We start from the raw sequence: 51,095 nt of genomic DNA, 5'->3' as shown, positions 1-51,095 counted from the left end.
CGCCTAGTGGGTGGGGGGGGGCGGGGGGGGCGGCGGCGGCGGGCGGCGCCCCCCCGGCGGGGGGGGGGGGGGGGGGGCGGGGGGGGGGCCCCCCCCCCCCCCACCAAAAGGGGTGAACGGTCGTAACTTTCACGTGCGGATCGCGTTTCGTCGCGCTAGGAGATCACACGGACACGAAACGTCACGTCGTCGCCGGCTCCCGGCGGGCGGCGCGGCGGGCGGCCCGGCGCCGGGCCGCGACCTCGGGGTCGAGGGCGGGCACCGCGGCCAGGAGTTGCTTGGTGTACGGGTCCTGCGGGGAGTCGTACACCTCGTCGGCGGGGCCGGACTCCACGACGCGGCCCCGGCGCATCACCGCGACCCGGTCGCTGACCCGGCGGACGACGGCGAGGTCGTGCGCGACGAAGACCAGCGCGAGCCCGAGTTCCCGTTGCAACTCGCCGAGCAGGGCGACCACCTGGGTCTGGGTGGTGACGTCCAGCGCGGAGACGGGCTCGTCGCAGACGATGACGCGCGGGTCGGCGGCGAGCGCCCGGGCGATGCCCACGCGCTGGCGCTGGCCGCCGCTGAACTCGTGCGGGTACCGGTCGTAATGGGCGCCTTCGAGCCCCACGCGCTCCAGCAGGTCGCGTACGCGCCCCCGGATGTGCTCCTCGCCCCTCTTCCGCGCACGGAGCGGGTCGGCTATGGACTCGCCCACGCTGCGGCGGGGGTTGAGGGAGGAGACGGGGTCCTGGAAGACCATCTGCACGGCCGGGTCCACCCCGGTGTGCGGGCGGCCCGCGTACCGGATCTCGCCCGCCGTCGGCTCCAGCAGGCCGACGAGCATGCGGCCCAGGGTCGTCTTGCCGCTTCCACTCTCCCCCACGATGCCGAGGCTCTCGCCCCTGCGGACCATGAGGGAGACATCGTCCACGGCGGTGAACGCCCGCTTGCCACGCCCGAAGACCCGTCTGAGACCGGCCGCCTCCAGGACGACCTCTTCGGTCACGCGCGCGTCGCCGCCCGATACGCCCCCGACGTCCGGCGCGCCGGAACCGGTCGCACCGGCACCGGCCGCAACGGCGCCCGACGCACGAACGCCCGGCACAAGCCCGCCTGGCACAACGGCACCCGGCACAAGCGCGCCCGGCACAAGCGCGCCCGGCATAACGGCACCCGGCACAAGCGCGCCCGTCGCCTCCCCTCGCACGGCGTCCGCCCCAGCCAGGTCGGCCCGAGCCACATCCACACGCGGCACGTCACCCCGAGCCACATCCACGCGCGGCACCGCGGCGAGCAGTTCGCGGGTGTACTCCTGTGCGGGCGCCCCGAGGACCGTGCCAACCGGTCCGTGTTCGACGGCTTCGCCGTGCCGCATGACCAGCACCTCGTCCACGCTCTCGGCGGCGACGCCCACGTCGTGGGTGACGAGCAGCAGTCCCATCCCGGTCTCCGCGCGCAGCGTGTGCAACAGGTCGAGGATCTGCGCCTGGACGGTCACGTCCAGCGCGGTCGTCGGCTCGTCCGCGATCAGCAGGTCCGGCGCGCAGGCCAGCGCCATGGCGATCAGCGCGCGCTGGCGCATGCCGCCGCTGAACTCGTGCGGGCGTGACCGGGCCCGGCGCCGGGCGTCCGGAATCCCCACCCGGTCGAGGACCTCGACGGCACGCGCGCGTGCCGCCCGCCGAGACACGCGCGCGTGCACACGGTGCACCTCGGCGATCTGGTCGCCGATCGCGTAGTACGGATCGAGCGACGACAGCGGGTCCTGGAAGACCATGGCGGCCTTCCCGCCGCGCAGCCGCCGCAGTTCCTCGTCGGAGGCCCGGCGCACATCGGTCCCGGCGACATGGACCGAGCCGCCGACCCGGGCGCCGGTGTCCCGGTGCAGGCCCAGCAGGGCGTTCGCGACCGTGGACTTGCCGGAGCCGGACTCGCCGACCAGGGCGAGCGCGGCGCCCCGCGCCAGCCGGAAGGACAGCCCGGCAACCGCCCGCAGGGGCCCGAAGTCGACCGTGAGGTCCGTGACGTCCACCAGGCTCATGCGAGCACCACCCGTCGGTCGGCCACCGCATACAGCACGTCCGCGACGGCGTTGGCGATGACCACGAAGAAGCCGATGACCAGGACCATGCCGACGACGACCGGCAGATCGACGACGTTGACGGCGTGCACCAGTTCCTGGCCGATGCCGGGCAGGCCGAAGAGGGTCTCGGCGAGCACGGCGCCACCGACGGTGGAACCGAAGTTGTTGGCGTTCAACGCGATGACGGGGGCCAGGGCGCCGCGCAGCGCGTGCCGACCGACGACGGACCGTTCGCCGACGCCGTAGGCGCGGAAGGTGCGGATGTGGTCCTCCGCGAGCGTCTCCAGCATCGCCGCCCGGGTGATCCGGGCGAACGCGGCCGCCTCGATCAGGGCCAGCGACAGCCACGGCAGCAGCAGGTTCCAGGTCCACTGCTCGGGATCGTCGGTGAGGGCGACGTACTGCGGGAAGGGCAGCAGGTGCAGCTCGCCGCAGACGACGATCATCAGGACGAGGCCGATGACGAAGACGGGGGTCGCCGTGCCCGCGAGGGTGATGGCGGTCAGCACGCGCGCGGAGATCCGGCCGCGCCGCCACGCCGACAGCACGCCGGTCCCGACGCCCAGCACGAGCCACATCACCATCGCGCCGAGCACCAACGACAGACTGACGGGCAGCTTCGTCAGGATGATGTCCAGGACCTGCCGGCCGGTCTGGTAGGACAGCCCCAGGCAAGGGGCGGGGCAGTGCTCGACGGACGTGCCCGTCGAGAAGTCCTGGCCGACGACGAGCCCTTGCAGGAAGTGGCCGTAGCGCACGTACAGCGGGTCGTCGAGCCTGAGTTGCTGGGCGACCTGCTGCACCTGTTCGGGGGAGCAGCGCGGACCGCAGGTGATCTGGGCGACGTTGCCCGGGGTGCCGTAGAAGACGACGTAGACGATCACCGAGACGGCGAGCAGGGTGACGACCGTGCCGATGGCACGGCGCAGCACGAAGCCACCGAAGCCGGTCATGCGGTCCCCTCCTTCTCGACGGCACCGCCGACGTGCCCGCGCCCGCCGACGTCCCCGCGCGCGCCGACGTCCCCGCGCGCGCCGACGTCCTGGGCCCCGTTCCCACGGTCCGCCCCGCTCCTGCGGCCCGTCCCGTTACCGCGGTCGGATCCGCCCGCGCGCCCGCGGCCCGTGCCGACGCGCAGGCGCGAGGCGGCGCGCGGGTCGAGGGCGGTGCGTACGCCGTCACCGAGGACCGTCAGCGCGAGCACCGTCACGAACAGGGCGCCGGCCGGCAGCAGCAGGTACTGCGGCGCCGCCTGGTACCAGACGTCGGCGGAGGCCAGCATCTGCCCCCAGGAGGGGGTCGGCGGCTTCACGCCGACGCCGAGGAAGGACAGGGCCGCCTCGACGGAGATGTTCATGGGCACGAGCAGGGCGGCGTACGTGATGACGGGCGCGGCGAGTCCGGGCAGCAGTTCGCGCCGGGCGATGTGCCAGGGGCCCCAGCCGCTGAGCCGGGCGGCGGCGACGTGGTCGAGTCTCTTGAGGGTGAGCGTCTGGGCGCGCACGATCTTGGCGATGTTGCCCCAGGCGACCAGGCCGATGACCAGGGTGACCAGGACGGGCCGCGGGAAGGTCGACGGGACGATCGCGAGCAGCGCCAGTGCCATGATCATCAGCGGCATGGCGACGATGATGTCGGTGGCCCGGCTCAACAGTTGATCAACCCATCGGTTGCCTAGCGCGGACGCGACGCCCACGACGACCCCGATCAGGACCTGCACCAGGGTCGCGGTCAGCGCGACGCCCAGCGACACGCGCGCGCCGTGGACCAGTCGCGCGAACAGGTCGCGCCCGGTCTGCGGTTCGACGCCCAGCCAGTGGTCGCCGCTGATCCCGCCGAACGAGCCGCCGGGCACGCCTCCGCGCGCCGAGTCGACCAGTGACGGGTGGTAGGTGGTCGGGTCCTGGCCCTCGATGGCGGTGAGCAGCGGCGCGGCGAGCGCGACCAGGACGAGCAGCGCGACGACGACCGCCGCGGCGAGGGCGGCGCGCTGCGTGCGCAGCCGCCGCCAGAACTGACGGGCCCCGGAGGCCGTCGGGACGGTGGTGTCCGTCCCGACGGTCCGGGAGACCGTCGATGCCTCGCTCATGACTGTGGTGACCGCTCGGCCTACTTGACCGCGACCTGCGAGATGTCGAGGACTCCGGTCCAGTCGCTGATCACGATGTTCTTGACATCCTTCCCGTACAGACGCTTGTAGACGGGGTGGAACAGCGGCACGGTCAGGGCCTGTTCGCCGATCTTCTTGTCCAGTGCACCCCACCTCTTGGCGGCGGCGTCAAGGTCGGTCAACTTGTTGATCAAATCAATCTCCTCATTGACCGACCTGTCGTTGAGCAGACCGGTGTTGAAGTTCGCGCCGTCCTTGACGATCTGACGGCCGTCGAAGATCGGGGCCAGGAAGGGGCCGCCGGAGGGCCAGTCGGCACCCCAGTGGGCGAGGAAGAGGCCCGGCTCGGTCTTGACGTTGTGGATCTTGTCCGAGTAGTCGTTGTCCTCCAGGCCCTGGAGCTTGACCGTGATGCCGGCCTTCTTGAGCGCGTCCTGGACCGCGGTCGCGATCTCCGGGCTGGTCTCGAAGTCCTGGTTGTTGGAGTGGGTCAGGGTGATGGTCAGCCCGTTCGGGTGTCCCGCCGCCTTCAGCAGTTCCTCGGCCTTGGCCGGGTCGCCCGTCTCGCCCGCCGGGTACAGGTCGTACGGCGTGTGGCCGAAGGACTTCTGGTCGGGCAGGAAGGTGGTCGCGGGCTCGGCGAGTGCGGAACCACCGGCCGCGTTGATCACGGACGAGCGGTCGATGGCGTACGAGATCGCCTGCCGCACCTTGGGGTCGTCGAACGGCTTGACCGTCGGGTTGAACGCGAGGTAGTTCGTGTAGCCGAAGTGGCCGGTGCCGACACGTGCCGCCAGTTCCCTGTCGCCGGTGACCTTGGCGAGTTCGGCGGGTCCGAGGTTGGTGTCCGTGGTGACGGCCGCCGCGTCCGCACCCTGGGACGCCGACAGCCGCTGGTTGATCACCGAGGAGTCGAGCCCCGACCGTACGTCGATGGTGTCCGGGTATGCCTTGCGCTCGGCGTCCGTGGCGGCCGACCAGTGCGGGTTGCGCTCCAGGACCAGGTGCTCGCCGTCGTTCTCGTTCTTGACGACCCGGTAAGGGCCGGACGAGAGGGGGTGCTCCTCGTACTCGGCGCCGGTGTCCTTGCTCTTCGGGACGGGCGTGAACTGCGTCTGCGTGGCCAGGTGGGGGAACTCGCCCTCCGGCTTGTTCAGATGGAAGACGATCGTCCGGTCGTCCGGAGTCTCGATCGCCGACAGCCCCTTCTTGTCCTTGTACGGCCCCTGGTAGTCGGCCGCGCCGACCAGCCAGTCCCTCAAATACGGTGCGCCGCCGGAGAGTTCGGGGGCAAAGGAACGCTCGATGCCGTATTTGACGTCGGCCGAGGTGATCGGGGTGCCGTCCTCGTACTTGAGGCCCTTCTTCAGGGTGTACGTCCACACGGTCGCGTCCTTGTCGGGGCGCCCGGTGTCGGTGGCGAGGTCGGGGACGACCTGGGCGCCGGCCGCGCCGTTCTCCCGGTTGCGGGTGGTGAGCGTACGGAAGACCAGGGACGGGACGTTGCCGCCGCCGGAGGTGTAGAGGCGGGCGGGGTCGAAGTTCTGCTGCGGGGTCGAGTTGAGGACCGTGAGCGTGCCGCCCTTGTGCGGCGCGGGGTCGCCACTCGGCCCCTTGGCATCGTTGTCCTCCGGGCCGCAGGCGGCGGCTCCCGCTGCCACGAGCAGGCCGACGGTGGCCGCTGCCAGGCGGCGCGCGGTGAGGGACGGATGACGCATCGGAATGACGACCTCTCGGTTGATGATGTCGAGGATTTCTCGAATCGCGAGACAGATGGACAAGAGGTGAGACGCATCTGAACAGATGTGCACCCCGGCGCCGGGTCGTCGAAAAGGTCCGTGCCGTCCGTCGGCACGGGTCACGGAAACGGTGTGTCAGGTCGCGACGCGAACGCCAGGGGCGGGGGTCAGCGACAGTGGATGTCGGCCACGCAGAGCGCGGTCACGCCGATCAGCGCCAGCTCGATGGCGACGCGAGAGGTGACGGCCTGACAGGACCACATGCGCAGAAATATGAACGACCAACCTGCACATGTCAACGTGACCGGCGAGACACCGGTCAACTCCCGGGATAGGGCCAGGGGTTCGGCAGACAGTGGATGCCGTCATGGTCGAGGAACTTGGTCTGCTGCTGCATGACCGGGGCCGGCTGCCCGTCCTTGTCACAGCTGACGTGGCCGTAGCCGAGCCGGTGGCCCACCTCGTGGTTGATGAGCATCTGCCGGTAGGCGTGGATCTCGTCGCCGTACGTCGTGCTGCCCTGCGCCCATCGGTAGGCGTTGATCATCACGCGCTGGGTGGCGGCCGAGTCGCAGGAGACGTTGTCCTCGGTGGTGTCCAGACCGGACTTGGCGCACCACTGGGCGGTGGTACCGGGGCTGGCGAGGGTGATGACGAAGTCGGGTTCGCCCGAGTGGATGCGCTCGAAGGTGCGGGCGCCGCCGTGGGCCCAGCTGCGGCGGTCGTTGAGCGTCTTCTGCACGGCCTGGGCGAACAGTTCGCCGTCCAGGCCGAGCCCCTGCTCCACGTCCACGCGGTACGTGTATTTCCGGCCGGTGCCCGGCGCCCTGGCGATGCCGGGGATCGCGTCGAACCTGCCCGACGCCTTGAGCGTGGCGCCGAGCGGGTACTTCTCGTCCATCTTCTGCTCGTACGTCAGCGGGGCCACGCTCGGTGACACGGACGGGGTCGTATCGCCGTCGGCGCGCGAGGCCGGGTCGCGGGCGTCACGCGCCTGGTCGGTGGCGGACCGCGACTGTACGTCGGCGTCGTCGCGGCCGTCGGCGACCTGCCCGGCCACGATCACCGCGAGCACGGTGGTGACGGCGGCGGCCGCAATCCCGGCGAACGCCCGGCCCTTGGCGCCCTTGGCCGACGCGGGCGGACCGGTCGGGGGCTCGTCGTCCGCGTCGCGCTCGTTGGCCACGGGGGTGACGGGGTCGTACGGTTCCGCGTGCCGCAGGGCGGTCTTGGCGCGGGGTGCGAACACATCGTCGTCAGCATCGTCGGCGCCTTCGGCGAAGGCGTCGAGGTAGTCCTGCCGGGGCCCGCCGGACGTCCCGGGCCGCTGCCGCGGCAGGGCGGCTCCGGGGCCCGCGGCGGCCGACCCCGGGGCGGCCCCGCGCCCCACACCGGTCCGCCCGCCCGACTCTCGCCAGCCCCCGCCGGGTTCACGCTGCTCGGGATGGCCCCCACGGGCCTGCGGAACACCGCGCGCGGGGGTACCGTCCGGCAACCGCAGAAAACCATGCGCGGGCGTCCCGTCCGGCAGGCGGGGGACCCCCCGAGCCTGAGCCCCATCGGGCACCCGCGGGAAACCGTCCGCAGGAGTCCCACCCGGCAACCCCGGGAAACCGTGCGCGGGCGTCCCGTCCGGCAACCGCGGCACCCCACGCGCAGGAGTGCCGTCCGGCGAGCGGGGAACCCCCCGACCCTGAGCCCCATCCGGCACCTGCGGGAAACCGTGCGCAGGAGTCCCACCCGGCAACCGCGGAAAACCATGCGCGGGCGTCCCGTCGGGCAGGGTCGGCACCCCGCGCGCGGGCGTTCCGTCGTCCGTGGGACGCCGTTGGCCGGGCAGCTGTCCCGGTGTGGAGCCCGGCCGCGCCGTCTGTCCCGGCGCGGGCCTCGCGCGCGGGGCACCGGCGCCGCCCGCGTTGCCCGTGGACGTCTCCGGGACCGCCGCCCCGCGCCGTGCCGTTATGTCCGCGGGGTCGCCCTTGGGGGCGGATCCGCGGCGGCTGTGCCGTCCCACCTCGCCCCCTCAGCTCCGGTCGTCCGTGTCGCCGAGGTCGCGCCCGGCATCCGCGCCGACGTCGGCGGAGCCGGGTTCGCCGGGCCCCTCCGGTCGTCGCGCCGAGACCAACTGCCCGTCCAACTCCCGTACATCCCGCAGGAGTTCCCGGAAGGCCCCGGCCACCGTCTCAGGGTATTCCATCATCGCCACATGCCCGGCGTCCGGCAGTGACAGCAGCCGGGAGTCACGGAAGGAGCGGGCCGCCTTCTGGGACATGCGGTAGCCGACGAGCAGGTCGCGGCCGCCGTAGACCAGCAGGGTCGGGGCGAGCACGCGCTCGGCCTGGCGCCACAGCCCGTGCTGGCCGCCCAGCGTGTACGCGTTCACCAGCCCGCGTGCGGAACGGGCCATCGCGTCCCAGAAGTACGGCAGCCGCAGCCGCCGCTCCAGCTCCTCCACGGCGTGCTCGAACGCCTCCGGAGTCACCCGTCCGGGATCGCCGTAGCAAAGCCCCGTGACACCGCGGACCCGCTGCTCGGCCGACCACTCCCGGGTGATCCGGGTGAAGAACGCGGCCACGCCGGGCACGCCCAGCAGGGCGGTCGGCACGGCGGTGCGCTGCACGCGCAGCTCCGGAAGGGCGGGAGAGACCAGCGTGAGGGTCCGGACCAGATCCGGGCGGAGCGCGGAGACCCGGGTGGCGACGGCGCCGCCCAGGGAGTTCCCGAAGAGGTGCACCGGGCCGCGCCCGGACGCGTCGAGATAGCGGATCACCGCGCGCGCGTGCCCGGTGACGGAGTAGTCGCCGTCGTCCGGCGGCGGGGAGTCCCCAAAGCCCGGCAGGTCGACCGCTTCGCCGTCGACGACATCGTCCAGCTCCGCCATCAGCGCCGACCAGTTCTGTGAGGAGCCGCCGAGCCCGTGCACATACAGCGCGGGCGGCAGCCCTTCGCGCGCGGGCGGCCGCGACCGGATCGTCAGGGTGACCCCCGGCAGCCCGACCGACCTCAGCCGCTCGCCCTCCTCGACCCGGACGAGCGCCACCCTCGGAAGGACGCTGGTGGCCGGCACGGACGGCAGCTCGGTCGAAGACATGCGGCAATGTTACGAGACGATCACGTACGGGCTCCTGTGTTCGCGGTCACAGAACGTGCGCCGTCCGGGCGTGCCGCGAAGCGACGAACCCCGCGCTTGCCGACGTCTCACGGCACAGCGTCCGTATCGGGTGTCTTACGCTCGTACACAGGGCACCCGCAATGTGGCCCCTGCTTCTTCCGGGGGCGTTCGTAGGAAGGGAGCCCACCATGGCCTATGACCCCACCGATCCCGACACGATCGAGGACCTGGAGGTCCAGGGAGCTCCGGAGATCGACGTCGAGGCCCCCGAGGGCGACACGGCGGAGCAGCGCGCGGATGTCGCACCGGAGCACGACGATCCCCTGACCGGCGCGGACCCGGACCGCGCCAACGAGGCCGACCTCATCGAGCAGTCGCGGGTCGTCACCCTGGACGAGGACGACTACCGCTGACACCGCCCCGGGCACAGGGAGTGACCTGCCCCTTTTGAGGCACCCTGATCGGCTTCCGCCACCGTCCGGTCCGTGAAATTCTGCGCTCGCACCGCGCACACCACGGTTACCGAAAAGTACGATGGCGGCGCGGCGCACACCGCATGTGGACGATCTTGGGAGGCGGCGTGACAGCCATCGAGCAGACAGAGGCGGCACGCCCGCGGGGCACGCGCCTGCCGCGCCGTGCCCGTCGGAACCAGCTCCTGGGCGCCGCCCAGGAGGTCTTTGTGGCGCAGGGCTACCACGCCGCCGCGATGGACGACATCGCCGAGCGGGCCGGCGTCAGCAAGCCGGTGCTCTACCAGCACTTCCCAGGCAAGCTCGACCTCTATCTCGCCCTGCTTGACCAGCACTGCGAGTCCTTGATCCAGGCCGTGCGGAGCGCACTGGGGTCGACGACCGACAACAAGCAGCGCGTCCGGGCCACGATGGACGCCTATTTCGCGTACGTCGAGGACGACGGCGGGGCGTTCCGCCTGGTCTTCGAGTCCGACCTGACGAACGAGCCCGCGGTGCGCGAGCGCGTCGACAAGGTCACCAACGACTGCGCCGAGGCGATCTGTGACGTCATCGCCGAGGACACGGGTCTCTCGCGTGCGGAGTCGATGCTGCTGGCCTCCGGGCTGGGCGGCCTCGCCCAGGTGGTCGCTCGCTCCTGGCTGCACAGCGACCGGAGCGTCCCGCGCGACCAGGCGGTACAGCTGCTGACCTCGCTGGCCTGGCGGGGCATCGCCGGCTTCCCGTTGCACGGCTCCGAGCAGCACCCCTGAGCCACCGCAGGACGGCTGTCGTTCCCGCCCGCTGTTCGCTCCTGGCGTTCTTCCGCGCAGCATGTACGTCCCCTCACCGGGCTAATGTGTGCTGGGTACGGCGCGCTGGGTCGCGCACTTCACTGACCGTCGGAGGGACATAGCCGTGGAGGTCAAGATCGGCGTGCAGCACGCGCCCCGCGAGATCGTTCTGGAGAGCGGTCAGAGCGCGGAAGAGATCGAGCGCGTGGTGGCCGAGGCGCTGGCCGGCACGTCGCAGCTGCTGAGCCTTGAGGACGAGCGCGGCCGGAAGATCCTGGTCCCCTCGGACCGTCTGGCGTACATCGAGCTGGGCGAGCCGACCACCCGCAAGGTGGGCTTCAGCGCGCTGTAGCGGGCACGCGGGGCGCCGCCCGGCTCGCGCCGGGCGCACTCGCGGCACATTCGGACAAGGGGCCCGGTGGGCCGGCGATTTCCAAAAGTCGCCGGTTGCCACCGGGCCCTCGCGTGTGTCCGGCGTGCGAAGGTGCTCCACACCCAACGCACAAGTCACACACAGAGGGGGATTGCATTCCGCAGGTCACGGGTAAGACGGGCTACGACCGTGAAGCGCCGGCCGGCCGTGGGGAAGGACCCGTCATGATCCTGGAAGTTCTCGCCTCGGCGCTGGTCGGTCTGGCCTTCGCCGCGGTCGCGGTGCGTCGGCTGTCGCACCGGCTGCCCGCCCGCCTCCTGGTCTTCTGCACGGGCGTCGCCGGGGCCCTGTTCGGCGACTTCGTGACGCACACCGCGCTGGGCCCCGGCCCGGTCCCGGTCAGCCTGCTCGGCGCGGCGGTCGTCGGCGCGGCCTCGCTGTCGCTGCTGCTGCGCCCGGCCGGGCGGCTGCGCCGACGATCCGCCCCGGCGTGACGCACGCCCGGTCGCATGGTGGGCGCACCCGCCGATGACCCCGCGGCCGGTGCCGCTCCGCCGCATTGTGCCGCTCACCCACCTCGTGCCGCCCCCGCCTCGTGGCGCTCCACCGCTTCAAGGCGCTCCCCCGTCCGCTGGCGATCCATCGTCCGGTCAGGCGGCCAGCCCCAGAGCGGCCATGCGCTTGGTGTGCGCCTCGGTGATCCGGGAGAACATCCGGCCGACCTCGGCGAGGTCAAAGCCGTCCGCGACGCCGCCGACGAGCATCGTGGACAGCGCGTCCCGGTCGGCGACGACCCGCTGGGACTGCGACAGCGCCTCGCCCATCAGCCGCCGCGCCCACAGGGCGAGCCGACCGCCCACCCGCGGCTCCGCCTCGATCGCCGCGCGCACCTTCTCGACGGCGAAGCTGGCGTGCCCGGTGTCATCGAGGACGGCGAGTACGAGCCCACGCGTGTCGGCGTCGAGCCGGACCGCGACCTCCCGGTAGAAATCGCTGGCGATCGAGTCGCCGACGTACGCCTTGACCAGCCCCTCCAACCAGTCCGACGGCGCCGTCTGGCGGTGGAAGCCGTCGAGCGCGGCGACGAACGGCTGCATCGCCCGGGTCGGCTCCTCGCCGATCTCCGCAAGCCGGTCCCGCAACTGCTGGAAGTGCTGGAACTCGGCCGACGCCATCTTCGCCAGCTCCGCCTTGTCCGCCAGGGTGGGCGCCAGCTTGGCGTCCTCCGCGAGCCGCTCGAACGCCGCCAGCTCGCCGTACGCGAGCGCGCCGAGCAGATCCACGACCGCGGCGCGGTACTGCGGGTCGGCGGAGGCCGTCGCCCAGTTCTGGGCGGCGACTCCGGTGGCCTCGGCCGAGGCGTCCTCGGGGGCGTGGTCAGGCTTGTCAGAGCTCGTCATGAAGCGCACAATAGTCCGCTCGCGAGGCCGGGAAGTCCGTGATCGATCAGTGTGACGACAACTACGTCCCCGGATCGGCCATCGCATGTGCACGAATCCGGGGTATGGTGGTAATGAGCCTGCTGGGCACTCCGTCGTACTCCGACGCCGTTTCCGGTCAGGCCGCACGTATGAGGATGCCCGGTCGGTGGCCCGATCGGCTCCGACCCGACAGCCCTCCATGGACGTACGGCACAGTGCGTACGACGACCGGAGGGACCCTCAGCGGCGAGAGCGCTAGAGCGTCGGCAGAGGTCCCGTGCCAAACAGCTTGCCCCGCGGTTCGTCCGTGAGGCAGCCGACGTCCCCGGCACGGTCCGACACGACCCCCGCGCTCGCCTCGCGCCGCGCACACAGAAGAGGCAGCACCCTGACTACGACGTTTCGAGAACTCGGAATCCTCCCCGAGACCGCCGAGGCCCTGGACGCCGTCGGCATCACCACTCCCTTCCCCATCCAGGAGATGACGCTTCCCGTCGCCCTCTCCGGCACGGACGTCATCGGCCAGGCCAAGACCGGCACCGGCAAGACGCTGGGCTTCGGCCTCCCGCTTCTTGAGCGCGTCACCGTCCCCGCCGACGTCGAGGCGGGCCGGGCCGCGCCCGAAGCGCTCACCGACGCCCCGCAGGCGCTGGTCGTCGTCCCCACCCGCGAGCTGTGCACGCAGGTCACCAACGACCTGCTGACCGCGGGCAAGGTGCGCAACGTCCGCGTGACCGCGATCTACGGCGGCCGGGCCTACGAACCCCAGGTGGAAGCCCTCAAGCAGGGCGTCGACGTGGTCGTCGGCACCCCGGGCCGGCTGCTCGACCTCGCCGGGCAGAAGAAGCTGAACCTGAAGCACGTCAGGTGCCTGGTCCTCGACGAGGCCGACGAGATGCTCGACCTCGGGTTCCTGCCCGACGTCGAGAAGATCATCGGCATGCTGCCGGCCAAGCGCCAGACCATGCTGTTCTCGGCGACCATGCCGGGCGCGGTGATCGGCCTGGCCCGCCGGTACATGTCGCAGCCCACGCACATCCGCGCCACCGCGCCGGACGACGAGGGCGCGACCGTCGCCAACATCAAGCAGTTCGTCTACCGCGCGCACTCCATGGACAAGCCGGAGTTGGTCGCGCGCATCCTGCAGGCCGAGGGTCGCGCGCTGGCGATGATCTTCTGCCGTACGAAGCGGACGGCGGCGGACATCGCCGAGCAGCTCCAGCGGCGCGGCTTCGCCTCCGGCGCGGTCCATGGCGACCTGGGCCAGGGCGCCCGCGAGCAGGCGCTGCGCGCCTTCCGCAACGGCAAGGTCGATGTCCTCGTGTGCACCGATGTCGCCGCGCGCGGCATCGACGTCGAGGGCGTGACCCATGTCGTCAACTACCAGTCTCCCGAGGACGAGAAGACGTATCTGCACCGCATCGGCCGTACCGGCCGGGCGGGCGCGAAGGGTACGGCGATCACGTTCGTCGACTGGGACGACATCCCGCGCTGGCAGCTGATCAACAAGGCGCTGGAGCTGGGCTTCAACGACCCGGTGGAGACGTACTCCACTTCCCCGCACCTCTTCGCCGACCTCGGCATCCCCGAGGGCACCAAGGGTGTCCTGCCGCGCTCCGAGCGGACGCGCGCCGGGCTGGACGCGGAGGAGCTGGAGGACCTGGGCGAGACCGGGGGCCGTGGTGCGCGCGGTCGCGGCGGGCGGGGCGAGTCCCGGCCGGCCGAGCGCGAGCGTCCGGCGCGCACGCCGCGCCGTCGCCGCCGCACGCGCGCCGGGACACCGCTCGACTCCGCACCCGCCGGGTCCGGTGCCGCGCCCGTCGACTCCGAGGCGCCGGCCGCCGAGGCCGTCGCGGCGGAGGAGCTCACGGCGCCTCGTACGCCGCGCCGCCGTCGCCGCACCCGCAACGGGGCGCCCACGGAGCCGGTGGCGGTCGCCACGGCGGCCGAGCCGGTGGCGGCGGCGCAGACCGCCGAGAGCGCGCTGACGACGGCGGAGGGCCCGGGGGCGGTCGAGGCTCCCGAGCAGCAGCCGCGCCGCCGACGCACCCGCAAGGCCGCGGAGCAGGCGACGACGCCTGCCGAGACCGCGCACCAGACCGCACCCGGGACGTCCGCCGGGTCCGCGGCCGTCATCCGGCCCGAGTCGGTCATCGAGCCCGTGGCCTCGGCGCTCTCGTCGGAGGCGGTGGCGGTTGCGGAGCCCGAGCCGGAAGGGCAGGCGAAACCGCGCCGCCGCACGCGCAAGACGGCGACCACGGCCGAGACGGTCACTGCGGCCGAGGCGGTGACCGTGGCCGAGACGGCGATGGACACGGCCGAGGCCACGGAGGCGAAGCCCAAGGCCCGTCGGACCCGCAAGGCCGCCGCCGCGCCGCTCACCGCCGAGCAGGCGGCGGTCCCGGCCGAAGACACGGAGGCCACGGACACCGCCAAGCCCCGCCGCCGCACACGCAAGACGGCGACCGCCGCCGAGACCGCGGTGGACACGGCCGAGGCCACGGAGGCGAAGCCGAAGCGCACCCGCAAGGCCACGGCCACCGAGGCACCGACGGAGACCATCGGAGCCGAAGCCGAGGCCAAACCGAAGCGCACCCGCAAGGTCGCGGCCACCGCTGAAGCCGCCGTGGACACGGCCGAGGGCTCGGAAGCCAAACCGAAGCGCACCCGCAAAGCCGCGGCCACCGTGGTCACCGCGGACGCGCCGGAGGCGACCGCCGAGACCAAGCCACGCCGCACCCGCAAGACCACGACCGCTGCCGAGACCGCGGTGGACACGGCGGAGGCCACGGAAGCGAAGCCGAAGCGCACCCGCAAGGCCACGGCCGGCGCTGAAGCCGCCGTGGACACGGCCGAAGGTTCCGGGGCCAAACCGAAGCGCACCCGCAAAGCGGCCGCTGCCGCGGACACCGCCGAGGGCGCGGAGGCCAAGCCGAAGCGGACCCGCAAGGCGACCGCTGCCGTGGACACGGCGAACGGTGCCGAGGCCGAGCCCAAGGTCCGTCGGACCCGGAAGGCCGCCGCCGAGCCGGTGACCGCCGGGATCCCGGCGCAGGCCACCGAGGAGCCGGAGGTCAAGCCGAGGCGCCGGACACGCAAGGCCACGGCCGTGGCGGACGCGATCGGCACCGAGGCCACCGAGGCCACCGACGCCGCGGAGGCGAAGCCCAGGGCGCGCAGGACCCGTAAGACCGCCGCGGCGACCGAAACCCCGGAGTCCTGACCCGGCACCGCCGCCAAGCCCATGCCGACGGCCCGGCCCGCCCACGCGGGACCGGGCCGTCGGTATGGCAGGGTTCATCCGCGCTCCCCCACCTGTTGTCCTCCCGGCCCACGTGGCCGATAGCCTCTGGGGCATGAGCAGGCCGCCCTCCTTCGTTCCGCCTCCCGGTGCCCGTGCCTACGCGTTGCGTACCGCGCGTGGCGAGTTCGCCGTGGTCGACTCACCCGTGGCCGACGGTGTCGAGCCGCGGGGGGTCGCGCTGTTGCTGCCCGGGTTCACCGGGAGCAAAGAGGACTTCCATCCGCTGCTCGTGCCACTCGCGCGCCGCGGCTACCGGACCGTGGCCGTTGACGGGCGCGGGCAGTTCGAGTCGGACGGCCCGGAGCACGACGAATCCGCGTACGCGCAGCAGGAGTTGGCGCGGGACGTGCTGGCGCAGGCCGAGGCGCTGGGCACCGCCGTGCATCTGCTGGGGCACTCCCTGGGCGGGCAGATCGCGCGTGCGGCCGTGCTGTTCGACGCCTCCGCGTTCCGCTCGCTCACCCTGATGGCCTCCGGCCCGGCGCAGATCTCCGCCTCCCAGCAGCAGCGCGTCAAGCTACTGCGGGACGCCCTCGCCGTGATGTCGATGGCAGAAGTGTGGGACACCATCCAGGCGTTGGAGCCACCCGAGGAGACCGAGGTCGACGGCGGCCCGGACGACCGGGCGGAGCTGCGCCGCCGCTGGCTGGGCAACAGGCCGGCCCAACTGATCGCCACCGGACGCCAGTTGTGCATCGAGCCGGACCGCGTCGGCGAACTCGGCGTGGTGGGGCTGCCGTTCCATGTGCTGTCCGGCGTGGCCGACGACACCTGGCCGTTGCCGCTCCTGGACGACATGGCCGTACGGCTCGGGGCGCGCCGGACCGTCATCGAGGGCGCGGAGCACTCGCCCAACACCGACCAGCCGCTCCCGACGGCCCGCGCGATCGCCGGCTTCTGGGACAGCACCGGCCAGGACGGCGAGAACCGCACCGGCGAGGACGGTTAGAACCGCACCCGGTCCGGCGTCAGCACCACGTCCGTACCGCCTCCGTACCACGTCAGTACCGCGCCAGTGACTGCGCCAGTGGTGCGTCAGTACCGCGTCAGTAATGCGTCTGCAGGTGCTCCCAGAAGCCGTCCCGCAGCGCGCGCCGCAGCTCCGCCTGGCCGCGCAGCGAGTACTGGAGCAGCCCCTCGGCCTCGACCAGCAGGTCCTGGTCGACCGAGCCGGGCAGATAAGGGTGGCCGGGCAGCAGTTCCAGCAGGGCCTCCGGGCCGCGCGCGGACAGCCACTTGGCCGCGATCTGGGCGCCCACGAAGCGGACGTCCTCGCGCGTGGGCCGGTTCGCCGTGGCCTCGTAGGCGGGGGCGGTGCGCCGGGAGACGTACGGCTTGAAGAACTCCAGGTCGAAGGTGCGCTGGCTGTCGACCTCCCAGAGCAGGGGCTCGGCCTGGTTGCGGCCCTCGGGGGCCTCGATGCCCCACAGGTGGACCCGGGCGCCGTAGCCCTGGGCCGCCTCCACCGCCGAGACCAGATCCTCGTCGCCGCCGATGAGCGCCGCGTCGCTGATGGCGCGGTGCCGGGCCAGGGACTCCAGGTCGGTGCGGATGAGTGAGTCGACGCCCTTCTGCTGGTTGTTGGCGTTGAGGTTGCCGAGGCGGACCTTCACATCGGGGAGTTCGGCGATGGACTGCTGCTCGGCGGTGTGGATGCGGCGCCGGGCGCCGTCGTACCAGTAGACCCGGAGCAGTCTGCTGTCCGCGAAGATCGTGCGGGCGCGGTCGATGAGCGCCTCGATCAGACCCTCCGCGTCGAGGTCGAAGGCGCGCCGGTCCTCCGTCCCGGCCACCAGCCGGCCCGTGGCCGCGTAGAGGTATCCGGCGTCCACGAAGATCGCGTGGGTCGAGGGCGTCTTCGCCACTTCGGCGAGCATGCGCTGGAGCAGCTCGTTGGTGTGGTCGATGCGGGCCGGGATGCCGGCCTGGTCGTCATTCATCGCCTCCATTGTTCCGGCGGTCACGCTGCGAACACAACCGGTCCCGGTCAGTCTCGTACGCGCCTCTTACCGGTCAGTAATTAGTCGTTCGAAAAATTTCCTTAGCGTAGGGAATGTTTGTAACACGCATCCCGTTGACTCGGACAGAACAACGAGACGAAGGGAGAAGCCATGCGCTTCGAGATCATGCGACTCGACGAGGTCGACGGGACGCCCGTGGACAGCACCGTCGTGGACGCCGCCTCCGTCAACCGGATCGTGCAGCAGGCCGCCGCCATCGGACAGCGGCTGTGGATCCGACCCGCCGAGAGCACGGCCTCGTAACAGACACGGATCACCGCAGAAGAGCTTCAGAGCCCCCGCACGGCAACGACGCCGACGGGGGCTCTGCGCATGGAACGGGTCGGCGAGGCCGCCGGATCTCAGGCCCCGCCGGATCTCAGGCCCGCCGAGTCTCAGACCCCGCCGGTCCCGGGCACCGGGAAGGCGCCGGTCGCCCGACGGGTGATCTCGCCGTACACCTCCGGGTCGGTGGTGTACTCGCCGAGGGCCACGGTCTTGCGGCTGCCGTGGTAGTCCGAGGAGCCCGTGACCAGCAGCTCCAGGTCCTTCGCCAGTCCGCGCAGCCGGGTCCGGGCGTCCGCGTCGTGGTCCATGTGGTCGACCTCGATGCCGTCGAGGCCGGCCGCGGCCATCTCGGCGATGGCGGACTCGGGCACCGTACGGCCACGCTTGGCGGCGGCCGGGTGCGCGAAGACGGTGACGCCGCCGGCGGCCTTGACCAGCCGGATGACCTCGAACGGATCGGTCTCGTGCTTCGCCACGAAGGCCCGGCCGCCGTCCGCCAGCCACTCCTCGGTGAACGCGTCGCCGACGGTCGGCACGACGCCCAGTTCGACGAGGGCGGAGGCGACATGCGGGCGGCCGACGGAACCGTCACCGGCGATCCGCCGCACCTGCTCCCAGGTGACCGGGACGCCCAGCTCGTTCAGCTTGGCGATCATGCCGTGGGCCCGCGGCACCCGGTCGTCCCGGACCAGCTCGCGCTCGGCGAGCAGGGCGGGCTCCCCGGGATCGAAGAGGTAGGCCAGCATGTGCATGGAGATGCCGTCGATACGGCAGGACAGCTCGGCGCCCGTGACGAGGGTGAGCCCCGGCGGCAGCGCGGCGACGGCCTCGGCGTGACCGCGGGTGGTGTCGTGATCGGTCAGCGCGACGACGTCCAGACCGGCGGCTGCGGCGTTCCGCACCAGCTCCGCCGGGGTGTCCGTGCCGTCGGACGCCGTGGAGTGGCAGTGCAGGTCGATGCGCACGACGCGGACTCCAGGCGGGGACGGGACCGAAGGGACAACTAAGGATAACGGGCGTCCACGGGGGGCCGTGCCCCGACCGCGGCACCCCTGCGCCCCCCTACCGGGCTCCCGACAGCCGCCGCATGACCGACCCGCGGTCGGCGCTCAGGGTGCCAGCAGCCTCGGCGACAGCGCTCCACAGGGCACCAGGTCCAACTCGGCGCCCGCGTCCCGCAGGTCCGTCAGCACCAGTTCGTCGTACATGAGCAGACCCGTCTGCTCGGGCCACACCACGGCCCACAGCCACAGCCCACGGGCCTCGCCGGCGAAGACGGCACGGTCGTCGGGGGCGCCGGTGACATGCCACAGCGGGGTCGGGCGGCCGGCGGCCAGCAGCTTGGCCTGGGGCGGCTTCTCGACGCTCATGTACGGTCCCGGATCGGGGCCCTCGATGCCCGCGTAACGCGCGCCGAGGCCGACGCCGAGTTCCTCGGCGACCAGGATCAGCTCACCCATGCCGCCGAGCGGGCCGGGCCCCGAGCAGGCCACCGCGGTCGCCCGGCCGCCGGTGCGGTCGTCGCCCGCGCAGGCCACCCCCGTGAACAGCCAGCCGACGGGCAGCGGCCAGGGCATCCACACCGGCACCTGCGTCCGCTGGACGACGACGCTGAGGGCCTCGACGCTGGGCGGGGTCACGGGCTGCAACGGATGCACCGTCCCGTGCACATCGCACTGCCAGGAATCGGCGAAGAGTCCGGGAGCCCTGACCCGGCCACCGCACTTCGGGCAACTGGGTTCGCCCCTCATAGGGCCCCACGGTCCTACCCGCGCACCGCCACGTCAAGGACGATCACTCGTCCGGACGGAATCCCCGGCCCGCCCCCGGCCCGTCCCCCAAACGTCCCCGGCCCGTCCCCCCACCATCCCCCGACCGTCGCGCGATGCTTCGGGCCGAAGATCGAGGAACGGACCGGCCTTCACCTCCCGTTCGTGGTGGCGCGGTGACCGCGCTGCTCGGCGCGCTCGTGGCCGTCGTACGGCGGACCGCGTTCACCGATGAGGCGGAGCAGCCGGGGAACCGGCGGGCCGCGCTCACCGCGGAGGAACCGGAGACCCGGCACGATGCCCAGAACGGTGTCGGCGTCTTCGCCAACTGGCCGGTTCCAGCCGGGATTCGGTGAGATCGGTCACCCTCGGGTCACCATCGGGTCATCCTCGGGTCAGCCGAGCAGGACGGATCCGCGGGCGGGGTCCCGCAGATCCGTCCCGTGCGTCAGCCAGCGCTCCTGGAGGGCCTGGGCGCCGTGCACGCGCTTCCAGGCGGCCTCGTTCGGGGTCATCGGGAGCAGCGGCAGGAACCGCACGGGATCCATCGGCGCGTCCAGTTCCAGATCCTCGACCAGTCCGCCCGGCTCGGCGACCAGCACGGAGCCGAAGGGCGCCCCTGGCCACAGCGGCTCCCCCACGTCGAGGGAGCCGCCCGGGGCCACGACCACGCCCTCCACCTGTGGCGAGGCGGCGAGCACGGCGAGCGGGCGGAGCACCTCGCCGGTGTCGGCGAGGCCGGCGCGGACGGACAGGACCAGCTCGGCGCGGGGGCCACGGACCGGATCGGCGAGCATCGCCGTGGGGTCCGTCATGGGATGGGCGGACATGCCGAGCGTGGCGTAGCGGACGACGATTCCCTCACGGTCGCGGTGCTGGAAGCGGAGTACCTCGATCCGGTCCGCGCCGAGGAAGGTGACGGCCGCGCGCGCGTCCGGTTCGCCCAGCGCGGTGCGCAACCGCGCCTCGACCAGAGGAAGAACATCAACCATGCGGCGAGCATAGAACTCGTCAGCAGCGGGCAAAGCGTCACCTTGACACTGCGGTCGGCTGATACTCTTGGCCGGTGGTTCGGGGCAGCACGCAGAAGCGTCGCATCGAGTCCCGACGCCTGTGAGACTCCCCTAGGGGAATGGACCGTCCCTCACGAGGGACCGGCTGGAGGAGGTGGGGCTGCCATGGGTCGAAGTCGACCGTGCAGTACCACTCGCTCTTCCGGCTGTTGATGCAGCCGTTCCGGATCTGGCCTACCGCCACCTCTCACGCTCGCACCGTCGTACGTGCCCCCGGAAGAGCACTTCGTTCTGTCTTGCCTGATCTGTCTGACCTGATCTGTCTGATCTGAATCAGCAGCGAAGCTCGCCACCGCGACGGTGCGGTGCTCCCCGCTTTGTGGACGTGCCAAACATCCGCACTCAGGACGTCCTCATTCCGGGCAGTTCCAGCCGTTACCGCGGCCCTTCCGCGCTTCGCCGCCCTCCGCGAAGGAGCCCGCCATGTCGATGATCCGCGACCTGCGTGCCGTGGTCCGTCCCTCCCGTCCCTCCCTGCGCAAGAGCACGCCCCGCCGGGACAGCGGGGCCTACGACACCACCCGCGACCCCTCGACCCCCTCGGCCATCGTCGACTGCGCCGTCTACCGGGACGGCGCCCGGGTCGAGAGCGCCAAGCCGCTGACCCCGCAGGAGGCGATGCGCCAGGTGCGGCGCGACGGGGGATTCGTCTGGATCGGGCTGCACGAGCCCACGGAGGCCGAATTCGCCGGAATCGCAAGCGAGTTCGGGCTGCATCCGCTGGCCGTGGAGGACGCGGTGCAGGCACACCAGCGGCCGAAGCTGGAGCGCTACGACGACTCGCTGTTCACCGTCTTCAGGACCGTCCACTACATCGAGCACGACCAGCTCACCGCCACCAGCGAGGTCGTGGAGACCGGCGAGGTCATGTGCTTCACCGGGCGGGACTTCTTCATCACCGTCCGGCACGGCGGGCAGGGTTCGCTGCGGGCGCTGCGACACCGGCTGCAGGCCGACCCGCAGTTGCTGGCCAAGGGGCCGTCGGCCGTGCTGCACGCGATCGCCGACCATGTCGTCGACGGGTACATCGCGGTCGCGGACGCCGTGCAGGACGACATCGACGAGGTGGAGACCGAGGTCTTCTCGCCGAGCCGCAGGGGCGGGGCGTCGCGCGGTGTGGACTCGGCGCGGATCTACCAGCTCAAGCGCGAGGTGCTGGAGTTCAAACGGGCGGTCTCGCCCCTGCTGCGGCCGATGCAGTTGCTGAGCGAGCGGCCGATGCGGCTGATCGACCCGGAGATCCAGAAGTACTTCCGGGACGTCGCCGACCATGTCGCCCGCGTGCAGGAGCAGGTCATGGGCTTCGACGAGCTGCTGAACTCGATCCTCCAGGCCAACCTGGCGCAGGCGTCGGTCGCACAGAACGAGGACATGCGGAAGATCACCGCATGGGCCGCGATCATCGCCGTGCCCACGATGGTGTGCGGTGTGTACGGCATGAACTTCCACAACATGCCCGAGCTGAAGTGGAAGTACGGCTATCCGCTGGTCATGGGCATCACGGCGGCCCTCTGCCTGACCATCCACCGCACGCTCAAGCGCAACGGCTGGCTGTGACGGCGACGACGGCGATCGCGGCCACGGCTGTCGGCGGCGGGGCGGCTGGTTAGGCTGGGCGCATGACAACCGAGCTGCTCGACCGGGCCCTCGTCGAGGAAGCCACGAAGAAGTCCGGCCTCGTCTGGGTCCGCGGTTCCGGGGCACCGGCGGCCCGTGCGCTGTGGCACGCGTGGCACGACGGAGCGGCGTGCCTGGTCGGCGACGGGCCCGGGGAACAGCCACTGTCCGGGCTCGCCGACGGCAGCACGGCCGAGGTGACCGTACGCAGCAAGGACAAGGGCGGTCGGCTGGTCACCTGGACGGCGACGGTGTCCGAACTCCCGCCGGGCTCCGTGGAGTGGGCGGCGGCGGTGGCCGAGCTGAAGGGCAAGCGGCTCAACGCGCCCGACGGCGAGGCCATGACGGACCGTTGGTCCCGCGAATGCCGGGTGCTCCGCCTGACGCCGACAGGCACGACGGCGCCCCTCCCGGACGGGCCGCTCGCCGCGCCCCCGCTGCCGACGCCGGCGACGACCCGCCGCCCGGCCCCCGCGGCGCTGCCCCGCCTCCTGGCGAAACGCCGGAAGCGCACGTAACCACACCTCACGTGCCCGGGGTCGGCCCGGCGAGCCGACCGACACGGACAGGACCCGGCGACCGGGCCTCGACCCCACGCCGGCACACAACACGGGACGCGCTCGGCTCGACATCGCCGGACATCACCGTCGTGGTCGATCACCCCGTGGCGACGGGAGGGGCCAACCCTGTCAACGGAACCGAGCCACCGCCCCACACAACCCGGACGGCCACACATGGAACGGCGCCGCCGGACATCGCCGTCGTGGTCAGTCACCGTGGTAGCCCGGAAAGGGGCACACCCATCGGCGTGAGCAAGCCGCCCGTCCCGTGACAACCCCAACGGCCAGGGCCGAGCCGCCCGCGGTGGCGCGGGCGGTCGGCCGGTCACGATGTCGGCAGTTGTCTGCCGTAGTCCACCGTCTCGTCCTTCGCCGGCTCGGCGAGGGAGAAGTCCTCGCCCCAGTCGGAGAAGCGGAGCGTCCCCGCGTCGCCGGCGCGGGTCAGGCCGAGCGGGTACGGCTCGCCCTCCAGAGAGACGTCGAGGCTGCCGCCGGAGCCCTGGTCGCCGGTGATGCGGATGGTGCGGACGCCGGACTGCTCATGCCGGCCGGCGGTCGCCAGAGTCCCGTGCAGCGGCAGCAGCCCGTCGAGGAGCACGTCCTTGTCCGTGAAGCCGCTGAACTTCTTGTACGCGGGGTCGCCCTGCGGCACCTTCACATACTTGCCGCCCAGCTTGTCCGCGGTCGCCGTCTCCCCGCCCGTCCCGTCGCCGCCGTCCGCGTGACTCCAGAAGCCCGCGTCGGCCTTCAGATACAGCTGCTCGCCGATCCGCAGCAGCCGGAACGTCGCCCCCTGGGAGGTCACCGACCCGGTGCCGCCGTCGGCCTTCAGACGCATGTCGAGCTTGTACGTTCTCCCGCTGGTCACCACGGTCCCCGACAGCCGTAGCGCCCCGGCCGCGTCCGCCGCCGCCCGGGTCCGCGACTGGATCTTGTCGGCGGGCAGCTTGCCCACCCCGTTGGTGCCCGCGTCAGGATCCTCACTGCACCCCTTGAGCCCCGTCGCGCCCGTCACGGCCAGTGCGCACATCGCGGTCACCAACGCGGCCCGGCGGATACGGCCCTGCGGAATCACGGTCACAGGCGGGGCTGCCTTTCTGCTGGAACCTGAGCGGCGTACGGCAGCGTACCGGGGCCGTCGAACCTCGGCGGAACCAGTCCGTCCGGACCGCCCACCAGGGCGTATCCGATCGGTACGGGCTAGCCTGAAGCCCACCGAGCGGGCAATTCGGAAAGGGGATACGGAAAGGCGCGAACAGCGGCCTGCCGCACGCGACCAGCAGCGTGCCGTACGGCGGCCTGCGGCCCGCGCCGTACGCAGAGGAAGCCAAGGAAGCTGAGGAAGCACGTCATGGCAGCCGGCGCTCCCCGGATCTTCGTCTCGCATCTCGCCGGGGTCCCCGTCTTCGATCCGAACGGCGACCAGGTGGGCCGGGTGCGGGACCTCGTGGTCATGCTGCGCGTCGGACGGCGTCCCCCGCGCCTGCTCGGCCTGGTCGTCGAACTGTCCACCCGGCGCCGCATCTTCCTGCCCATGACCCGGGTGACCAGCATCGAGTCCGGCCAGATCATCACCACCGGGGTGCTCAACGTCCGCCGCTTCGAGCAACGGCCCACCGAACGCCTCGTCTTCGGGGAACTGCTCGACCGCCGTGTCACGCTGGTCGAGACCGGCGAGGAGGTCACCGTCCTGGACGTGGCCGTGCAGCAGCTGCCCGCCCGCCGGGACTGGGAGGTCGACCGCGTCTTCGTACGCAAGGGCAAGAAGGGCGGCGCCTTCCGGCGGACGAAGGAAGAACGGCGCATGGCGCTTCCCTGGAAGGGCGGTGCCGGGCGACGGGCGGGAGAGACGCTGACCGTGGAGTGGTCGGCGGTCACCGGGTTCTCGCTGGAGGAGCACGGGCAGGGCGCCGAGAGCCTGCTCGCCACCTTCGAGCAACTGCGCCCAGCCGACCTCGCCAACGTGCTGCACCACCTGTCCCCGAAGCGCCGCGCCGAGGTCGCCGCCGCCCTCGACGACGACCGCCTCGCCGACGTCCTGGAGGAACTGCCCGAGGACGATCAGATCGAGATCCTCGGCAAACTGAAGGAGGAACGGGCCGCCGACGTTCTGGAGGCCATGGACCCGGACGACGCGGCCGACCTGCTCGGCGAACTGCCCGAGGAGGACAAGGAACGGCTGCTGAACCTGATGCAGCCCGCCGACGCGGCCGAGATGCGGCGGCTGATGTCGTACGAGGAACACACGGCCGGCGGGCTCATGACCACCGAGCCGATCGTGGTACGGCCGGACGCCACCGTCGCCGACGCCCTCGCCCGCGTCCGCAACCCCGACCTGTCCCCGGCCCTCGCCGCCCAGGTCTATGTGTGCCGGCCGCCCGACGAGACCCCGACCGGCAAGTACCTGGGCACCGTGCACTTCCAGCGGCTGCTGCGCGATCCGCCGTACACGCTGTGCAGTTCGCTCGTCGACGACGATCTGCAGACCCTCGCCCCGGACGCCACGCTCCCGGTCATCGCCGGGTTCTTCGCCACGTACGACATGGTCGCGGCGCCGGTCGTCGACGAGTCCGGGTCGCTGCTGGGCGCCGTGACCGTGGACGACGTCCTGGACCACATGCTGCCCGAGGACTGGCGGGAGACGGAGTTCCATCTGGACGAGGGGGCGAGCGCGGATGACACCTGAGCGCGAGAGCACCCGCGAGCGCGGCCCCGCCGGGGCCACCGCCGCCGCCCGGCCCCGCGCCGCCCGCCTCGACCAGCCGGGCCCGCGCCGGCGGCGGATCCTGCCCGAGTGGGACCCGGAGGCGTTCGGACGGCTGTCGGAGAAGATCGCGCGTTTCCTGGGCACGGGACGCTTCATCGTCTGGATGACGGTCGTCATCGTGCTGTGGGTGCTGTGGAACGTCGCCGCGCCGCCCTTCCTGCGCTTCGACCAGTACCCGTTCATCTTCCTGACGCTGATGCTCTCGCTCCAGGCGTCCTACGCGGCTCCGCTGATCCTGCTGGCGCAGAACCGGCAGGCCGACCGCGATCGCGTCAATCTGGAGCAGGACCGCAAACAGAACGAGCGGTCCATCGCGGACACCGAGTATCTGACCCGCGAGATCGCCGCGCTGCGGATGGGCCTGGGCGAGGTGGCGACCCGCGACTGGATCCGTTCCGAACTGCAGGACCTCGTCAGAGACCTGGAGTCGCCGCGCCACCGTGACGGGCAGCTGGTCTTCCCGGCGGAAGGGCCGGAGCGGCCGCCGGGACGTGACACGGACGACCTCTGACAGGGCTTACCAAGGGCCCCGCCGGGCGCCGTACCATCGTTCTTATGGCTACGGAAGACGCGGTGCGCCAGGCACTGGCGACGGTGAACGACCCCGAGATCAACCGGCCCATCACCGAACTGGGGATGGTCAAATCGGTGCAGATCGGCGCGGACGGAGCGGTCGCGGTCACCGTGTACCTGACGGTCTCCGGCTGCCCGATGCGCGACACGATCACCCGGCGCGTGACGGAGGCGGTCTCCCGGGTCGACGGCGTCACCCGGGTCGATGTCACGCTCGACGTGATGAGCGACGAGCAGCGCAAGGAGCTGACGACGGCGCTGCGCGGCGGCCAGGCCGAGCGGGAGATCCCCTTCGCCAAGCCGGGCAGCCTCACCCGGGTGTACGCGGTCGCGTCCGGCAAGGGAGGTGTCGGCAAGTCCTCGGTGACGGTGAACCTGGCGGCGGCGATGGCGGCCGACGGGCTGAAGGTCGGTGTCGTCGACGCCGACATCTACGGCCACAGCGTGCCGCGCATGCTGGGTGCCGACGGACGGCCCACCCAGGTGGAGAACATGATCATGCCGCCGTCCGCGCACGGCGTGAAGGTCATCTCCATCGGCATGTTCACCCCGGGCAACGCCCCGGTCGTCTGGCGCGGCCCGATGCTGCACCGCGCGCTCCAGCAGTTCCTCGCGGACGTGTACTGGGGCGACCTGGACGTCCTCCTCCTGGACCTGCCGCCCGGCACCGGTGACATCGCGATCTCCGTCGCCCAGCTGATCCCGAACGCCGAGATCCTGGTCGTGACCACCCCGCAGCAGGCGGCGGCCGAGGTCGCCGAGCGCGCCGGTTCCATCGCCGTACAGACCCACCAGAAGATCGTCGGCGTGGTCGAGAACATGTCCGGCCTGCCCTGCCCGCACTGCGGCGAGTTGGTCGATGTCTTCGGCACGGGCGGCGGCCAGCGGGTCGCCGAGGGCCTGACCCGCACGACCGGTACGACGGTTCCGGTGCTCGGCGACATCCCCATCGATGTCCGCCTCCGCGAGGGCGGCGACGAGGGCAAGCCGGTGGTCCTGAGCGACCCGGACTCACCGGCGGGCTCGGCCCTGCGCGCCATCGCGGGCAAACTGGGCGGCCGCCAGCGAGGTCTGGCAGGCCTGTCCCTGGGAATCACCCCACGCAACAAGTTCTGACCTCACCCACACCCCCCCGCGCCCCACAAGGGGCGCGGGCCAAAAGGGGCGCGGGGAACTGCGCGATCAACCACACCCAACCCACACCCGCCAACCGCCACAAGGCCCCACGGCGAGAACGCGCTAATAGGGGCGCGGGGAACTGCGCGATCAGCCAAGAACGACCCGCACCCGCCGACAGACCGATCGCCCCACAACGAGAGGGCACCGAAAACCCCGGGCACCCCACCCCGCCCCCTCGCCAAAGCGCCGCAGGCAACACGCGCCGCAGGCTATTCGTACACGCCAATGTCCTTGATCATGGCGAAGCCAAGCCCGTACGCACTCATCCCCCGCCCGTACGCCCCCAGGTGCACACCCTCCTGCGTGGAGCCCGCGAGCACCCAGCCGAACTCCGACTCCTGGTAGTGGAAGGACGTCGGCACGCCGTCCACGGGCAGCGACAGCGTCGACCACGCCGGGCCGGACAGATCGTCGGCCAGCGCCCACGCGGTCTCTGTCTGCTGCGCCAGCCACTCGTCCCGCAGGGTGTGGTCCATCTGCCCGGGCCAGGTGAGCGACAGCAGCCCGACACCGGCCAGCCACGCCGCCGAGGAGACCGACGTGGCCTCCAGCAGCCCGGTGCCGTCGGCGCTGCGCCGGGACGGGTTCGCGGCGACGGTCACCACGACCGCGAACTTCTCCCGCGGCTCACCCGCGGAGCCGACCGTGTGCTCGTTCTTGACGGAGGGTGCCTCGCCGTGCCCGATCGACCCGTGCTCGACGGCGCCGTCCGCCGCCGTACCGACCTGCATCAGCCAGCGCGGCCCCGTGAACGCCTCGTCGAGGCCGTACCACGGGAAGGGTGCCAGCAGATAGCCGTCGACCGTACGCCGTGCGGAGGGGGGCTGTTGTCTGCCCGCCGCGGCCGACGTCTGCGCGACCGCCCCACTTGTCGTCTCCATGTGCCCGGACGCCTCCTTGCTCTCGTCGGACCGGGGTGGCCCGCCCCCCTTCGGGCGTACTCGTCCGGTCCGCACAACAACTCGGCAGCATATCCACACCGCTGCGGGCAGCAGGGAAACCGCCCGGCGCGTGGTCGCGCGGCAACCCTGTTCAGGTCACCCGCGGGCACGAACGCGGTAGGAAACGCGTCACGTCCCGATGCGGGGTCGCATCGGGACGCGTGGGGCACGGGCGCGCCGCGGGCTCGGCCGTACGCTCAGGTGGCGTCCGTGTCGAAGGGCGGACGGTCGTCCTTGCCGGGCTCCTCGGGCTTCTTGGTCATGTCGACCCGGCCACCGGACCCACCCGAAGGGGATGAAGAGGACGAAGGGGACGAGGACGGTGCCTCGCTCTCCCGGCCGTGAACCGCGTCGGTGACCTCGGCCATCTCCTTCTTCAGGTCGAAGCCGTTGCGGATCTCCTTCAGGCCCAGATCGTCGTTCTCCAACTGCTTGCGGATGAACGTCTTGGGGTTGAGGTCCTCGAACTCGAAGTCCTTGAACTCCGGGCCCAGTTCGTTGCGGATGTCCTGCTTGGCGCTGTCCGAGAACTCCCGGATCTTGCGGATCGTCCGCGTCACGTCCTGAATGACCTTGGGGAGCTTGTCCGGACCGAAGACGAGCACGCCGAGCACAATGATCGTCACCAGCTCTAGTGGTCCTATGTCATTGAACACCTGAAGCTCCTTGCGATGTCCTCGGTCCTCGGCCCTCGGTCGTCCGTGGTGTTTCCGTGGTCCGGGCCGGATCCACGGTACCCGGCGTACCTGTCCGACCGGTACCGCCCCGAGGTGAGGTTTCCGTCAGTTGTGGTCTGAGGAACCGAGCACCAGGGAAACCTGTTTCTCCGTGCCGTCGCGTTCGACGGTCAGGTTCAGCCGGTCGCCGGGGCGGTGGGCGCGGGTCTTGACGATCAGTTCGTCGCCCGAGTGGACGCGCTGTCCGTCGACCTCGGTGATGATGTCGCCGGACCGGAGTCCTGCCCGGTCACCGGGGCCGCCCGTGGTGACGGCGGGACCGCCGTCACCGCCCTTGGTGCCGATGCGGGCGCCGTCGCCGGTGTAGGCCATGTCGAGGGTGATCCCGATGACCGGGTGGATGGCCCGGCCGTCGTTGATCAGCTCCTCGGCGACGCGTTTGGCCTGGTTGACCGGTATGGCGAAGCCCAGGCCGATGGAACCGGACTGGCCGCCCTGGGTGTCGGAGCCGCCGCCGTCGGCCGAGCGGATGGCGGAGTTGATGCCGACGACCCTGGCCTGCGCGTCGAGCAGCGGGCCGCCGGAGTTGCCCGGGTTGATGGGCGCGTCGGTCTGCAGCGCGTCGACGTACGACATGTCGCTGCCGTCGCCGCTCCCGCCGCCCGCCGTGATGGGCCGTTCCTTGGCGCTGATGATGCCCGAGGTGACGGTGTTGGAGAGGTCGAAGGGGGCGCCGATGGCGACGACCGGGTCGCCGACCTGGACGTTGTCGGAGTTGCCGAGCGGCAGGGGCTTGAGTCCGTGCACGCCCTTGACCTGGACGACGGCCAGGTCGTAGCCGCTGTCCCGGCCGACGACCCGGGCCTTTGCGGTCTCGCCGCTGCTGAACGTCACCGTTATGTCGCCGCTCGACCCGGCGGGCTCGACGACGTGGTTGTTGGTCAGGATGTGGCCGCGCGTGTCCAGGACGAAGCCGGTGCCGGTGCCCTGCTCGCTGCCGCCGGTCACATGCAGCGTGACGACGCTGGGCAGGGCACGCGCGGCGATCCCGGCCACGCTGTCGGCGGGCCGCCCGGTGGGCTCCTGGCCCGCCTGCGGCAGATGGACGTCCGAGACCCCGCCTTCGCGCTCCAGATACATCCCCACGATGCCGCCGATGCCCCCGGAGACCAGGGCCAGCGCCAGGGCTCCCCCGATGAGTGCCTTGCGCGCCCGGCGGCGGCGCTGCCCTTCGCTCGGGACGACGGCGCCGTTCTGCTGGAGCGGGGCCGGGGCGGCCCAGGGGTCGTAGCGGTGCCAGGGGCCGCCGGGGTGCGGGGCCGGGTCCGGCGTCGGGTAGGGGGTCGGGGGCGGCGCGGGGTAGCGCATCGGCTCCGGCCCCGGGTGCGGCGCGCCCACCGCACCCGGCACGCTGTGGGGCACACCGTGAGCAGGCGACGCCGGGACCGCCGCGTCGTGGGCGGGCGTTTGAGCCGGGGGCGGAGCCACCCCACCATGAGCCGACAGCGACGCCGAAACCGCCGTGCCGTGGGCGGGCGTCGGAGCTGGAGCCGGGACCGCCGCGCCATGAGCAGGCGCCGACGCCGAAACCGCCGTGCCCTGGGCGGGCGACGGGGGCGGGACCATCGCACCGTGAGCAGACGGCGCCGGAATCGCCGCGCCCTGACCAGGCATCGAAGCCGGGACCGGAGCCACCCCACCATGAGCAGGCGCCGACGCCGGAATCGCCGAGCCCTGGGCGGGCGTCGTCGCCGGGTGCTGGACCGGCGGGGCCGGCGCCCAGGGACCGGGCTCACCGTACGGCGGGGTGCTGTATGGATCGGGGTCGTGCAGGGGCTTGTCCCGGCTGCCGGACTCCCCCGCCGGAGCAGCCCCGGCGTCCGCGGCGCTCGCGGCCATGGGGTGCCTCAGCGTGAAGTCGGCGTCAGCGTCGGCGTCGGCCGCGGCGGACGGCCGGGCCAGTTCGAAGTCGCCCTCGCTCCCGGCGACCGGTGTCGGTGTGTCCTCCACTGCCTCCCCCGGCGGGACCTGCTTCCCCTCGTTCATGCTCTCCCCACAGCCGGCCACCGCCGGGCGCTCCGGCGGTGGCCCGCGCATCGTCGACCCCGTGCCCGCAGCGGTGCCGCGGCACGGCCTCACAGGATTCAACCAGGTTCGCGGGCAGCCGCGCAGGGACCGGTCAGCGAGCCGGGCGCGAGGAGGGGACGGCGGGGGACGAGGCGGAGGACGGCGAGGGGGCGGAGGACAGGTCGGGGACAGGTGCGGCGAGCAGGCCGGGCGGGGTCAGCCCGGGGGCGGTGGACCACGAGACCAAGGAGATCGGCGAGGTGGCGCCGAGCGGACGTATCAACGACGACATGGCGGTCGCACCGGCTTCCACCGGCGTGGTCAGCATGGGGGTGAGGGCCGCCCCGGTGGCGGGGGCGGGCGCCCCGGGCAGCAGCGGCGCGGACACCGAGGTCGACGCGATCGGCGTCCCGCCCGACGGCGTGCCCTGCATGAACAGCGGCCCGACCGGGCGGCGGCGCTGCGCCTCGGACGTCGTGGCCGCTCCCGCGCCCGCCGTGCCCGTCGGTGTCACGCTGTCGGCGCCGCCACGGGCGTCCGTGGCCGCGTCGCCGGGGATGCCGGTGGTCACACCGCCCAGCGCAACCGCGGCCAGCGACACCGCCCCGGCGGCGACGAACGCGAACCGCATGCCGCGCGAGGCGTGCCGGTCGGCGGTGTCGGGGCGGCCGACCGGGTGGATGCGGAAGCCACGGTCCGCGTGCGTGCGCGGAGCGTGCGGACGCACGGGGACGTAGCCGAACTCGAACCGGTCCTCGCGCCCGACCTCGAAGACGCCGGGCGTGGAGCCGCCGGGGAGCGCACCGTCCGGCGGCGAGCCGCCGTCCGGACCGCCGCTGCCGGGCAGCCCTTGGAGGCGCGCCAGGAAGCTCTCGGAGGGCGGCGGGGGCGCCGACTCCGCGAAGACGTTCTTCAGCTGCCGCTGGGCGTCCGCCTCCGACTTGCACCTGGCGCAGGTCGCCAGGTGGGCCAGGACCCGCTCACGCGCGTCATGACCGAGCTCCCCGTCCACCAGGGCGGAGAGCCGGTCTCCCAGATGCTCTTCTGCGAGGTGTCCCTGCGCAGGCTTCGACCGTGATCCACTCACGCGGTCGCGCCCCCTCCCCCCAGTGCGGGAACGCGGGGCACGAAGGAGCGGCGCTCCGCGGCCCGGGCCTGCGGCGAGCGGTGCGCAAGGGCCTTGCGCAGCTGCGAGCGGCCACGGTGGATACGGGAACGGACCGTGCCGAGCTTCACGCCGAGGGTCGCGGCGATCTCCTCGTACGACAGTCCCTCGATGTCGCACAGCACGACCGCGGCGCGGAACTCGGGCGCGAGGGTGTCGAGGGCCTGCTGGACGTCCGCGTCGAAGTGCGCGTCGTTGAAGATCTGCTGGGGCGTGGGCTCGCGGCTGGGCAGCCGCTCGGCCGCGTCCTCTCCGAGCGCGTCGAAGCGGATGCGCTGCTTGCGCCGGACCATGTCCAGGAAGAGGTTGGTGGTGATGCGGTGCAGCCAGCCCTCGAAGGTGCCCGGCGTGTACGTCGACAGGGAGCGGAAGACCCGGACGAAGACCTCCTGGGTGAGGTCCTCGGCGTCATGCTGGTTGCCCGTGAGGCGGTACGCCAGGCGGTAGACCCGGCCGCTGTGTGTGCTGACGATCTCCTCCCACGTGGGCGGAGTCCATGCCTGCCCGTCCGCGTCGGTGGCGAAGGTCGCGGTCTGGGGCCCGCCCACGGCGGAACCGGTGGCGTGGCTGTGGTCAGCAGCGGTGTCGTTCACGGATTTCGGCCTGCCCGCCGACCCGAGGAAGCGCCGCAGCACTCCTCCCCGGTCCTCGGGCGCGGCCGCACCTCCCCTGTCGGCTCTGGTGGTGTCCAGTGGAGCACCTACCATAGCCACCTCGCCCGTTAGCTCCGGATAAGCGGTTTTACGAGAATTTGATCTGGGCTGACACGGCTCATCCGACTGCGTCAGCACTTGCTCGTCGTCCTGGTCCACCTCTTACCCCCCGTCGGGATCCCCACTACTCGCTCATCCCCTTAAACGCGCGGTCCCATCTGCGGGTTCCCAGGCCCAACGGATACAGTCACGCCGAGGCAACCACGGGGACAGGAGAGGGTCATTACCGGCAACCGGCAGACGAGCTGGGCGTTCGCCGACGCCTTTGTCGCCGAGGACGACGCGCTGCGCTGGGCCCGCGACCGGGCCCGCGAGGCAGGGCTGCGCTCGGTGACGCCCGGCACGGGCGCCGCGCTGCGGGTGCTCGCCGCCACCGTGGACGCCAAGGCGGTGGCGGAGATCGGCACCGGCTGCGGGGTGTCCGGCATGCACCTGCTGCACGGCATGCGGCCGGACGGCGTGCTGACCACCGTCGACCCGGAGCCCGAGCACCAGCAGTTCGCCCGGCAGGCGTTCCGCGCCTGCGGCTTCGCCAGCAACCGGGCCCGCTTCATCCCGGGCCGCGCTCTGGACGTGCTGCCCCGGCTCGCGGACGCGGGCTACGACCTCGTCTTCTGCGACGGCGACCGGCTGGAGTACCTCGACTATCTCGCTGAATCGTTGCGTCTGCTGCGGCCCGGCGGCCTGGTGGTCTTCGAGGGGATCTTCGCCAACGGGCGCACCGTGGACTCCGGCCCGCAGCCCACCGAGGTGCTGCGGCTGCGGGAGTTGCTGCGCACGGTGCGGGAGAGCCCGGAGCTGGTGCCGTCGCTGTTGCCGGTGGGCGACGGGCTGCTGTGCGCCGTCAAACGGTGACCGGACGCGGACGCCGCCGACGGTGACCGACGCGGACGCCGTCAGCGGTGACCGACGCGGACTCCGCGTGTGTCCCCGGAGCGCGCACGCCGGGTGACCCGTGGGGTCGGGATGTCGGAAGCGCGCGGGTTCCGGGAACGCGGCTGCCCCGGCACCATGTGCGTGCCGGGGCAGCCGAAAGGATGTGTCGCCCGCGCCTCAGACGACGACCTTCTTCAGGGCATCGCCGAGCGCCTCGGCCTCGTCAGGGGTCAGCTCGACGACGAGCCGACCGCCGCCTTCGAGCGGAACGCGCATGACGATGCCCCGCCCCTCCTTGGTCACCTCGAGCGGGCCATCGCCCGTCCGCGGCTTCATGGCCGCCATGCTCGTACCCCTTCCTGAAACCAGCTCATCGTCTGCCGACGTCCCCTGAGGGGGCACGCGCGGTCTGTGCAGGCCCGCGGCACCGGCATCGAACACATTGCTTCCAAGCCATTATCCCGCATCTCAGGACCCGATGACCAACATCGGTCGGCATCGCTTGGACAACGCGCGCGAGCAAAACTACTCAATTCGGCGATGTGGCTGCGATACTGCGCCACCGCACCGACGTCCCCCGGGCCGATCCCGGCGGAAATTCTTTGACGCAGGTCACACGTCTACTCCGGTTCCACTCCGGTCCCCGGACGGGGATCTCCGCCATGCTGTCCTCAGACAAGGGCGTACCGAGCGGTACGTCAGGGCCGCGACACCGGAGGGGATGCCCCATGGCCGACACCGTGCTCTACGAGGTGAGCGACGGGCTCGCGACGATCACGCTGAACCGCCCCGAGGCGATGAACGCGCTGAACATCGCGACCAAGGTCGCTCTCCGGGACGCGGCACGGGCCGCGGCCGACGACACCGCCGTACGGGCCGTGCTGCTGACCGCGGCCGGGGACCGGGCGTTCTGCGTGGGCCAGGACCTCAAGGAGCACATCGGTCTGCTGGCCGCCGACCGGGAGTCGGGGTCGGCGTCGGGGCAGACGATGAGCACGGTGCGGGAGCACTACAACCCGATCGTGCGGGCCCTGGCCGACGCGCCCAAGCCGGTCGTCGCCGCGGTGAACGGGGTCGCGGCCGGGGCCGGCCTCGGCTTCGCGCTCGCGGCGGACTATCGGGTGGTCGCCGAGACGGCGTCCTTCAACACGTCGTTCGCGGGGGTCGCGCTGACCGCCGACTCCGGGATCTCCTGGACGCTGCCCCGGGTGGTCGGCCCCGGCCGCGCCGCCGACCTGCTGCTCTTTCCGCGCAGCATCACGGCGCAGGAGGCGTACGAGCTGGGCATCGCCAACCGGGTGGTGCCCGCGGACCGGCTGCGGGCCGAGGCCGGGAAGGTCGCGCGTGCGCTCGCCGAGGGGCCGACGGTGGCATACGCGGCGATCAAGGAGGCGGTGGCGTACGGGCTCACCCACTCCCTCCACGAGACGCTGGACAAGGAGGACGAGCTGCAGACCCGGGCGGGCCGGTCCGAGGACCACGCCATCGCCGTGCAGGCGTTCGTGGACAAGGAGAAGCCGACGTACCTGGGCCGCTGAGCGCTCCGCTGGGTGGGCCGGGATGTGCCGGGATGTGCCGTCGGTCGGCTGCGGCTGCGTCGTGGCTGGTCGCTCCCCCAAGTTCTCGGCTCCGCTCGAACAGGGGGACCCCCATCGCGGCGGAGCCGCAAGTCGATACAGCCCCGCGCCCCTTTCGGGGCGCTGTCGGGCCGCAGCCGGCTGGGCCGGTCCGGTCAGGTGTCGGTGGTGCGGCTGACGCATCCCTCCAGGTGGTCGTCGACCAGGCCGCACGCCTGCATCAGCGCGTATGCCGTCGTCGGGCCGATGAAGCGCAGGCCGTGCTTCTTCAGGTCCTTCGACAGGGCCGTCGACTCCGGGGTGACCGCGGGCACGTCGGAGAGGGTCTTCGGAGCCGGGCGGGCGGCCGAGTCCGGGGCGTACGACCAGATCAGGGTGTCCAGCTCGCCCGGGGACCAGTCGGCGAGCACGCGCGCGTTGGCCAGGGTCGCGTCGATCTTGGCACGATTGCGGATGATGCCGGGGTCGGCGAGGAGGCGTTCGCGGTCCTCGTCGGTGAAGGCCGCGACCTTCTCGATCCCGAAGTCGGCGAACGCGGCCCGGAATCCCGGGCGGCGGCGCAGGATGGTGATCCAGGACAGACCGGACTGGAACGCCTCCAGGCTGAGGCGCTCGTACAGGGCGTCGTCGCCGTGGACCGGGCGGCCCCACTCCTCGTCGTGGTACGTCACATAGTCATCGGTGGACAGGGCCCAGGGGCAGCGCGGCGCGCCGTCGGGCCCGGCCAGGACGGTGCCGTCGGTCACGGCTGGTCCTCCGGGTGTGCGGGCTTGTCCAGCCGGACGTGCGCGGCGCTCTGGGTGCCGACCAGGGCGGACTCCAGGTCGGCGATGCGGGCGTCCCGCTCCGCGAGTTCGGCGGCGACGCGGCCCAGGGCGTCGTCCACGTCCGCCATGCGGTAGCCGCGGGCGGCGAGCGGGAAGCGCAGTCGCTCCACGTCCGCGCGGCCCACCGGGCGGTCGGGCGGCAGCGGATCGTGCAGCCGCTCCGGCGCCGCCTCCGGCAGCGGGGCGCTCTCGCCGCCGCCCACCACGGCGAGCGTCACCGCGGCGACCACCACGGCGAGCGCGACGACCAGGAACAAGAACATAACCATCGTCGGCTCCCCAGGTTCGGTGTGCTCGGCGCACCCGATGTGCTCGGTGTCGAAGTGCTCGATGTCGAAAGTGTCAGGGTCCGATCGTGCCATGCGAGTCTGACAGTTAGGGTCGCAGGCGGCTGTGCAGCGGGATGCACGGGGGATGCGCCGGGATGTGCCGGGGACGTACGAGGAGAGGTCACAGGGGATGCTCAGGCTGGGCAGGCGGGAATTCGGGCCGCACGAGCCGGTGATCATGGCGATCGTGAACCGGACCCCGGACTCCTTCTACGACCGGGGGGCCACATTCGGCGACGAGCCGGCGCTCGCGCGCGTCGAGCAGGCGGTGGCCGAGGGCGCCGCGATCATCGACGTCGGCGGGGTCAAGGCCGGGCCCGGGGACGAGGTCACCGCGGCTGAGGAGGCGCGGCGGACCGTCGGGTTCGTGGCGGAGGTACGACGTCGGTATCCGGACGTGGTGATCAGTGTGGACACCTGGCGGGCCGAGGTCGGGGAGGCGGTGTGCGCGGCCGGGGCGGATCTGCTGAACGACGCGTGGGGCGGGGTGGACCCGCGGCTGGCGGAGGTCGCCGCGCGGCACGGGGTGGGGCTGGTGTGCACGCACGCCGGCGGGGCGCGGCCGCGGACCCGACCGCATCGGGTGACGTACGACGATGTCATGGCGGACATCCTGCGGGTGACCGTGGGGCTGGCCGAGCGGGCGGTGGCGCTGGGGGTGCCCCGGGAGTCGGTGCTGATCGATCCGGGGCATGACTTCGGGAAGAACACGCGGCACAGTCTGGAGGCGACACGGCGGCTGGACGAGATGGTGGCCACCGGGTGGCCGGTGCTGGTGTCGCTGTCCAACAAGGACTTCGTGGGGGAGACGTTGGACCGCCCGGTGAAGGAACGGGTGCTGGGGACGTTGGCGACGACCGCGGTGTCCGCGTGGTTGGGGGCGCGGGTGTACCGGGTGCATGAGGTGGCCGAGACTCGGCAGGTGCTGGACATGGTGGCGTCGATCGCGGGGCACCGCCCACCCGCGGTCGCCCGACGCGGCCTGGCCTAGCCCACCAGCAGCTTCCACCCCGGCCTCCACCCGCCTCGGCCAACCAAAAGGCCCAGCGAAAACGCCCGATCCCCTCGGCCCGCTCGGACATGCCCGAGCGACCCGCACGCACCGCCCACCCAGGAGGCCCACCCACCCAGAGGATGAGACGAACCCTCGGGTGGACGACCGGGTGGATACGACGGCTCAGCCAGGACACCCGCCGGGCACAACACCCAGCCTGACAGGACGGGCCCCAGCCAACCGAAAAGCCCAGGGAAGAACGCCCAACCCCTCGGCCCGCCGCCCCCGCTCGGCCCGCTCGGACATGCCCGAACGACCCGCACGCACCGCCCACCCAGGAGGCCCACCCACCCCAGAGGATGAGACGAACCCTCGGGTGGACGACCGGGTGGATACGACGGCTCAGCCGGTTGCGGCGCTCAGGCGGGGCTCGGCATGTGAGGGGTGGGGCGGGCTAGCGGGCCGCCTCCTTCGAGACCAGGGCGACCGCTTCCTCCACGTCGTCCGTGACATGGAACAGGAGCAGGTCCTTTTCCGCTGCCTTGCCCTGGGCCACCAGGGTGTTCTCCAGCCAGGAGACCAGGCCGCCCCAGTACGCGCTGCCGAACAGGACGATGGGGAAGCGGGTGACCTTCTGGGTCTGGACGAGGGTCAGGGCCTCGAAGAGTTCGTCGAGGGTGCCGAGGCCGCCGGGCAGGACCACGAAGCCCTGGGCGTACTTGACGAACATCATCTTGCGGACGAAGAAATAGCGGAAGTTCAGGCCGATGTCGACATAGGCGTTCAGCCCCTGTTCGAAGGGCAGCTCGATGCCGAGGCCCACCGAGATGCCGCCCGCCTCGCAGGCGCCCCTGTTGGCCGCCTCCATGGCGCCCGGTCCGCCACCCGTGATCACCGCCCAGCCGGCCTCCACCAGACCGCGGCCGAGCCGGACCCCGGCGTCGTACTCAACCGACTCCACCGCCGTACGCGCCGAGCCGAACACGCTGATCGCGGGCGGCAGTTCGGCCAGGGTGCCGAAGCCCTCGATGAACTCCGACTGGATCCGCAGCACCCGCCAGGGGTCGGTGTGCACCCAGTCCGAGGGACCGCCGACGTCCAGCAGGCGCTGGTCCGTGGTGCTCGCCGTGACCTGGCCGCGCCGCCGGAGGACCGGCCCCAGGCGCTGCTCCTCCGGCGGCTGCTTCCTGCCCTCCGGGTTCCCAGTGGCCATGTGTGCTCCCTCCGATTGCGGTCGTTCCACCTCAGCGTAGATCGGAGCGGGTTACGCGCGGGGGACCTGGGCATGTCCGCCTTAGAGCTGCATGCCCTTGCCCGCACTCGCCCCGCACTCGCCCCGCCCCGGCCGTCCGGCCCGGTCAGGCGGTCAGCCATGCCCGCAGTCGGGCCTCCCCCGCGAGGATCTTCCCGGTGTCCACCCGTTCGTCCCGCTTGTGCGCCAAGTGCGGGTTTCCCGGGCCGTAGTTGACCGCGGGAATGCCCAGCGCCGAGAAGCGCGACACATCCGTCCAGCCGTACTTGGGCCGCGGCTCGCCGCCCACCGCCTCGATGAAGGCCGCCGCCGCGGGGTGGGACAGCCCGGGAAGGGCGCCCCCGCCGTGGTCGTCCACCACGAACTCCGCCACCCCGCAGTCCGCGAAGACCTCCCGAACGTGGGCGATCGCCTCCTCCTCCGTACGGTCGGGCGCATAGCGGAAGTTGACGGTGACGACGCACTCGTCGGGGATGACGTTGCCCGCCACGCCGCCGCTGATGCCGACCGCGTTCAGGCCCTCGCGGTACTCCAGGCCGTCGATCACCGGGTGGCGCGGCTCGTAGGACGCGAGGCGGGCCAGGATCGGGGCCGCCGCGTGGATCGCGTTGGCGCCCATCCAGCCGCGCGCCGAGTGGGCCCGCTCGCCCGCCGTCCTGAGCAGCACGCGCAGGGTGCCCTGGCAGCCGCCCTCGACCTCGCCGTCGGAGGGCTCCAGCAGCACCGCGAAGTCGCCCCGCAGCCACTCCGGATGGGCCTCGACCACGTGCTTGAGGCCGTTGAGGTCGGCCTGGACCTCCTCGTTGTCGTAGAAGACGAAGGTCAGATCGCGGTTGGGGGCCGGGACGGTGGCCGCGATGCGCAGCTGCACGGCGACACCCGACTTCATGTCACAGGTGCCGCAGCCCCACAGGACGCCGTCGGCGTCGAGCCGGGAGGGGACGTTGCCGGCGATCGGGACCGTGTCGATGTGGCCGGCCAGGATCACCCGCTCCGGGCGGCCCAGGTCCGTCCGGGCGATCACGTTGTTGCCGTGCCGGTCGACCGTCAGGTGCGGCAGGGCGCGCAGGGCGGCCTCGATCGCGTCGGCGAGCGGCTTCTCCGTGCCGCTCTCCGAGGGGAAGTCGACGAGTTGCGCGGTGAGCGCGGCGGCGTCCAGCGTGAGGTCAAGCGAGGTGTCGGCCATGCCGTCGACCCTAACGCGCCACCGCACGGCGGACGTCCCGCACCGTCCGCCGCACCTGGCACCGGGACCTCGGCAGCCTCCAGTACCTTGTACGCGTGCCAGAGCCGACCCCTCCTTCTCCCCAGCGTCGTGGCCGCCTCTTCCGCCTCGGTGCGGCCTTCGTCGTCCTGTGCGCGCTCGCGGGCTATCTCGCCGTGCAGTACGTCACCGGTGGTACGCGAACCCCGGCCTGCAAGGTGGTCGCGGCCGGGAACGACCGTACGTCGTACCGGTTCACGCCCGAGCAGGCGGTGAACGCTGCGACGATCACCGCCGTCGGCACCGGGCGCGCCATGCCCGAGCGGGCCGTGGCCATCGCGCTGGCGACCGCGCTCCAGGAGTCCGGGCTGCGCAATCTGGGGCACGGCGACCGGGACTCGCTCGGACTGTTCCAGCAGCGTCCCTCACAGGGCTGGGGCACCGAGAAGCAGATCATGGACCCGGCCTATGCGGCGGGCATGTTCTACGACCACCTGGGCAAGGTGCGTGACTACGAACGGCTGCCGCTCACCGTGGCCGCGCAGCGCGTGCAGCGCAGCGGCTTCCCGGAGGCGTACGCCAAGCACGAGCCGGACGCCACGCTGTTGGCCGCGGCCCTGACCGGGCGGTCCGCGGCCACGCTGACCTGCCAGGGCCGACCCACGGCCGGCGGGACGGCGGCGGCCATGGCCACGGGTACCGACGCGGTACGGGCCGCGCTGGTACGGGACTTCGACTCGCGGGACACCATGGTGGAGGCGGGCGCGGAGGTGGGCGGCTCGCGGCGGCCGTCGCCGTCCCCGACGGTGACCGCCCGGGCGGAGGGCCGGACGGTGACCGTGCCGGTGCCGGAGGGTTCCAGGACGGACGCGGCGGGCCGGACCGAGCTGGAGCGGGGCTGGCAGCTGGCGCACTGGGCGGTGGCCAACGCCTCGGCGCTGCACATCCAGCGGGTGTCGTACGCGGGGCGCGTGTGGTCCGCCGGGAGCACGGACAGTCTGTGGCGTCCGGTCGCCACGCAGGGCGCCGCGGGCGCGGAGCGGGCCGCGGGGTCCGTGCGGATCATGACGGGACAGTAGGACCGCCATGACCGGACAGTAGGACCGCGCCTCACTCCCAGGGGTGATACGACGCGGCTCGGAGTGGACGGGTATGCCGGTTGCCGTGCGGTCCTTCCCACGGCCCGGAAAACCCTTGGGAATGCGGGGATGCAAGGATCCTGCGGGCGCTCCGACGGGGCGCCCTTTGCCCATTTTTATCCACAACTGATAATGCGATGCGTTATCAATTCTTTACCCGGGGCCTCCGCAACCTTCGCGGGCTTCGAGCGGTAGTCACTGCGTCCGAGCCCGGACGATCAGCAGCACACGATGAGCAGCACCCGATCAACAGCACACGATCAACAGCGGACGATCCACCGGGGACGATCCGCTGCGGTCGGTCAACTGCCGGGCACGGTCGGATACTTCACAGTTCTCCCGTCGAATGGAGCATCATGTCCCTCCCCCTGACCCGCCGGATCGCCCGTACCGTGCTGCTCGTCGCAGCGGGAGCGGCCGCCGGGGTCGGTGTGGCCGGCTCTGCCAGCGCGGCGCCGAGCCTCCCGGCCACCCCGAACCTCGGCGGGCTGACCGCCCTGGACGGGGCGAGCATCGGCAACACCGTCGACGGCGCGGCCCGGCACGTCACCGGGGTCGTCGGCGACACGGGCGGCAAGGCCGTCAAGAAGGCGGTGCCGGCCGCGGGCAAGACCGGTGGCCAGGCCGTGAAGAAGGCGGCGCCGATGGCGCAGAAGGCGACGGGCGACGCGACCGGCGCCGCCGGGGGCATCCTCGGTGAGACCACCCAGTCGGCCACACAGGGCGGGCTGCCGACGGGCGGCCTCACCAAGGGCGGGCTGCCGACGTCCCAACTGCCGGTGCAGGGGCTGCCGCTGGGCGGCTGAGGCCGACGGCGGCCGACGCCGCCGACCGAGCGGTGCCGGGGTCCAGGACGCTTCCTGGGCCCCGTCGCCGTGTCCGGACGAACCGAGCCGGCAGTGTCGCATCGGCCGTGGTCGGATCGAACGAGGCAACCGATCGGTTCTGGGCTGTCCGCCCGGCCGCCACGCGCGCCGACTGGTGCATCGACCGGTGCGTCGACGGCAGCGAGGTCCGGTCAGTCGGACAGCCGCCGTACCGCCGCCGCGATCCGTTCGTCCGTGGCCGTCAGCGCGACTCGGACGAACGTCTCGCCCGCCGCGCCGTAGAAGTCGCCCGGCGCGACCAGGATGCCCCGGTCGGCCAGGTGGGCGACCGTGTCCCAGCAGGACTTGCCGCGGGTGGCCCACAGGTAGAGGCTCGCCTCGCTGTGCTCGATGCGGAAGCCGTGGGCGAGCAGCGCCTCGCGCAGGACCGCACGACGGGCGGCGTACCGCTCACGCTGCTCGTGGACGTGCGTGTCGTCGCCCAGGGCCGCCACCGCCGCCGCCTGGGCCGGCGCGGAGGTCATCATGCCGCCGTGCTTGCGGAGCTGCAGCAGGGGGCCAAGGACGGCCGGGTCGCCGGCCAGGAAGGCGGCGCGGTAACCGGCCAGGTTCGAGCGCTTGGAGAGGGAGTGAACGGCGACGATCCCGTCGTACGAGCCGCCGTTGACGTCCGGGTGGAGCACCGAGACCGGGTCGGCCTCCCAGCCGAGTTCGAGGTAGCACTCGTCGGAGAAGACCAGGATGCCGTGCTCACGGGCCCAGGCCACGATCCGGGTCAGCTCCTCCTTGGCCAGCACCCGGCCCGTCGGGTTCGACGGGGAGTTCAGCCACAGGAGTCTCAGGTTCGCGGGGTCCAGGTCCGTCGGGTCGTCGTAGACCACGTGCTCGGCGCGGGCCAGCCGGGCGCCGACCTCGTACGTCGGGTAGGCGAGGCGCGGGTGGGCCACCTGGTCGCCTGGGCCGAGGCCCAGCTGGGTGGGGAGCCAGGCGACGAGTTCCTTGGAGCCGACGACGGGCAGGACGTGGCGATGGGTGACATCGCGGGCGCCGAGGCGGCGTGCCACCCAGCCGGTGATCGCGTCGCGCAGTTCGGGCGTGCCCCAGACGGTCGGGTAACCCGGCGAGTCGGCCGCGGCGATCAGCGCCTTCTGGATCAGCTCGGGGACCGGGTCGACCGGGGTGCCGACGGACAGGTCGACGATGCCGTCGGGGTGCGCGGCGGCGGTCTTCTTGTACGGCTCCAGTTTGTCCCAGGGGAAGTCGGGAAGGCGGTCGGAGACTGCGGACACGATGTACTGGCTCACTTTCGTCGGTACGGCAAACGCCTCGGTCCCGTACGGCGGCGATCTAGGCGACCGGGCCGTACGGAACCGAGGCGGCGCCGGTTCCCCGGTTCCCCGATTGCCGGGAACAGGGGTGGCGCGGGCCGTCGTGCGGGTTACTCGGCCTGCGGCGGCAGCGCGGCGATGACGGGGTGATCGCGCTCGATCAGGCCCAGCTTGCTGGCGCCGCCGGGGGAGCCCAGCTCGTCGAAGAACTCGACGTTCGCCTTGTAGTAGTCCTTCCACTCCTCCGGAGTGTCGTCCTCGTAGAAGATCGCCTCGACCGGGCAGACCGGCTCACAGGCACCACAGTCGACGCATTCGTCCGGGTGGATGTACAAGGACCGCTGGCCCTCGTAGATGCAGTCGACCGGGCACTCCTCGATGCACGCCTTGTCCTTGACGTCGACACAAGGCTGCGCGATGACGTAGGTCACGCTGTCGTTCCTCCTCGATAGGGCGCCGGCGGGCCTCCACAGGCTCCGCCGCCTGGCGCGCGGGAGCGCGGCGTCGTCGATGCCCGCCCCTAGTATCTCCGTTCTTGGGCATGATCCGAACAGGAGGGGTGAACTGACCTGTGGAAATCTCTGCCGCCGGGCGACTTGAGGTCCGTATCACCGCTGCTGACGTGGGCAAACGGGTCTCCGTACGACGCTTGAGCGAACCCGCGAGTCCCGTGGCGAAGTTCACCGACACGGTGGGTGTTCTCACATCCTGGGACGACGGTGTGCTGCTGATCACACGGAAGGACGGGCAGAGCGTTCGGATATCGGAGTCCTCGCTGGTCGCGGGCAAGATCGTGCCGGACGCCCCGGCGCGCCGACGGGGTCCCGCCGCCACCTACGAGGAACTCGCGCGGGTGTCCGCGCGGGCCTGGCAGCCGGTGGAGAGCGAGCGGCTCGGCGGGTGGGAACTGCGCGCCGCGGTCCAGGAGATGCCGCGCGAAGCCAGCCCTCGGGGGGCGGTGGCCGGGCGACGGGTGGGGTTCACCCGGCGGGCCAACAGCGTGCTGCCGCTCGGCGACCCCGGTCTTCCGCTCGACGCGGCGCTGCGGGCCGTACGACGCTGGTACGGCGAGCGCGGGCTGCCCGCGTACGTACAGACCGCGACCGGCGCCGCGGGCACCCAGGAGCTGTTGTGCGCGGAGCTGGAGCGGCGCGGCTGGGTGCGCGAGGTGACCGCCGAGCTGTGGACCGGGGCGCTCGCGCCGGTCGCGGACCGGGCCGAGGGCACCACAGAGGACACCACGGTGGTGCTGTCCCGGACCGCGGATGCGACATGGCTGACCAGGTACCAGCGCAAGGGGGTGAGCGAGGTGGCCCTGCGGGTGCTGAGCAGCGGGCCTTCGGTGTGGTTCGCGACCGTGCCCGGTGCGGACGAGAGTGCCCCGGCCGCGATCGGGCGGTGCGTCGTGGACGGGCGGTGGGCCGGGTTCGCCGCCGTCGAGGTGGATCCGGAGCAGCGTCGGCGGGGGCTGGCCACGGCCGTGCTGGCCGCGCTGGCCCGGCGGGCCCTCGACGAGGGCGCCTCGGCCGCCTGGCTTCAGGTCGAGGCGGACAACGCGGGAGCGCGGGCGCTGTACGCCGGTCTGGGCTTCGCCGCGCACCACGCGTACCACCACTACCGGGAGCCGGGTGACAGCGACGACACCGGCCCGCGGTACCGGGAGCCGGGTGACACCGACGACACCGGCCCGCGGTACCGGGAGCCGGGTGACAGCGACGACGTCGGCCTGCGGTACGGGCCGTCGTGACCGGGCGCGGGCCTGCCATGCGTCCTCCCTATCCCCCCTATCCCCCGTCTCCGGAGCGCTCCGCCGAAGTGCGTCGGCGGTTCGCCGCGGAGGCGCGCGCCGAGCGGCCCGATCTGTCGCTGCTGTGTCTGCTGCTCGGCGCGGAGGCGGACGGGTCGCTGGACGAGGCGGGCATGGACGCGGTGCAGTTGGCGCTCGACCGGCTCGCGGGGCAGCTGCCGTACCGTCCGGGCGGGCCGTCGGCCTGGGCCGCCGCGCTGCACCGACTGCTCGGGGTGCGGCACGAGTTCCATGGCTCCGCGGCCGACTATCGGCGGCTGGAGTCGTCGTTCCTGCACGCGGTGCTGCGGCGGCGGCGCGGGCTGCCGATCCTGCTGTCGGTGGTCTGGATGGAAGTGGCCCGGCGGGCGGGGGCGCAGGTGTGCGGGGTCGCGCTGCCGGGGCACTTCGTGGTGGGGTTCGGCCCGGTCGGGGAACAGGTGCTGGCCGACCCGTTCGACGGTGGCCGGGTGCTCACCGGGACGGACGCGGAGCTGCTGGTCGCCGGGGCCACGGGGGCGCCGCTGGAGCCGTCCATGCTGGTGCCGGCGGCGCCTGTCGACGTCGTCGTGCGGATCCTGAACAACATCCGGGCGTGGGCGGCGGCGCGGCCCGAGCGGTCGGACGTGGCGTTGTGGGCCGTGGAGCTGTCCCTGCTGCTGCCGTCGCATCCGGCCCGGCTGCGTTATGACCGGGCGCACATCCTCGTCCAGCGCGGGGAGTTCGTCGCCGGGGCGGCGGAGTTGGATGCGTACGCGGAGGTGCTGGCCGCGGTGGACGAGGCGGGGGCGCGGCGGGTGCGGCGGCAGGCGGCGGTTGCGCGGGCGCGGTTGAATTAGGGCCGTTTGGGTTTGCGCCGGCTGGCCGGTGCGGCGTGGGTCGGCGGGGCCGGGATCTGGGGTCTGTCGGGTGCGGCGCCGTCGTGGTTGATCGCTCCCCCAAGTTCTCGGCTCCGCTCGAACAGGGGGGACCCCCACCGCGGCGGAGCCGCATATCGATACAGCCCCGCGCCCCTTTCAGGGCGCTGCCCCCGCCGTCGGCTGCTTCGCTGCGCCAGATAGAGGGCAGGGTCTGCCGTCCATCGGGTGCGGGTGCGTCGTGGCTGATCGCGCCCGCGCGGCGGAGCCGCATATCGATACAGCCCCGCGCCCCTATCGGGGCGCTGCCCCCGCCGTCGGCTGCCCCGCATCGCTCCTTCAGGTGCCGTGGGTTACAGCCAGCCCTTTTCGTGGGCTATGTGGGCTGCTTCTGTTCTGTTGCGGGCTGTTAGTTTTTGGATGGCTGTGGAGAGGTAGTTGCGGACCGTGCCCTGGGAGAGGTGCAGGGCCTTGGCCAGTTCCGCGTTGGTGGAGCCGTCGGCGGCGGCGCGGAGGATCTCGCGTTCGCGGTCGGTGAGCGGGTTGGCACCCTCGGCGAGGGCCGCGGCGGCGAGCGTGGGGTCGATGACCCGCTCGCCGGACAGCACCTTGCGCACCGCCTCGGCGAGCTGGGCGGCGGGGGCGTCCTTGACCAGGAAGGCGTCGGCGCCCGCCTCCATCGCGCTGCGCAGATAGCCGGGGCGGCCGAAGGTGGTGAGGACGACCAGCTTCACCCCGGGCAGCTCCCGGTGCACCCGGGCCGCGGCCTCGATGCCGGTGCAGCCCGGCATCTCGATGTCGAGCAGAGCGACGTCCACACCGTGCTCGCGCGCCGCGGCCAGCACCTCGTCCCCGCGCGCGACCTGGGCGACGACCTCGATGTCGTCCTCCAGGCCGAGCAGGGCGGCCAGCGCCTCGCGGACCATCGACTGGTCCTCGGCGAGGAGGACCTTGATCGTGCGGCTCATGCCGGGGATCCTATGTCCGTGCCGGCCGGCACGGGCACGCGGGCGACCAGCCGGAAGCCGTGCTTGACCCGGCCCGCCTCCAGGGTGCCGCCGGCCTTCGCCAGGCGTTCGGTCAGGCCGGTCAGGCCGTTGCCGGGGCCCGCGCCTGAGCCGCCCGCGCCGTTGTCCTCGACGGAGAGTTCGAGGACCGGCCCGTCCAGGGTCTGCCGCCGCAGCACCTCCACCGCGCAGCGCTGGGCACCGCTGTGCCGTACGACGTTGGTGACGGCCTCGCGCAGCGCCCAGGCCAGCGCGGACTCGGCTTCCTCGGGCACCCCGGCGAGATCCGGTTCGGCGGGCATCCGGGAGGTGACCCCGGCGGCGGTGAGGGCGACCTGGGCGCCGGCGAGTTCGGCGGCGAGGCGGGGGCGCCGGTACCCGGTGACCGCCTCCCGCACATCGACCAGGGCCTGGCGGCTGACCCGCTCGATGTCGGCGACCTGCTGGGCCGCCTTGTCGGGGTGGTCGGGGAGCATCCGGCCCGCGAGTTCGCTCTTCAGCGTGATCAGCGAGAGGGAGTGGCCGAGCAGGTCGTGCAGGTCGCGGGCGAGCCGCAGCCGCTCCTCGTTGGCGGCGAGCTGGGCCACGGTGGCCCGGGCGTTGCGCAGCTCGATCGTGGTGCGGACGAGCTGGCCGATGCCGCTCATCCCGAACCCGATGAGCAGTTGGAGCAGGAGCAGGTCGCGTGCCGTCGCCTCGTCGTGGATGTGCACCCCGACGAGGTACATCGCGGCGGCCGACGCGGGGATGGCCCAGAACGCGGCGCGCAGCGGCAGCGTCGCCCCGCAGGCGACGGAGAGGTAGACGAACAGGCCGAGCCAGGGGCCGCCGAGGGTGAGGGCCAGCAGGGGGGCGAGGACGCCGAGGACCGTGAGCAGGACGGCGACGGCCCGTACGGAGCAGGTCCGGCCCAGGTTCCGGAAGAACAGCACCAGATAGACGCCGACGAAGGCGATCAGGCCGATCGCGCCGGCCACCGTACCGGCGGTGGTGTGGCCGCCGCCCGTCAGGTCCCGGACCGGCGAGCTGAGGAAGACCAGCCACACCCCGATCCACAGCGACTTGACCAGCAGCCCACGGCGGTTGCGGGCGAGCAGGACCGGCTGGAACCGCGCCCGCGTTCCGCTCGCGTCGGCCCTCGGTTCCCCTGTCATCGTGCTCACGCGGTCCGCGTGTCCTTCCGGTACAGCCAGGCAGCGCCGCCCGTGAACAGCACGAAGAAGACGGCGAGGACGGCGATGTCCTGGACGTGCGGCGCCTGGTTCTGCTCGATCGCGCGCCCCAGGGCAGCGTACGCGTGCGTGGGCAGCCACCTGGCGATGTCCTGGAGCCACTGCGGGAAGGTCGTGGACGGCATCCACAGGCCGCCCAGGATCGACAGGCCGAAGTAGATGATCATCGTGATCGGGCGGACGGCGTCCCCGGCGGCCAGATAGCCGAGGGCGACGCCGAGCGCGGCGAAGACCAGGCTCCCGGCCCAGATCGCGCCGGTGAGGGCGAGCCACTGCCAGGTGTCCAGGCGTACGTCCTTCACGGCCGCGGCGACCACGAAGACGATGACGATGGACGGGAGGCTGACGACGGCCGCGCTCGCGGTCTTGGCGAGGACGTAGCCGCGCCCCGGCAGGCTGGTCAGCCGCAGCTGCCGCACCCAGCCGCTCTCGCGTTCCTTGGCGATGCGCTCGCTGTTGCCCATCAGGACGGCGGTGAGGGCGCCGAAAGAGGCCATGGAGACCATCATGTACGTCGGCAGGGTCAGGCCGGTGCCGTCGACCGTGTCGGTGGAGTCGGCGTTGCCCGCGATGAGCAGGAACAGGGCCGAGGGGTAGATCACCGAGAAGAACAGGAACTTGCGGTTGCGCAGGGCCCGGGTGAGTTCCAGCTTGATCAGGCTGTTCATGACTGCTTGGCCTCCTCGGCCTCCGTGATGGCGACGAATGCCTGCTCCAGTCCGAGCCCGGCGACTTCGAGATTGCGGGGGTAGACGCCGAGTCCGTACAGGGCGTGCACGGTGGCGTCGGCGTCGGAGGACCGGATGCGGACGGTCCGGCCGCTGACGTCCATCGAGGTGAGGTGGGGCAGGGCGGGCAGGGCCTCAAGGGCGGCCCGGTCGATGTCGCCCGCGAGGTCGAAGGAGATCCGGCGGGCGCCCGCCCTCGCCTTGATCTCGGCGGCGGTGCCGTCGGCGAGGAGCCTGCCGCGGTGCAGCACGAGCACCCGGTCGGCGATCGCGTCGGCCTCTTCCAGGTAGTGGGTGGCGAACAGCACGGTACGGCCCTGGTCGGCCTGCTCGCGCAGGGTGGCCCAGAACGCCTGGCGGGCGGAGACGTCCATGCCGGTGGTGGGCTCGTCGAGGACGATCAGGTCGCTGTCGCCGACGGTGGCGAGGGCGAAGCGGACGCGCTGGGCCTGGCCGCCGGAGAGCTTGTTGACCTTGCGGTCGGCGATCGGGGAGATCCCGGCGCGGGCCAGTACGTCGGCGACCGGGTGCGGCCGTGGGTGCAGCGCGCAGCCGAGCCTGACCAGTTCGGCGACGGTCACCTCGTCCATCAGCCCGCCGGATTGCAGCATGGCGCCCACCCGGCCGGCCACGATCGCCTCGCGCGGGCCGGTGCCGAAGACGCGGACCGTGCCGCTGTCGGGGCGCTTGAGGCCGAGCAGCAGGTCGAGGGTGGTCGACTTGCCGGCTCCGTTGGGCCCGAGCAGGGCCACGGTCTCCCCCGGGCGGAGCGCGAGCGAGAGCCCATCCACGGCCCGCACGTTCCCGTACACCTTGCTGACCTGGTCGAACCCGACCACGGAGGTGGTGGCGGGCGCCCCTGTCGTCGTCATGGCGTTCATGGCGTTCATGGCGTTCATGGCGTTCATGGCGTTCATGGTGACGGCGCGGGCCGGGGGCACGGCAGTGTCGGCCGTCCCGAGTGCCGGATGACAGATGTCATAACGGATGGCAGATGTCGTAGCGGCCACGTCCGGCACATCTGGCACATCCGGCACGTCCGTCGCGTCCATCCGGCACGTTCCGGCCCACGGGGCCTCGGACCCCGTGGCTCCGGACGCCCCGCCCCCGTCAGTTCGGGTTGATCTCGATGATTCCCGTGCGCTCCGTCTGCGTCGTGCCGCGCAGGGCCTTGCGCAGCGCGGCGACGACGTCCTGCGGCTGGACGTCACGCTTTCCGGTCGCGGACTCGACCTGCACGCCGTCGAACGTGCTGCCGTAGGCCTTCTTGAGCGCCTCAAGGTCGTACGTCTCGACCAGCTTGCCGCCGACGGCCTTGACGCCGAGGATCTTCGGCAGGGACAGCGGGCCGAACTTGATGCTGTGCGCCGCGTCGGTCTGCACGGTGACGAGGTCGGACATCGCGGGCTCGGCGAACGTCTTCATCATCCGGTCGACCTCGGCGTTCGAGATCGTCGGCTGCTGGGTCGTGGTGGGCACGGACACCGGGGACGCCGCGCCGGTCTCCACCAGGGTGCGGTATGCCTGTTCGACGGCCTGGACGGACTGGCCGGCGTCGATGCCCTTGCCCGCCTTGCCGTAGACGGCGACGGCCTTGCCGGACTCGAACCTGATCGTGCCCTCGGTGACCGAGCCGGAGTTGCCGCCCGCCTCCGTCAGGGCGGCCTGGAGCTTCTCCTCGTCGACCGGCATGTCCGGTTCGACCTCGCGCTTCTGGCCGAACAGGGAGCCGACCACGGACACCGGGTTGTAGTCGCTGCGCGCGGCCGTGCTCACCGTGGTCTGGAAGTCGAACTGGAGACCCGCCCGGTCCGGTGCCATCGAGACCGCCCTGCCGTCCACCGACAGCTTCAGCGGCGTGTTGACCCGGCTGCCGAACGCGTTGTCGAGCTTCTTGACGGCGTCGTCGCGGGTGCCGCCGCCGATGTCGACGCCGAGCACGGTGGTGCCCTTGGGCACGTCGGAGTGGTTCATCAGCAGCCCGGCGCCGTAGACACCGGCGCCGAGGACGACGACGACACTGCCGAGCAGCACCAGCTTGCTGCGGCCCTTCTTCTTCGGCTTGGCCTCCGGCACGTTCTGCGCGACCGGCTCGGGCAGCTTCGGGGCGGCGGGCGGCACCGGTCCCTCGGTGTGCGCGCCCGGCGCGAACGCGGCGTCGGGGCCGGGGCCGGGCGGGACGACCGGGATGCCGCTGGTGACGGTGTGTCCGGAGACGTTGTCGGCCAGGAGGCCGTAGCCGGAATCGGCCGGTTCCGGGACCTGCTTCTGCGGGGTGAGGATCGCGGTGTCGTCGCTCAGGCCGCCGCCGGGGCCGCGGTGTGCGTCGGGGCCGACGTGTGCGCCGGGGCCCGCGCCGGGCCGGACGCC

49 protein-coding genes and 1 pseudogene are annotated in these 51,095 nt (G+C 72.2%); 20 read left to right on the top strand and 30 right to left on the bottom strand.

Annotated elements, in window-relative coordinates; all coding sequences use genetic code 11:
• Positions 1-181: 181 nt before the first annotated feature.
• The 7 genes from ACWEKM_RS26610 to ACWEKM_RS26580 form a co-directional block, all read right to left on the bottom strand.
• On the bottom strand, positions 182-2,026 hold the full coding sequence (locus tag ACWEKM_RS26610; RefSeq protein WP_451623748.1) for a dipeptide ABC transporter ATP-binding protein: 1,845 nt from the start codon (positions 2,024-2,026) through the stop codon (positions 182-184).
• Positions 2,023-3,021 carry an ABC transporter permease gene (locus tag ACWEKM_RS26605; protein WP_451623747.1) on the bottom strand — a complete coding sequence of 333 codons (999 nt, stop codon included), beginning with the start codon at positions 3,019-3,021 and terminating at the stop codon, positions 2,023-2,025. The genes ACWEKM_RS26610 and ACWEKM_RS26605 overlap by 4 nt, the downstream gene beginning before the upstream one ends.
• Entirely contained in the window at positions 3,018-4,157 is a 1,140-nt protein-coding gene (locus tag ACWEKM_RS26600; RefSeq protein ID WP_451623746.1) for an ABC transporter permease subunit, read from the bottom strand. The genes ACWEKM_RS26605 and ACWEKM_RS26600 overlap by 4 nt, the downstream gene beginning before the upstream one ends.
• A gap of 20 nt (positions 4,158-4,177) precedes the next feature.
• Complete coding sequence (locus tag ACWEKM_RS26595; RefSeq protein WP_451623754.1) at positions 4,178-5,896, bottom strand: ABC transporter substrate-binding protein; 1,719 nt, start codon at positions 5,894-5,896, stop codon at positions 4,178-4,180.
• Between the two features lie 188 nt (positions 5,897-6,084).
• The gene (locus tag ACWEKM_RS26590; protein WP_451623745.1) at positions 6,085-6,180 is read right to left on the bottom strand and encodes an Ms4533A family Cys-rich leader peptide; all 96 of its coding nucleotides are present in this window, start codon (positions 6,178-6,180) and stop codon (positions 6,085-6,087) included.
• 56 nt (positions 6,181-6,236) lie between these two features.
• Positions 6,237-7,931: a DUF3152 domain-containing protein gene (locus ACWEKM_RS26585; protein WP_451623744.1), complete on the bottom strand. Its 1,695-nt coding sequence runs from the start codon at positions 7,929-7,931 to the stop codon at positions 6,237-6,239.
• A gap of 9 nt (positions 7,932-7,940) precedes the next feature.
• A complete protein-coding gene (locus ACWEKM_RS26580; protein ID WP_451623743.1) occupies positions 7,941-9,008 on the bottom strand; it encodes an alpha/beta fold hydrolase in 1,068 nt (355 codons plus the stop codon).
• 209 nt (positions 9,009-9,217) lie between these two features.
• Between ACWEKM_RS26580 and ACWEKM_RS26575 the strand changes: the two genes are divergently transcribed.
• The 4 genes from ACWEKM_RS26575 to ACWEKM_RS26560 all read left to right on the top strand — a co-directional run bounded on the left by ACWEKM_RS26575 (position 9,218) and on the right by ACWEKM_RS26560 (position 11,142).
• Positions 9,218-9,442 carry a hypothetical protein gene (locus ACWEKM_RS26575; protein WP_451623742.1) on the top strand — a complete coding sequence of 75 codons (225 nt, stop codon included), beginning with the start codon at positions 9,218-9,220 and terminating at the stop codon, positions 9,440-9,442.
• A gap of 167 nt (positions 9,443-9,609) precedes the next feature.
• Entirely contained in the window at positions 9,610-10,254 is a 645-nt protein-coding gene (locus tag ACWEKM_RS26570; RefSeq protein ID WP_451623741.1) for a TetR/AcrR family transcriptional regulator, read from the top strand.
• 145 nt (positions 10,255-10,399) lie between these two features.
• Complete coding sequence (locus ACWEKM_RS26565) at positions 10,400-10,627, top strand: DUF3107 domain-containing protein (RefSeq protein WP_451623740.1); 228 nt, start codon at positions 10,400-10,402, stop codon at positions 10,625-10,627.
• Positions 10,628-10,872: 245 nt separating this feature from the next.
• The gene (locus ACWEKM_RS26560) at positions 10,873-11,142 is read left to right on the top strand and encodes a hypothetical protein (protein ID WP_451623739.1); all 270 of its coding nucleotides are present in this window, start codon (positions 10,873-10,875) and stop codon (positions 11,140-11,142) included.
• A 156-nt stretch (positions 11,143-11,298) separates the two neighbouring features.
• Here ACWEKM_RS26560 and ACWEKM_RS26555 read toward each other — a convergent pair whose 3' ends face one another.
• Positions 11,299-12,057, bottom strand: coding sequence for a ferritin-like fold-containing protein (locus tag ACWEKM_RS26555; RefSeq protein ID WP_451623738.1), 759 nt, complete (start codon positions 12,055-12,057; stop codon positions 11,299-11,301).
• A 493-nt stretch (positions 12,058-12,550) separates the two neighbouring features.
• Between ACWEKM_RS26555 and ACWEKM_RS26550 the strand changes: the two genes are divergently transcribed.
• The gene (locus ACWEKM_RS26550; RefSeq protein WP_451623753.1) at positions 12,551-15,292 is read left to right on the top strand and encodes a DEAD/DEAH box helicase; all 2,742 of its coding nucleotides are present in this window, start codon (positions 12,551-12,553) and stop codon (positions 15,290-15,292) included.
• A 133-nt stretch (positions 15,293-15,425) separates the two neighbouring features.
• Positions 15,426-16,322 carry an alpha/beta fold hydrolase gene (locus tag ACWEKM_RS26545; protein ID WP_451623737.1) on the top strand — a complete coding sequence of 299 codons (897 nt, stop codon included), beginning with the start codon at positions 15,426-15,428 and terminating at the stop codon, positions 16,320-16,322.
• Between the two features lie 97 nt (positions 16,323-16,419).
• On the opposite strand, the gene ACWEKM_RS26540 is transcribed toward ACWEKM_RS26545, so the two are convergent.
• Positions 16,420-17,313 (bottom strand): NYN domain-containing protein, encoded by an 894-nt coding sequence (locus ACWEKM_RS26540; protein ID WP_451623736.1) that lies wholly within the window; start codon positions 17,311-17,313, stop codon positions 16,420-16,422.
• 171 nt (positions 17,314-17,484) lie between these two features.
• Here ACWEKM_RS26540 and ACWEKM_RS26535 point away from each other — a divergent pair, with 171 nt between their 5' ends.
• On the top strand, positions 17,485-17,637 hold the full coding sequence (locus tag ACWEKM_RS26535) for a hypothetical protein (RefSeq protein ID WP_121887214.1): 153 nt from the start codon (positions 17,485-17,487) through the stop codon (positions 17,635-17,637).
• 131 nt (positions 17,638-17,768) lie between these two features.
• On the opposite strand, the gene ACWEKM_RS26530 is transcribed toward ACWEKM_RS26535, so the two are convergent.
• Both ACWEKM_RS26530 and ACWEKM_RS26525 read right to left on the bottom strand, forming a co-directional pair.
• Positions 17,769-18,626, bottom strand: coding sequence for a PHP domain-containing protein (locus ACWEKM_RS26530; protein WP_451623735.1), 858 nt, complete (start codon positions 18,624-18,626; stop codon positions 17,769-17,771).
• Positions 18,627-18,770: 144 nt separating this feature from the next.
• Positions 18,771-19,412 carry a DUF6758 family protein gene (locus ACWEKM_RS26525; RefSeq protein WP_451623734.1) on the bottom strand — a complete coding sequence of 214 codons (642 nt, stop codon included), beginning with the start codon at positions 19,410-19,412 and terminating at the stop codon, positions 18,771-18,773.
• A gap of 194 nt (positions 19,413-19,606) precedes the next feature.
• Here ACWEKM_RS26525 and ACWEKM_RS26520 point away from each other — a divergent pair, with 194 nt between their 5' ends.
• The gene (locus ACWEKM_RS26520; RefSeq protein WP_451623733.1) at positions 19,607-19,786 is read left to right on the top strand and encodes a hypothetical protein; all 180 of its coding nucleotides are present in this window, start codon (positions 19,607-19,609) and stop codon (positions 19,784-19,786) included.
• 39 nt (positions 19,787-19,825) lie between these two features.
• On the opposite strand, the gene ACWEKM_RS26515 is transcribed toward ACWEKM_RS26520, so the two are convergent.
• Positions 19,826-20,422, bottom strand: a complete 597-nt coding sequence (locus tag ACWEKM_RS26515) for a suppressor of fused domain protein (protein ID WP_451623732.1) — start codon at positions 20,420-20,422, stop codon at positions 19,826-19,828.
• Between the two features lie 504 nt (positions 20,423-20,926).
• Here ACWEKM_RS26515 and ACWEKM_RS26510 point away from each other — a divergent pair.
• Complete coding sequence (locus ACWEKM_RS26510; protein ID WP_451623731.1) at positions 20,927-22,060, top strand: magnesium and cobalt transport protein CorA; 1,134 nt, start codon at positions 20,927-20,929, stop codon at positions 22,058-22,060.
• Positions 22,061-22,122: 62 nt separating this feature from the next.
• Positions 22,123-22,638, top strand: a complete 516-nt coding sequence (locus tag ACWEKM_RS26505) for a hypothetical protein (RefSeq protein ID WP_451623730.1) — start codon at positions 22,123-22,125, stop codon at positions 22,636-22,638.
• Positions 22,639-23,005: 367 nt separating this feature from the next.
• On the opposite strand, the gene ACWEKM_RS26500 is transcribed toward ACWEKM_RS26505, so the two are convergent.
• The gene (locus ACWEKM_RS26500; protein WP_451623729.1) at positions 23,006-23,761 is read right to left on the bottom strand and encodes a hypothetical protein; all 756 of its coding nucleotides are present in this window, start codon (positions 23,759-23,761) and stop codon (positions 23,006-23,008) included.
• Positions 23,762-24,031: 270 nt separating this feature from the next.
• Here ACWEKM_RS26500 and ACWEKM_RS26495 point away from each other — a divergent pair, with 270 nt between their 5' ends.
• Genes ACWEKM_RS26495 through ACWEKM_RS26485 form a run of 3 tightly spaced genes read left to right on the top strand, consistent with a single transcriptional unit; the run spans position 24,032 to position 27,136 of the window.
• Entirely contained in the window at positions 24,032-25,366 is a 1,335-nt protein-coding gene (locus tag ACWEKM_RS26495) for a magnesium transporter MgtE N-terminal domain-containing protein (RefSeq protein ID WP_451623728.1), read from the top strand.
• Positions 25,356-25,958, top strand: a complete 603-nt coding sequence (locus ACWEKM_RS26490; RefSeq protein ID WP_451623727.1) for a DUF1003 domain-containing protein — start codon at positions 25,356-25,358, stop codon at positions 25,956-25,958. Before ACWEKM_RS26495 ends, ACWEKM_RS26490 begins: the two co-directional genes overlap by 11 nt.
• 44 nt (positions 25,959-26,002) lie before the next feature.
• Positions 26,003-27,136: an Mrp/NBP35 family ATP-binding protein gene (locus ACWEKM_RS26485; protein ID WP_451623726.1), complete on the top strand. Its 1,134-nt coding sequence runs from the start codon at positions 26,003-26,005 to the stop codon at positions 27,134-27,136.
• Positions 27,137-27,408: 272 nt separating this feature from the next.
• Here the strand turns inward: ACWEKM_RS26485 and ACWEKM_RS26480 are convergent, their stop codons facing one another.
• From ACWEKM_RS26480 to sigE, 5 genes are all read right to left on the bottom strand, one after another.
• Entirely contained in the window at positions 27,409-28,080 is a 672-nt protein-coding gene (locus ACWEKM_RS26480; RefSeq protein WP_451623725.1) for a hypothetical protein, read from the bottom strand.
• A gap of 257 nt (positions 28,081-28,337) precedes the next feature.
• Complete coding sequence (locus ACWEKM_RS26475; protein WP_451623724.1) at positions 28,338-28,796, bottom strand: sec-independent translocase; 459 nt, start codon at positions 28,794-28,796, stop codon at positions 28,338-28,340.
• 126 nt (positions 28,797-28,922) lie between these two features.
• On the bottom strand, positions 28,923-30,863 hold the full coding sequence (locus tag ACWEKM_RS26470; RefSeq protein WP_451623723.1) for a trypsin-like peptidase domain-containing protein: 1,941 nt from the start codon (positions 30,861-30,863) through the stop codon (positions 28,923-28,925).
• 133 nt (positions 30,864-30,996) lie between these two features.
• Positions 30,997-31,971, bottom strand: coding sequence for an anti-sigma factor family protein (locus ACWEKM_RS26465; RefSeq protein ID WP_451623722.1), 975 nt, complete (start codon positions 31,969-31,971; stop codon positions 30,997-30,999).
• Positions 31,968-32,684 carry an RNA polymerase sigma factor SigE gene (sigE, locus tag ACWEKM_RS26460; protein WP_451623752.1) on the bottom strand — a complete coding sequence of 239 codons (717 nt, stop codon included), beginning with the start codon at positions 32,682-32,684 and terminating at the stop codon, positions 31,968-31,970. Before sigE ends, ACWEKM_RS26465 begins: the two co-directional genes overlap by 4 nt.
• Before the next feature lie 234 nt (positions 32,685-32,918).
• On the opposite strand from sigE, the gene ACWEKM_RS26455 reads away from it, so the two are divergent.
• On the top strand, positions 32,919-33,617 hold the full coding sequence (locus ACWEKM_RS26455; protein ID WP_451623751.1) for an O-methyltransferase: 699 nt from the start codon (positions 32,919-32,921) through the stop codon (positions 33,615-33,617).
• A gap of 198 nt (positions 33,618-33,815) precedes the next feature.
• Here ACWEKM_RS26455 and ACWEKM_RS26450 read toward each other — a convergent pair whose 3' ends face one another.
• Positions 33,816-33,983 (bottom strand): DUF3117 domain-containing protein, encoded by a 168-nt coding sequence (locus tag ACWEKM_RS26450; protein WP_018544333.1) that lies wholly within the window; start codon positions 33,981-33,983, stop codon positions 33,816-33,818.
• 383 nt (positions 33,984-34,366) lie between these two features.
• Between ACWEKM_RS26450 and chcB the strand changes: the two genes are divergently transcribed.
• Complete coding sequence (chcB, locus tag ACWEKM_RS26445; RefSeq protein ID WP_451623721.1) at positions 34,367-35,176, top strand: 2-cyclohexenylcarbonyl CoA isomerase; 810 nt, start codon at positions 34,367-34,369, stop codon at positions 35,174-35,176.
• Positions 35,177-35,370: 194 nt separating this feature from the next.
• Here the strand turns inward: chcB and ACWEKM_RS26440 are convergent, their stop codons facing one another.
• Together ACWEKM_RS26440 and ACWEKM_RS26435 are read right to left on the bottom strand one after the other, a co-directional pair.
• Positions 35,371-35,961: a DNA-3-methyladenine glycosylase I gene (locus ACWEKM_RS26440; RefSeq protein ID WP_451623720.1), complete on the bottom strand. Its 591-nt coding sequence runs from the start codon at positions 35,959-35,961 to the stop codon at positions 35,371-35,373.
• Positions 35,958-36,311: a DivIVA domain-containing protein gene (locus ACWEKM_RS26435; RefSeq protein ID WP_451623750.1), complete on the bottom strand. Its 354-nt coding sequence runs from the start codon at positions 36,309-36,311 to the stop codon at positions 35,958-35,960. Before ACWEKM_RS26435 ends, ACWEKM_RS26440 begins: the two co-directional genes overlap by 4 nt.
• Before the next feature lie 190 nt (positions 36,312-36,501).
• On the opposite strand from ACWEKM_RS26435, the gene folP reads away from it, so the two are divergent.
• Positions 36,502-37,362, top strand: coding sequence for a dihydropteroate synthase (gene folP, locus ACWEKM_RS26430; protein WP_451623719.1), 861 nt, complete (start codon positions 36,502-36,504; stop codon positions 37,360-37,362).
• Between the two features lie 457 nt (positions 37,363-37,819).
• On the opposite strand, the gene ACWEKM_RS26425 is transcribed toward folP, so the two are convergent.
• Positions 37,820-38,578 (bottom strand): LOG family protein, encoded by a 759-nt coding sequence (locus ACWEKM_RS26425; RefSeq protein WP_451623718.1) that lies wholly within the window; start codon positions 38,576-38,578, stop codon positions 37,820-37,822.
• A 145-nt stretch (positions 38,579-38,723) separates the two neighbouring features.
• Positions 38,724-39,803 carry a succinyl-diaminopimelate desuccinylase gene (gene dapE / locus ACWEKM_RS26420; protein ID WP_451623717.1) on the bottom strand — a complete coding sequence of 360 codons (1,080 nt, stop codon included), beginning with the start codon at positions 39,801-39,803 and terminating at the stop codon, positions 38,724-38,726.
• 95 nt (positions 39,804-39,898) lie between these two features.
• Here dapE and ACWEKM_RS26415 point away from each other — a divergent pair, with 95 nt between their 5' ends.
• Positions 39,899-40,900, top strand: a complete 1,002-nt coding sequence (locus tag ACWEKM_RS26415; RefSeq protein WP_451623716.1) for a heavy metal transporter — start codon at positions 39,899-39,901, stop codon at positions 40,898-40,900.
• Between the two features lie 416 nt (positions 40,901-41,316).
• Complete coding sequence (locus ACWEKM_RS26410) at positions 41,317-41,766, top strand: ATP-binding protein (protein WP_451623715.1); 450 nt, start codon at positions 41,317-41,319, stop codon at positions 41,764-41,766.
• 212 nt (positions 41,767-41,978) lie between these two features.
• On the opposite strand, the gene ACWEKM_RS26405 is transcribed toward ACWEKM_RS26410, so the two are convergent.
• Together ACWEKM_RS26405 and fdxA are read right to left on the bottom strand one after the other, a co-directional pair.
• Positions 41,979-43,076 (bottom strand): bifunctional succinyldiaminopimelate transaminase/glutamate-prephenate aminotransferase, encoded by a 1,098-nt coding sequence (locus ACWEKM_RS26405; protein WP_451623714.1) that lies wholly within the window; start codon positions 43,074-43,076, stop codon positions 41,979-41,981.
• A 149-nt stretch (positions 43,077-43,225) separates the two neighbouring features.
• Positions 43,226-43,546, bottom strand: a complete 321-nt coding sequence (fdxA, locus tag ACWEKM_RS26400; protein WP_275776950.1) for a ferredoxin — start codon at positions 43,544-43,546, stop codon at positions 43,226-43,228.
• Positions 43,547-43,686: 140 nt separating this feature from the next.
• Here fdxA and ACWEKM_RS26395 point away from each other — a divergent pair, with 140 nt between their 5' ends.
• Positions 43,687-44,862 (top strand): GNAT family N-acetyltransferase, encoded by a 1,176-nt coding sequence (locus ACWEKM_RS26395; protein ID WP_451623713.1) that lies wholly within the window; start codon positions 43,687-43,689, stop codon positions 44,860-44,862.
• A gap of 17 nt (positions 44,863-44,879) precedes the next feature.
• Entirely contained in the window at positions 44,880-45,740 is an 861-nt protein-coding gene (locus ACWEKM_RS26390) for a transglutaminase family protein (RefSeq protein ID WP_451623712.1), read from the top strand.
• 371 nt (positions 45,741-46,111) lie between these two features.
• On the opposite strand, the gene ACWEKM_RS26385 is transcribed toward ACWEKM_RS26390, so the two are convergent.
• The 5 genes and pseudogenes from ACWEKM_RS26385 to ACWEKM_RS26365 all read right to left on the bottom strand — a co-directional run.
• Entirely contained in the window at positions 46,112-46,726 is a 615-nt protein-coding gene (locus ACWEKM_RS26385) for a response regulator (RefSeq protein WP_451623711.1), read from the bottom strand.
• Positions 46,723-47,928 carry a sensor histidine kinase gene (locus ACWEKM_RS26380; RefSeq protein WP_451623710.1) on the bottom strand — a complete coding sequence of 402 codons (1,206 nt, stop codon included), beginning with the start codon at positions 47,926-47,928 and terminating at the stop codon, positions 46,723-46,725. Before ACWEKM_RS26380 ends, ACWEKM_RS26385 begins: the two co-directional genes overlap by 4 nt.
• The gene (locus ACWEKM_RS26375; RefSeq protein ID WP_451623709.1) at positions 47,925-48,665 is read right to left on the bottom strand and encodes an ABC transporter permease; all 741 of its coding nucleotides are present in this window, start codon (positions 48,663-48,665) and stop codon (positions 47,925-47,927) included. The genes ACWEKM_RS26380 and ACWEKM_RS26375 overlap by 4 nt, the downstream gene beginning before the upstream one ends.
• Positions 48,662-49,597, bottom strand: a complete 936-nt coding sequence (locus ACWEKM_RS26370) for an ABC transporter ATP-binding protein (protein ID WP_451623749.1) — start codon at positions 49,595-49,597, stop codon at positions 48,662-48,664. The genes ACWEKM_RS26375 and ACWEKM_RS26370 overlap by 4 nt, the downstream gene beginning before the upstream one ends.
• A 238-nt stretch (positions 49,598-49,835) precedes the next feature.
• Positions 49,836-51,095, bottom strand: a pseudogene (locus ACWEKM_RS26365) (hypothetical protein); the annotation flags it as partial.

It is taken from the genome of Streptomyces sp. NPDC004752 (assembly GCF_053601275.1).
This window is presented reverse-complemented; position numbering and strand designations above follow the sequence as displayed.

Excerpts from the sequence above, each read along its gene's own strand:
- ACWEKM_RS26495 (WP_451623728.1), top strand. The coding sequence starts at position 24,032 with ATGGCAGCCGGCGCTCCCCGGATCTTCGTCTCGCATCTCGCCGGGGTC.
- ACWEKM_RS26375 (WP_451623709.1), bottom strand. The coding sequence starts at position 48,665 with ATGAACAGCCTGATCAAGCTGGAACTCACCCGGGCCCTGCGCAACCGC.
- ACWEKM_RS26450 (WP_018544333.1), bottom strand. The coding sequence starts at position 33,983 with ATGGCGGCCATGAAGCCGCGGACGGGCGATGGCCCGCTCGAGGTGACC.
- ACWEKM_RS26505 (WP_451623730.1), top strand. The coding sequence starts at position 22,123 with ATGACAACCGAGCTGCTCGACCGGGCCCTCGTCGAGGAAGCCACGAAG.
- ACWEKM_RS26535 (WP_121887214.1), top strand. The coding sequence starts at position 17,485 with ATGCGCTTCGAGATCATGCGACTCGACGAGGTCGACGGGACGCCCGTG.
- ACWEKM_RS26480 (WP_451623725.1), bottom strand. The coding sequence starts at position 28,080 with ATGGAGACGACAAGTGGGGCGGTCGCGCAGACGTCGGCCGCGGCGGGC.
- ACWEKM_RS26525 (WP_451623734.1), bottom strand. The coding sequence starts at position 19,412 with ATGAGGGGCGAACCCAGTTGCCCGAAGTGCGGTGGCCGGGTCAGGGCT.
- ACWEKM_RS26545 (WP_451623737.1), top strand. The coding sequence starts at position 15,426 with ATGAGCAGGCCGCCCTCCTTCGTTCCGCCTCCCGGTGCCCGTGCCTAC.
- ACWEKM_RS26410 (WP_451623715.1), top strand. The coding sequence starts at position 41,317 with ATGTCCCTCCCCCTGACCCGCCGGATCGCCCGTACCGTGCTGCTCGTC.
- dapE (WP_451623717.1), bottom strand. The coding sequence starts at position 39,803 with ATGGCCGACACCTCGCTTGACCTCACGCTGGACGCCGCCGCGCTCACC.
- ACWEKM_RS26510 (WP_451623731.1), top strand. The coding sequence starts at position 20,927 with ATGTCGATGATCCGCGACCTGCGTGCCGTGGTCCGTCCCTCCCGTCCC.
- ACWEKM_RS26485 (WP_451623726.1), top strand. The coding sequence starts at position 26,003 with ATGGCTACGGAAGACGCGGTGCGCCAGGCACTGGCGACGGTGAACGAC.
- ACWEKM_RS26610 (WP_451623748.1), bottom strand. The coding sequence starts at position 2,026 with ATGAGCCTGGTGGACGTCACGGACCTCACGGTCGACTTCGGGCCCCTG.
- ACWEKM_RS26605 (WP_451623747.1), bottom strand. The coding sequence starts at position 3,021 with ATGACCGGCTTCGGTGGCTTCGTGCTGCGCCGTGCCATCGGCACGGTC.
- chcB (WP_451623721.1), top strand. The coding sequence starts at position 34,367 with ATGGCCGACACCGTGCTCTACGAGGTGAGCGACGGGCTCGCGACGATC.
- ACWEKM_RS26435 (WP_451623750.1), bottom strand. The coding sequence starts at position 36,311 with ATGGTTATGTTCTTGTTCCTGGTCGTCGCGCTCGCCGTGGTGGTCGCC.
- ACWEKM_RS26575 (WP_451623742.1), top strand. The coding sequence starts at position 9,218 with ATGGCCTATGACCCCACCGATCCCGACACGATCGAGGACCTGGAGGTC.
- ACWEKM_RS26560 (WP_451623739.1), top strand. The coding sequence starts at position 10,873 with ATGATCCTGGAAGTTCTCGCCTCGGCGCTGGTCGGTCTGGCCTTCGCC.
- ACWEKM_RS26385 (WP_451623711.1), bottom strand. The coding sequence starts at position 46,726 with ATGAGCCGCACGATCAAGGTCCTCCTCGCCGAGGACCAGTCGATGGTC.
- folP (WP_451623719.1), top strand. The coding sequence starts at position 36,502 with ATGCTCAGGCTGGGCAGGCGGGAATTCGGGCCGCACGAGCCGGTGATC.
- ACWEKM_RS26600 (WP_451623746.1), bottom strand. The coding sequence starts at position 4,157 with ATGAGCGAGGCATCGACGGTCTCCCGGACCGTCGGGACGGACACCACC.
- ACWEKM_RS26490 (WP_451623727.1), top strand. The coding sequence starts at position 25,356 with ATGACACCTGAGCGCGAGAGCACCCGCGAGCGCGGCCCCGCCGGGGCC.
- ACWEKM_RS26540 (WP_451623736.1), bottom strand. The coding sequence starts at position 17,313 with ATGAATGACGACCAGGCCGGCATCCCGGCCCGCATCGACCACACCAAC.
- ACWEKM_RS26390 (WP_451623712.1), top strand. The coding sequence starts at position 44,880 with ATGCGTCCTCCCTATCCCCCCTATCCCCCGTCTCCGGAGCGCTCCGCC.
- ACWEKM_RS26515 (WP_451623732.1), bottom strand. The coding sequence starts at position 20,422 with ATGGTTGATGTTCTTCCTCTGGTCGAGGCGCGGTTGCGCACCGCGCTG.
- ACWEKM_RS26425 (WP_451623718.1), bottom strand. The coding sequence starts at position 38,578 with ATGGCCACTGGGAACCCGGAGGGCAGGAAGCAGCCGCCGGAGGAGCAG.
- ACWEKM_RS26470 (WP_451623723.1), bottom strand. The coding sequence starts at position 30,863 with ATGAACGAGGGGAAGCAGGTCCCGCCGGGGGAGGCAGTGGAGGACACA.
- ACWEKM_RS26550 (WP_451623753.1), top strand. The coding sequence starts at position 12,551 with ATGACGCTTCCCGTCGCCCTCTCCGGCACGGACGTCATCGGCCAGGCC.
- ACWEKM_RS26595 (WP_451623754.1), bottom strand. The coding sequence starts at position 5,896 with ATGCGTCATCCGTCCCTCACCGCGCGCCGCCTGGCAGCGGCCACCGTC.
- ACWEKM_RS26580 (WP_451623743.1), bottom strand. The coding sequence starts at position 9,008 with ATGTCTTCGACCGAGCTGCCGTCCGTGCCGGCCACCAGCGTCCTTCCG.
- ACWEKM_RS26370 (WP_451623749.1), bottom strand. The coding sequence starts at position 49,597 with ATGACGACGACAGGGGCGCCCGCCACCACCTCCGTGGTCGGGTTCGAC.
- ACWEKM_RS26590 (WP_451623745.1), bottom strand. The coding sequence starts at position 6,180 with ATGTGGTCCTGTCAGGCCGTCACCTCTCGCGTCGCCATCGAGCTGGCG.